Origin of the sequence: Flavobacterium sp. FlaQc-52, from assembly GCF_044007495.1 — a bacterium.
Lineage (GTDB): Bacteria > Bacteroidota > Bacteroidia > Flavobacteriales > Flavobacteriaceae > Flavobacterium > Flavobacterium cupriresistens.
This window is the reverse complement of sequence record NZ_JBIPCV010000007.1, coordinates 57,672-115,342: the sequence shown is the minus strand read 5'-3', so window position 1 is coordinate 115,342 and position 57,671 is coordinate 57,672. Positions and strand designations below refer to the sequence as shown.

Below are 57,671 nucleotides of genomic sequence, written 5' to 3'. Positions count from 1 at the left end.
GATGCGGGATGATCTTAAAATTAGCTCAAAGGATGTTATTTTACAAAAAACGCCCTATACTTTCGATGTTTCCGTTTGGGAGCTTTTAATGCCTTCTATAACCGGATGTGAATTAGTCTTTGCCCAACCTGAGGGACATAAAGACCCTGCATATCTTCAGGAAATAATAGCAGAAAAACAAGTTACAGTTATGCACTTTGTGCCTTCGATGTTAGGCATTTTTCTGGAAGAACTAGATCCTTCAAAATGCAAAAGCTTGCGTCATGTGGTTTGTAGCGGAGAGGCTTTACCAGGAGTAATGGTTGAAGAGTTTAAGCAAAAATTACCTTGGGTTCGAATTCATAATTTATATGGACCTACAGAAGCTGCCATCGATGTCACTTCAATTGATTTAACAGAAGTAGATACAAAAAGAGCAGGAGTTACTATTGGAAAACCGGTAGCTAACACAAAAATCTATATCGTAAATAAGCAAATGTCATTGCAACCTGTAGGAATCCCCGGAGAACTTCTTATTGAAGGGATTCAGGTAGCCAGAGGCTATCTGAATAATCCGGAATTAAATTCCGATAGATTTATACCTAGTCCATTTAATAGCCAGAAGCGCGCCTATCGCACAGGAGATTTAGCAAAATGGCTTCCAAATGGAGAGATTTCTTATCTGGGAAGGATTGACAATCAAGTTAAAATTCGAGGAAACAGGATAGAATTAGGCGAAATAGAAACCAGGATTCAAGAATTCGATTACGTAGAGCATGTTGCCGTATTGGTAAAAGGTGATTCGACTCTTCGTAAATATCTGGTAGCTTATGTTATTTCAAAATCAGGATATACCCAAGAACTGTTATTTGACCATCTAAAAGATAGTTTACCGGATTATATGATCCCAAGCCGGATTATAGAGTTGGATAGTTTTCCATTAACCAACAGTGGAAAATTAAATAGAAAAGCCTTATCAGATCTAGAAGAAGAGACAGCTGTTTCAAGTTATGAAGCTCCTAGAAATGAGATGGAATCTGAACTGGTATCGATATGGGAAGAAGTTTTAAATCAGAATAAAATTGGTATTCTGGATAATTTTTTCTGGATAGGAGGAGATTCGATTCTTTCCATCCGATTGATTAGTAAAATTAATAAGAAGTTCGATGTAAGTTTAACGATTGCTCAATTGTATGAATTTAATACCGTTGAGGCATTACGTACTCAGATTGAAAAAGATGTTTATTCCTCTAAACATAAGCAATTCACTAAAAAAGAGATTGAGGATAAAATTGACCTTATAAAGGAAAAGGTGCTGACTGAAATTTCTTGCCCGGAAACAATTGAAGATGTTTACCCGATGAGCGATATACAGAAAGGAATGGTAATTCTTTCTAGTTTAAATTCCGGAACAGGAATATACCACGACCAATTTGTTTTCCAAATTCCGTCTGTCAACACAGAACGATTTAAAGAAGCATTTTCAATATTAATTTGGAAACATGCTTCATTGAGATCAAGGTTTGATCTGACAACTTATGAATATGAAGTACAAATAGTAGAAAAGGAAATAGAATTCGCTATAGATTATCAAGATATTAAGGAGCTTGGGACTAAAGAAAAAGAGGATTATATCAAAAGATATATGACATCGGAGAGACAAAATACGTTTAGCATGGAATCAGGCTTACTTTGGCGTATTAGTTTATTTCAAATTAGTGAAACAGCAACTATATTTTTATTCCAGTTTCATCATGCCATTTTAGATGGATGGAGTATGGCTACTCTAAACACTGAATTGTTCCAAATTTATAGAGATCTGACCAATAGTACTACCCCTAAATTCGAAAAGTTAAAATCTACAAATAGAGATGCTATAATTGAAGAATTATATGAAAAAAACAATCAGGAGAATATCAGCTTCTGGCAAGAAGAATTAGCAGATTATAAGCGCCTGGATATATTTAAAAGTGAAAATGCCAATGAACATTTTGAAAAAGTCTATGATTTTGATTTTAAATACAAATTAGAGGAAAAATGTAAAAAAGACGGTGTTTCTATAAAAACAGCAATTTATGCAGCTTTTATTCATGTTCTTAAAATTATGAATTATGAAGAAGACTTTGTAATAGGAATGGTCACCAATAATCGACCTGTAATTGAGGATGGAGAGAAAATATTAGGTTGTTTTTTGAATACTATACCAGTTAGAAACAGGTTGGAGAATTCTCATAGTTTAACATGGTCTGATTATTTTAGAAATACAGAAAATCAATTAACGGCTATTAAGAAAAATGAGCGGTTAACATTATATGAGATTTCAAAGGTAACAAATGAGGAAACTCTGGGAGGTTCACCATTTTTTGATGTGTTGGTTAATTATGTTGATTTTCATGTTTACAATGAATTAGAGTTGGAAACAGATGAATCATTTGTTAAATCTCGGGAGTTTGATTTCAATGTAAAGTCTTTTGAAGCAACTAATACTGTTTTTGATTTGAATATCAACCTTTCCGGACACGAATTAAAATTAGGCTATGCACTAAAAAGAGGTTTGAAATTAGATATTACACTAGAGAAAATTCATAGTTTAATTGATGAAATTTTATCAATTTATCTCAATTTACCAAATCAAAAATTGAGTGAAACAAATTTATCGATTGATGATCGCGATTTAATATTGAATGTATTTAATGCTACTGCAGTTAATTATGAAGAGGATAAAACAGTATTAGATTTATTTAAAGAATGTGTTTCAGAATTTCCGGATCGCACAGCAGTGAGCTATCAAGATACAATTATTAGTTATCAGCAACTGGATGTTCTTACAGATCAGTTGTCCTATTACTTATGCGAAAATTTTGAAGTTCAGTCAAATGATTTAGTGGGTATAAAACTAGAGCGCAGTCAAAAAATGTTGATAGCTATCTTGGGGGTTCTAAAATCCGGAGCAGGATATGTCCCAATAGATACGCATTATCCTGAGACTAGATTAGAATATATAAAAAGCGATAGCAGTTATAAGATCTGCATAGATGATGCCGTATTAGAAATATTTGAAAGAGAAAAAAGCAACTCTAAAATTCCAGCAGTACAGAGAACAGTTTCGGGCACAAACATAGCCTATGCGATATACACATCCGGTTCAACAGGTAATCCAAAAGGAGTTTTAAATGATCACTCAGGATTATATAACAGGTTGTTATGGATGCGGGATGATCTTAAAATTAGCGCAAAGGACGTTATTTTACAAAAAACGCCCTATACTTTCGATGTTTCCGTTTGGGAGCTTTTAATGCCTTCTATAACCGGATGTGAATTAGTTTTTGCTCAACCTGAGGGACATAAAGACCCTGCATATCTTCAGGAAATAATAGCAGAAAAACAAGTTACAGTTATGCACTTTGTGCCTTCGATGTTAGGCATTTTTCTGGAAGAACTAGATCCTTCAAAATGCAAAAGCTTGCGTCATGTAGTTTGTAGCGGAGAGGCTTTACCGGGAGTAATGGTTGAAGAGTTTAAGCAAAAATTACCTTGGGTTCGAATTCATAATTTATATGGACCAACAGAAGCTGCTATCGATGTCACTTCAATTGATTTAACAGAAGTAGATACAAAAAGAGAAGGAGTTAGTATAGGAAAACCGGTAGCTAACACAAAAATCTATATCGTAAATAAGCAAATGTCATTGCAACCTGTAGGAATCCCCGGAGAACTTCTTATTGAAGGGATTCAGGTAGCCAGAGGCTATCTGAATAATCTGGAGTTAAATTCCGATAGATTTATACCTAGTCCATTTAATAGCCAGAAGCGCGCCTATCGCACAGGAGATTTAGCAAAATGGCTTCCTAATGGAGAGATTTCTTATCTGGGAAGGATTGACAATCAAGTTAAAATTCGAGGAAATAGGATAGAATTAGGCGAAATAGAAACCAGGATTCAAGAATTCGATTACGTAGAGCATGTTGCCGTATTGGTAAAAGGTGATTCGACTCTTCGTAAATATCTGGTAGCTTATGTTATTTCAAAATCAGGATATACCCAAGAACTGTTATTTGACCACCTAAAAGATAGTTTACCGGATTATATGATCCCAAGCAGGATTATAGAGTTGGATAGTTTTCCATTAACCAACAGTGGAAAATTGAATAGAAAAGCCTTATCAGATCTAAAAGAAGAGACAGCTGTTTCAAGTTATGAAGCCCCTCGAAATGAGATGGAATCTGAACTGGTATTGATATGGGAAGAAGTTTTAAAGCAGAATAAAATTGGTATTCGGGATAATTTTTTCTGGATAGGAGGAGATTCAATTCTGTCCATCCGATTGATTAGTAAAATTAATAAGAAGTTCGATGTGAGTTTAACGATTGCTCAATTGTATGAATTTAATACGATTTCAGATTTAACGGATCAAATAAAAAACAATGTTAACTCCTCTGAAGAGCATGAAATTGTTAGAGAAGATATTCTAATGTCATTTGATAAATTGAGAGAAGAGATTATGTGATCGTATAAAAAATGAATTGTAGCAGCAAAATTAACAACTTAAATTATATAATAAAAAATGGAAAAAAGTAAAATGGAAGATGTATATCCGATGACAGATATACAAAAAGGAATGGTATTATTATCAATAATGAATGATAAACAAACGATATATCATGATCAGTTTGTATTTCACATACCAAAAATCAACCCTGATGTTTTTTCGAAAGCAATTTCGTTAATGGTACAAAAGCACTCTATCTTAAGAACAGCTTTCGATTTAGATAATTACAGTGACGAAGTACAAATAGTTTATAGTGAAATTGCAGAGGATGTTACTTTTGAAGATATAACATCAAAAGACGCTAAAGACCAGGAGATTTTCATTAAGGACTTTATGAAGAATGAGCTTAAAAGACCTTTTGAATTCAAAAAGGCCCCTTTGTGGCGCATTAATGTTTTTAATATTAACGAGAACAATAGTATCTATATATTTCAATTTCATCACGCTATTTTAGATGGATGGAGTTTGGCTTCTTTTAATGCTGAATTATTCACATTATATTTTCAACTGGAAGTAGACATCAACCACAAACCTCAAATGCTAAAAACTACTTTTAAAGATGCAGTAGTTGAAGAAATAGCTGAAAAAACGAATATAAACACAATTAATTACTGGAAAGAGAAATTAAAAGAATATAAAAGGTTAGATATTTTTTCAAAATCTGAGGAAGTTATTTTTGATGTTATTCGAAGAGAATTTGATCAAAAAATGGTTGAAAGAATTAAAGTAAGATCATTAAAAGATGGACTTACTTATATAAATGTTTTATTTGGAGCCTATGTTTATGCATTGAGTATGCTGACAATAGAAGAAGATTTTGTTGTAGGGTTAATATCGAATAACAGACCGGTTAAGGAAGATGGAGAAAAGATTTTGGGATGTTTTTTAAATTCGATACCGGTAAAAATGGATTTTAAAGACTTTAAAGGAGCTACTTGGTTAGAGTACCTTAAAGGGATTGAGGCTCAGATAACCGAATTAAAAACAAAAGGAAGATCCACATTATATGAAATCTCTAAAATAACAGGAGAACGAGTAGGAACCGAAAACCCATTTTTTGATGTTATTTTCAACTATATAGATTTCCATGTATATGGAGAAATGTCCGTTCCGGAATCTAGAATTAATGAGTTTGATCAAAATGGAAGTCTTAAATTAAAATCATATGAAGCCACCAATACATTTTTAGATTTAAATGTAATTGAATCAACAGACAAGTTGTTGATTTTTGAATACAGGTTGATGAAAAAGATTAAGTCCGGAATTACATTAGATAAAATTCATCAGTTTGTTGAACAACTTGTAGATTGTTATTTGAACTCACCTTCAGACAAGATAGATAGCAACAGTATTTTGCCTTTGGAAGAAAAGGAAAAACTAATAAATGACTTTAATAAAACAGATAAGAAAATTGATTTCTCTTTATCGGTTATTGATTTATTTGTAGAGCAGCTTAATAAAAATGCTGAAAAAGAAGCCTTAATTATCAATGACAAAGTGTATTCATACAAAGAGTTAGATGTTATTTCTAATCAATTTGCTAATTATTTAAATGAAGGCAATAAAATAAATAAGGATGATTTAGTTGGAATTAAATTACATAGAAGCGAATGGTTAGTTATAACTATTTTGGCGGTTTGGAAATCAGGAGGAGCATATGTACCAATTGACCCTACTTATCCGGAAAACCGTATCGCCTATATGGAGGAAAATAGTAACTGCAAAATCATTATTGATTCTAAAATACTTGAGCAATTTAGTATTGAAAAAGAGAAATATGCTACTAAATACGAGATACAGTCTATAGATGAAAATAGTCTGGCCTATATGATTTACACTTCTGGTTCAACAGGTGAACCTAAAGGGGTAATGATTGAACATACAGCCCTTACAAATTTTATATTAGGCATGAATGACGCTCTGAAAATAAAGGAATCAGATCATTTACTTGCGGTAACATCAATATCATTTGATATCTCAATATTAGAATTGTTCTGGACTTTGTGTAATGGTATAAAGACTACAATTAAGCAGGATAATTTAGATTTTTATGATTTTGATAATCTTCTTCAGAATGATAAAAAAATGGACTTTAGTTTGTTCTATTTTGCAAGTCAAGATGCTGATGGAGATGATAAATATAAACTCCTTATGGATTCTGCTCGATTTGGAGATGAAAATGATTTTAGTGCGATTTGGATTCCGGAAAGACATTTTCATGAGTTTGGAGGGATATTCCCAAATCCGTCCCTATTAGGTGCTTCTATAGCAACGATCACAAAAAATATTAAAATACATTCCGGAAGTGTGGTTTTACCTCTTCATGATACCATCAGAGTTGCTGAAGAATGGTCGGTTGTTGATAATTTATCGAAAGGTAGAGTCGCATTATCAATAGCTTCAGGTTGGCATGCAGATGATTTTGTGTTTAAACCGGAAAATTATACAAACCGTCATTCAATTATGTTTGACCAAATAGAAGAGCTTAAAGAATTATGGAAAGGGAGTTCTGTTAAAAGAATTAATGGAGTAGGAAATGAAGTTGAATTAAATATTTATCCTAAACCAATTCAAAAAGAAATTCCAATCTGGATTACTTCTTCAGGAAGTGTAGAAACTTTTAAAAATGCTGGTAAAATTGGAGCTAATCTGTTAACACATCTCTTGGGGCAAGACATCAAAGTTTTGGAAAAAAACATAAAAGCCTATAAAGAAGAATTGTTGAATAATGGACATGATGTAGAAAAAGCCAAAATTACAGTAATGCTTCATGCCTATGTGGGCAATGACATGGATAGTATAAAGGAAATAGTGAAAGAACCATTTAAAAACTATTTAAGATCAAGCGTAGGATTGCTAAAAAATCTTTTAAACGGATTAGTAGTTGAAGAAACTACTATTGAAGAAAAAGAATTAGAAGACTTATTAGAAATGGTTTTTGAAAGATATTGGAATACTTCTGCTCTTTTTGGTACAAAAGAAAATTGTAGAAAAATACTTAATAGCCTTCATAATATAGGCGTTACAGAAATAGGTTGTTTAATCGATTTTGGAATAGAAAATGAAAAGGTAATGGAAGGATTGACTCATTTAACGGAGTTGAAAAATGAATTTAATTCAAAAGGAAATACTTCTAAAGATCAAGGTATAACATCCATGCAAATAACGCCTTCGTATTTAAGCGCTTTAATAGAGGATAAAGAATCTCACAAATTTTTGAAATCGATTAAGAATTTGATTGTTGGAGGAGAGTTTTTCTCAGAGAAATTAAAGAAGAAAGCACTTGAACTGACTGATGCAACTATTTATAATATGTATGGTCCTACAGAGACAACTATTTGGTCAACTTTCTGTAAAGTAGAATCTGAAAAAGAGAACAGCATAGGTAAACCAATAGCTAACACGCGTATTTATATATTGAATAAGGAAAGAAAGTTATGTCCTATCAATGTTAAAGGAGAATTATATATTGGAGGTAAAGGGCTTTCAAGAGGGTATTATAATCAAGAAACAACTACTAAGGAAAGATTTATAGATTCTCCTTTTGATAAAGGTGAAAAAATATATAATACCGGCGACTTAGCAAGATGGTTACCAGACGGAACGATTGAGTTTTTTGGCAGAGAAGATGGACAAGTTAAGATAAGAGGTCATCGTATAGAATTAGGAGAAATCGAATATCAACTTGCGAAGAAATCAGATATTGATGAAGTTGCCGTAATTGACAGAGAATTAAATGACGGTAATAAAGAACTGATTGCTTATGTAACCTCAAAAAGCGAACAGAATAGTTCAGAATTGCGAAATTTTTTAATGAAAAGTTTACCTGCAATTATGGTCCCAGCTTATTTCGTGCAAATAGATAAGATGCCACTAACATCTAATGGTAAAATAAATAAGAAATCTCTTTTGAATATTGACCAGTCTGAATTGACATCGAAGATAGATTACTTAGCACCAAGAGACAATACTGAGAAAGAATTAGTTGAAATCTGGGAAGAAATTCTGAACAGAACTCCAATAGGGGTGAAAGATAATTTCTTTGAAATTGGGGGTAGTTCTCTAAATGTTGTGAGACTTAGACGTCTTTTGAAGAAAAAAATGAATGTTTCGATAAGTATTATTGATTTGTTTAAATATAATACAATTGAAGACCTTTCTTATGCTATAAATCAAGAGTTGAATGAATCAGAAGAGGTTGAAGAAAATGTAGATGTCTTAAAGTTTTAATCTAAAAATAAAGACATAAGTTTTATATAGAATCATACAAAACACCTAAAAAGTTTACATATAATGAACAAATCAATAGCTGTTATAGGAATTTCATTTGAATTGCCGGGAATTAAAAACTGGTCTGAATTATCCCAATCATTAAAAAATAAAGAAACAAGTATTGGAGCTTTGTCTTCGGAAAGACTACAAGATATTCACAATCAATTTGGTCCTGTAGAGATGGGGATTGGAAGTTTCTTGAAACGAATAGACCTGTTCGACAACGAGTATTTCAATGTAACAGAAAGAGAGGCAACAAAAATGTTTCCAGAGCATAGATTTTTCATGTCGTATGCCCTCAGAGCATTTTATGATGCCGGATATACAGAAAATGATATTAAACAATCAAATACTGGAATCTTTTTCTCTACGGCAAGTTCACAGTATACAAACTTTTTAGGTGGGCAGTATGATTTTTTTGATGCGCTTCCGGGCATTGAGGCAACGCGCCTGGCAAATTTCTTGGATCTAAGGGGACCAGTTGTATCTGTAAATACAACCTGCTCTTCTTCTTTGGTTTCAATACACAATGCATGCTCAGCTTTAAAACAGGAAGAATGCAACATGGCCATAGTTGGAGGTGTAAAATTAGGTGCTATATCAAAAGAAAGAGCTGAAAATTTTGTCGTCATATCAAATAAAGGCGAATGTAGGCCATTTGATAAGGATGCTGACGGGATGCTAAATGGCGAAGGAATTATTTTTATGGTTTTAAAGCGATTGGAAGATGCTGAAAAAGATAAAGATACAATTTATGCCACGATAGAAGGTAGTGCCATTAACCATGGCGGAGCAAGAATATCGAGTCTTACGGCTCCTAGTGTAGAGGCACAAAAAGATGTTATTATAAAAGCATGGGAAAATGCAAAGATAAATCCTAAGGATATAAAATTTATTGAAGCTCATGGTACGGGAACCATATTGGGTGACCCAATAGAATTTAGCGGAATTAATGAAGCATTTACTGAAAAAGAAATAGTAAAATCTAATTGTAAAATAAGCTCAATTAAAGCTCAAATAGGACATTTAGATACGATGTCAGGTATGGCAGGTTTGTTAAGATTAATTGTTGCATTGAATAGCAAGATTATCCCTGCACAAGCAAATTTTACAACACCAAATGAACATATAGATGAAGAGGATAGTGTAATTAAAGTACAAAGAGAATCCGAATATTGGGAATCTAACAACGGAAAAAGAATAGGAGGAGTTAGCAGCTATGGACTAACAGGTACCAATATACATATGGTATTGTCTCATCAAGAAAAGAATCCACTCCCAGTTTCTAATTCCCAAATTAATTTCATACAACTAAGCGAAAATACAAAACCGAGATTAGAGGATCTAAAAAGGTATATAGTAGAGCATCTTGAAAATAATAAAGAGGTTAATTTATCAAGTTTTAGTACTAAAATAAACGGAATATATAAGAATGCTAAATATAAAACGGCATTAACCTTTTCTAATACTGCAGAGCTTATTGCTAAACTTAATAGTCCGGAAGAAAGTGCTCTAACATCAAAAAGTACTTATATGTTACTGGATTTAGAACTCATTTCTTATGATATTGAAACAGTAAACGAAATTCTTGAGGAAAATATACTTATAAAATCATCTTGGGATAAGTATGTTGGGAAGCAGCATTTACCTGAAACTTTGCAGGAGAGTAAAACGATTAGCGTTTTATTTCAATACGTATTATACAAGTATTTATTAGCTGTTCTAGATAATAATGTCCGCGTGATAAGTAAAAAGGGCGATGGAATTATCCAAAAAATGTTAAACAATGAATTATCTCCCCAAGCTATAATTGAAAATCCAAATCTAATAAAGGAGAATGAGAATGATTTCAATTATGCAGGATTCAATGAATATATTTCTAAGAATCATGGAGAAGAAAAAGTGATAATTATTAATTTCTGTAAAGAGGATCATTTTTTAAAATTTGAAAATAATAAAGAGGTAGCATATATAAAGGGAAGATTAAATAAAAAAGATCGATTTGTCTTGTATGAGAGTGTGTTAAGAGCAGATAAAAACCCATTAAAAACTAAAAACCCATCTGTATTTTTACACGATTTTCATTTACCAATTTATAAAATGAAAAGATTTTGGCCTAAAAATACAATGCCAGTAATTAGTGCTGAAAAAGATGCAGTTGAGAAAAAAGAATTAGTAGAGAAACAGAAAAAAACGAATCAATACAGTCTTTTAGAACTACAAAGTAAAATAAAGGCAATATGGAAAACCATTTTGGAAATAGAAGATGAAATAAATGAAAATGATGATTTCTTCAATTTAGGAGGTGACTCTTTGACCGGACTGGATATGTTAGCAGAACTCGAAAAAGAATTCAGGAAAGCTTATATTAATTATGAAGAAATATTTAGTTTTTCAACTGTAAAAAAGATTGCAGAAGTACTATTTGAAAGAATGAATGAACTAGTGGTTCTTGAAAAAAGTGATGAAAAGAAGTTTATAAAACCTCAAAAAATAAGACAGGAAGAATATGACTCTTTGATCAATGAGATACAAAAGAGCGAAGTGCCTAAAAAAATTGACTGTAAAAATGTTTTAATTACCGGAGCTACAGGACAGGTGGGGTCATATTTAGCCAAAGAGCTATTAGAAACTACTGATTTTAACATAATATGTTTAGTCAGAGGGGCAGATATTAAACAAGCGAATGACAGATTTTGGAAGGTATTCGAAAAGAATTTCAATATAAATAACCATGGAAGAATCAAGGTCGTAGTTGGTGACCTAAGTCAAAAAGATTTGATGCTTAATGCAGAAGGAATCTCTTTATTAAAAGAATTAGATGCAGTATACCACGTAGCAGGAACCCCTTCTTTTGTTGGAAAGCCAAATCTCGAAGAACATATAAATTACTTAGGTACAAAAAACATCTTTGATTGGTCGGTTTCAAATAGTGTAAAATACTTTAATTATGTTTCTACAATTGGAATAGTTGGAAAATCAATGCCTGAAGAAATAAAAGCATTTTATGAAACAGATCTAAACTTAGGGCAAGATACGACTCATTTTATTCATATGGGCTCTAAACTAATGGCTGAAGGATACATCAGAAATAATGAAAGTTCAATTAAGACAAACGTCTTTCGTCTTTCGAATGTAGGAGGAGACTATGTCAATGGTGTTTTACAGGGAGATATGAATAAAAACCTCATGTATTTAAAATTACTGACACTTTCTAAAATTGCAAGTTACTCTGATGAATTTTTGAAAGCAGAAGCCAACATAAAATTGATTCCTGTAGACGTTTTGGCTCGTGTTATTTGCCAACTTTCCCTCGTTGAAAATCAAATTCTGGATACTTTTCATTTAAATTATGAGAATGAATTCACTATAGAAAATGTAATTAACGCTTTCGAAACAAACAAAGTATATTTTACAAAATTAGATGACGAAACGTTTAGAGATTATATCGAAGAAACTAAAAAAGATTCCAAAGATTTTACTATCGGACATAATAAATACGGAGCATACGACAAAAACGAAAATGACTTTGTTGTTTTTTCGGCAGCAACGAGGGAATACCTTAACAAACTGCAGTTAACAATACAATACGACAGAGAAAAGTATCTCGGGAATATCATAAAAGAGGGTATGAAAAATCAATTCTTCACTTTCGAAGAGAATTTAATTATAGAATAATACAACTGCATAAACATTGTAAATAAAAATGAAACAAAAAGATTTATTAAAAATATTGATAATTAAACTATTATTAATTTCAACGCTAGTAAGTGCTCAGACAATTAATACCATAACGGGAAAGGTCGTAAATTCTAAAAATGAATTGTTAATGGGAAATGCCGTCGCATTAGCTGTTAAAGATTCAAGCTTTATCAAAGGAGTTAGTTTTTTTGACGAGCCTTTTGTATTGTCAGATTTAAATCATGATGAAGTTTTAATAAAGCTTACTTCACTAAAATTTAAGGATACCATCTTTCATGTAAAATACGGTGCGAATTCAAAAATTGATTTGGGTAAAATCATGATTCGCAGTGCGACTGTTGATCTGGATGAAGTAAGAGTGGTTTCAAAAGCTCCTTTATTTAGGAATAAATCAAATGGGACAGTAGAAGTAAATGTCGCCAATACTATTTTGGCAACAAGTACCTCAGTAAACGAAATTCTTTCGAGATCGCCTAATGTTATTGTCGCTGAAAATGGAGTATCTGTTTTTGGAAAAGGGGAAGCCATTATTTATCTGAATGGGGTACAAATAACCGGTGAACGATTGGCTGCTATTTCTGCCGCTCAAATAAAGAAAATAGAAATTATATCTAATCCTTCTTCAAAATACGATGCCGAAGGTAAAGCAGTTATCAATGTCATTACGGTAGCCAATTTTGAGGAGGGATACAAAGGTTCAGTCAATCAGTATTATACCGTATCGGATTTTTCTTCTCCAAGTTCAAACACGAATCTGAATCTGAATTACAAAAAAAATAAATTATCCTTAGTGGGAGCTTATGGTTTGTTGCTTGGAGAAACCAGAGAAGTTTTACATACAAGCAGAGAAAGACCGAAAGAAATAGACAATTTTAAATCAAAATTAGAGACAGATTGGGAAAGAGAATATAAGAATTTCTCGAACTATACGCTTGGTGGACAATATGATTTTAATGAAAAACAATATGTCTCGGTTGAGTACAGTGGATATTCAAACAATTTGGGCGGAACTACCAAAAGTCAAAACGGTATCACTTCTAATACAACAGACGGTAATTTTAAAAGTAAAATTGATAATGACGTTATGACCGTTAACAATTCTATTTCTGCCAATTACAATGCAAAAATAGACAGTTTGGGAACTTCGTTTTTTGCCGGGATGCAATACTCTCTTTTTGATTCTGAAACAGACGATTTTATTAATGAAAATAACATCCTGAACGGTCAGCAATCCTATAGAAGCTTAAACAATAAAATAAACCATAAAATTAATGTCTTTAGTACTCAAGTTGACTATACAAAAGCATTTAACACTAAAAGTAAATTGGACTTCGGAGCAAAATTCAGTAACGTAGGAAACAAATCTGTTTCGGATTTTTATGTTTCTGAAAACGGTGATCCCTTTGCTCCTGACGATGAACTATCAAATGATTTTAAATACGAAGAGATAATTACAGCTGCTTACGTAAATTTTAGCGGAGAAATTAATGAAAAAACAAATTACGGTGCCGGATTAAGAAGTGAGTACACTAAATATGATTTGAATACCATTATCCAAAAAGAGGAAGATTATGTGTACCTGTTTCCAAGTGCCTATTTGAACATGAAAGTGTCCGATAAAGTACAATTAAGAGCCTCTTACTCTTCCAGAATAACAAGACCAAGATATCAGGCATTAAATCCCTCGATTATTTATCAGGACGCTTTTACAACCATTGAAGGGAATCCATATTTAAAACCCGAGAGAACGCATTCGTTTGAAATGTCGGCTTCAGTAAGTAAATATAATTTTAAAGCAGGGTACAACTATACCGTAAATCCAATTTCAGCAGTAGCATTAGAAGGACGTAACCCTAATTCATATGTGTTACAAACGGTAAACCTATCTACACTTAATTCCTATTTTGCATCCGTTTCTATTCCCTACAGTAATGATTGGTGGACCTCTATGAATACGGTCAATGTAAGCTATGACAAGCTAGCATCCGATAATGTCGTTTTTAGTTTAAAAGAGAGTAAACCGCTCTACTATTTTTATTCCAGTAATCAATTTGATATTAAAAAAGTACTTAAAATACAGTTATTAGGCTGGTATTTAGGAGATAAAAACGATGGTCTCTATTACCGAAAAAATCGTTCCGTTATTACTTTGGGTGTAGAAAAAAATTTCCTCAATCAAGCTTTAAAAGTAAAACTGATGGCCAACGATATTTTTCATAAAGATAAATCGGCTGGAAATTACGAGGTGGGTAAAACTGTTGTAGAATTTGACAGAACGTTTAATACAGACTATTACAGACTTATACTAACCTACAATTTTGGGAAGTTGAAAAAGGTTAATTACGATAACACTTCGTCAGGAGAAGCGGAGAGTGACAGAGCCAGATAATTTTAATTTTTAGAAACAAGGAAGCTGTTTCCTTAAACTATATAAAATAACGATATGCAATTATTTTTACTCCATTTTGCCGGAGGAAATTGTTACTCCTATGATTTTTTGAAAAAAAAATTAAAGGACAAAGAGATCAGCGTTTACGCTTTAGAACTCCCTGGCAGGGGTAAAAGATATAATGAGGATCTGTTATTAAATAAAAAAGAAGCGATACAGGATTACGTAAAGCAAATAAAAAAATTAAGAAATAACGAACCGTATATCATTTACGGACACAGTATGGGAGCCACATTGGGATTCTCAGTCGTAAAAGAAATGGAACAGGAAAATGATGCTCCATTACAATTTGTGGCCACTGGTAATGCCGGACCGGGATTAAAAGTATTTGATGAAGAGGGAGTCGAAATAAAAAGAGACCGCTACAGCTTGCCGGATGACGAATTTAAATCGGTGCTTAGAGAATTGGGCGGCATTCCTGAGGAAGTGCTGGAAAACAAAGAGTTGTTTGATTTCTTTGGTCCTATTATCAGAGCAGACTTTCAAGTGTTGGAAAAAGGTGGATTTATAGAGCAAAACATTAAAATAGATTGCCCGATACATGCCATAATGGGGGATAGTGAAAAAAAGGCTCATCTCATCGACAATTGGAAAAATTACACCAATACCGACTTTAAAAGTCAAGTATTACCAGGAAACCATTTTTTTATACACGAGTATCCCGATGAAATAGCAAGCATACTATTAAAATGTGTCAATAGTGAGCAGTTAAAAATGTAATAATTAAGATTAAAACAACTTTAAAAATGTTAAAATTAAAACCTAAAGAAATAGTTTATCTTCTACTGTATGCCATTCCAAATACCGTTTTAAGCTTTGGTATAGTCTATATTATTAATAACATATTGGCTGGAAATGAGCGTTTCCTTAAAAATTATATGGGAATCGTTTTTGTCTCTATAATAGTCTACAGTTATTTATTGAATGTTATTTTTCAAAAAAAACTCAATAAATTTTCCTTTAAACTGCTTTATGACAACGAAAAACATATTTTTTCGCAGATACTAAAAGCACCATTGCAAAGGCTTGAAAAACTGGGTTCCCAGCGTTTTTTTACGGCAGTAGAAGATTTGCGTACTTTTTCGTTTCTGCCTTATACGGTAACCCACACGGTAAATTCGTTATTAATGCTGGTGTTGTGTTTGGTGTACATGTTTACGCTCTCCACACTTTCTGCCTTAATTGTGATCGCCCTTATTGTGCTGGTTGCCGGATGCTATTTTATGGTCATGAAATCCATGTCAAAACAAGTAGCACAATTAAGAGGGTATAATGAGAATTATTACAAATTTGTAGACGATGTAATGAAAGGATTTAAAGAATTAAAACTAAGTTTTTTCAGAAGAGAAAGTCTGATGAATAATTTTCTGATTCCAAACAGAAACCAATCTATGGACTTGGATTTTAAAATTAATTATATCTTTTTGTCCATCAATCTGATAAGCCAATACGGATTGTATTTTGTTGTAGCCGTAATTCTGTTTATCCTTCCGGAAATGGGACTGCTGTCAAGAGCAGACGTGATTTCTTATGTGGTTATTATATTATTTATATCCGGGCCAATCAATAACATCATCAACTTGCAACAAATGTATACCCGATTTATGGTAGCCAACGCAAGAATAAAAAAGTTTATTAATGATTTTGAAATTGTAGATGATACCTACAATTCCAATTCCAAGGAAAAACAGGATTTTCAATCGTTAAGTTTTAAAGACATTACATTTTCTTATCATAATGAAAATGAAGAATCGGCATCCTTTACTTCGGGTCCAATCAATTTTGACATCCAGCAAGGTGAAACCATATTTATAGTAGGAGGTAACGGATCCGGTAAAAGTACTTTTATCAATTTGCTTACTGGTTTATATAAGCCAACCGGAGGATCTATGTTAATGAATGGAGAAGAGAAAGCAGACGTTACCGAAATAACACAAAGTTTAATTTCGGCCGTGTTTACAGACAATCACCTGTTCTCTCACAACTATGATGATTACCAGCTTGAAAACAATGAGGAATATGCCGCATTGCTAAAAACGATGCAACTAAACGGAGTTGTTGAAAACGACAAAGAAGAATCCGCCAGAAGAAGATTCTCCAAAGGACAAAGCAAACGTATGTCGCTAATCTTTGCTTTGCTGGAGAAAAAACCGGTATTGGTACTTGACGAATGGGCTGCGGATCAGGATCCTCATTTTAGAAAATATTTCTACGAACAATTAATACCTAAACTTAAAGAAGAAGGAAAAACAATAATAGCGGTGACACACGATGATGCTTATTTTCATCTTGCGGACCGAATTGTAAAATTTGATTACGGAAAAATTGTCAGAGATTTAAAAACAACTACAAAAGAAGAACTAACCGAAAATCTTTGGGTGTAACCCTTTTTTGTTTAAATGCCCGGGCCGATGAGGCATTTTTAGAGTCTTCAAAGCAAAGAAGATGACAGGGGATTTGATTCTTATAATTGTTTTAAAACTAAAAAAAATGAAACTCACACTTCCACAACAAGATGTTTACTTTGAACAACTAATGTATCCTGAAGATCCTATTTACAACATAGGAGCAAAAATAATAATTAAGGGAGAAATAGTTTTCGAAGTATTAAATAAGGCTTATATAGCGCTCATCAATCAGCATGATACCTATAGAAGTATTCTGAATTTATTGGATACGGAGTTAAGAATAGAGACTATTGAGGACTATGTTATGGCACTGGAGTTTGTTGATTTCTCCTCTAAAGTAAATGCTGATGCTGAGGCCAACGAATTCATGCAAAACACCTTTGAAATTCCATTTCAATTAAATGAAAAAAAAGTACTGCATAAATTTATTCTGGTAAAAGTAAATGATACGCTTCACTATTTATTCTCAGTGTACCACCATATTATAACAGATGGATGGGGAACCTCCTTAATGTTTCAAAGATTGGTGAAAAACTATAATGAACTTTCAAGATTCGGAAAAGTAGTGACAGAATATCCTTTTACGTATAAGGATTTCATAAATGACGATAGTGCGTATGCTATATCCGAAGATTATGAAGGAGATAAGTTGTATTGGAAAGAAAAATTTGAAAAACTTCCCGAAAGACTATTTGAAAAAATCGACCAAAACAACAAACCAAATCGAAGCAAAAGACAGGAAATAATAATCAAACGGGCTGTTTACAACCAACTGGAACAAGTTGGTAAAGATTTGGGAGCTACAACATTTCATGTAATTTTAGGCGTACTGTACCTTTATTTTGGCAGAAAACACCAGAATAAAGATTTCGCAATAGGGCTTCCGGTTTTAAACAGAGGAAAATCGATATTCAAAAAAACAGTGGGATTATTCATGGGTGTATCGCCATTGCGAATTCAATTTGATTTTGAAGATAATTTCGGAGATCTGGTAAAAAACATCAAGCAACAACTGCGACAAGACTATCGTCATCAGCGATTCCCATTAGGAAAACTGATAAAAGAACTGGAGTTATTTCAGGAAAAAGACCGACTTTTTAATATCACTTTATCTTACGAAAAACAAAATTATGCAGATCATTTTGCCAATTCGGAGACCACAGTAGTACCCTTGTCACACCAGTCAGAACGTGTTGCTTTGGCCATTTACATTCGGGAATTTGATGAATCGGAAGATGTTAAAATTGATTTTGATTATAATGTCAATTATTTTAGTGCATCCGATAGTTTGAAAATGGTAACACATTTTGAAACCTTGCTTTCTGCTGTAATTGCCAATCCGGTTGAATCACTTTCAAAATTTCAATACCTGACCGCATCAGAAAGACAAGAAGTAGTAGAAGATTTTAATAAAACAGAATTTAGTTATCCGTGCGAGGCTACTTTTTTGACTCTTTTTAGTGAGCAGGCAAGCAAAAATGCAAACAAAATTGCACTGGTAGACGAGCAAAGAACGTATACGTATAAGGAGCTGGATGCGCTATCCAATCAAATAGCAGTTTATTTGCAGCGAATAAATAAAGAACAAAATACTGCCCCAATTGCAGTTTTAATGGATCGTTCGGCCAATCTTGTGGCGACCTTATTAGGGATATTAAAGTCGGGCAGTGCTTATATTCCATTAGACCCCTCTTTTCCAAAAGAACGTTTAGAATACATTATTGAACACAGTGGTGTACAACAAATTATAGCAACCCAAAATCTAAAACACAATCTGGACCTAAAGAACAGTATTATAGATATTGAAGTTATTATAAAAGAAGAAATTAAGTTAGAAGAAACGGAACAAAAAGAAATAGCAGCTGTGTCTACGGCCTATATCATCTATACTTCGGGATCTACCGGCAAGCCTAAGGGAGTAGCCATAAGCCACAAAGCATTACTGAATTTTCTAATTAGTATACAACACAAACCTAAAGTAGAAGAACAGGATTATTTATTTTCAGTAACCACACAATCGTTTGATATCTCTATACTTGAATTTTTTGTACCGTTAATTTCAGGAGCTAAACTATACATCGCTAGTCCGGAACTTTTAGCAGATCCATTGGCTATTGTTGTAAAGTTGGCAGAACTAAAACCGACGATAATTCAGGCGACTCCAAGTTTTTATCAAATGCTTTACAATGCAGGTTGGGAAGGAGATAAAACGCTCAAAATTTTATGCGGAGGCGATCTGTTAAGCGAAACACTGGCCGAAAAACTAATTACAACCACTGCTGAAGTATGGAACATGTACGGCCCGACAGAAACCACAATTTGGTCCAGCTGTAAAAAAGTAACTCAGGCAAATGAAGCCTCAAATATTGGGAAACCCATTCACAACACCGAATTGTATATACTCGACGATTGTATGCAATTGTTGCCTGTTGGTAGTGTGGGAACGATTTATATTGGTGGTGACGGATTAGCACAGGGGTATTTTAAAAATGAAGAGTTGACCAATGAAAAATTCATTCAAAATGCCTTTAAGGAAAACGAAAGAATGTACAATACGGGAGACTTAGGAAAATGGAATGAAAAAGGGGAAATTGAATTCCTGGGACGCAACGATAATCAGGTCAAAATAAGAGGATATCGCATAGAACTTGGAGACATAGAAACGAAGTTAAATCAAATAGAAAATATTAAAGAAGCCGTAGTAATTGCCAGGCAAAATGCGGGACAGGAAGCCGTATTAATTGCCTATGTAATTGCGCAAACCGGAACTTTTAATACGGTTGAAATCATCAACACATTGAGAGAAGAATTACCGGAATATATGATTCCACATGCGCTATTTTCTTTAGACGAATTTCCGTTAACACCCAATAAAAAAGTCGATAGAAAAGCGCTGTCACAGGTAACAATTGCCATAGAAAAAGCAGCCCTTTCTTATGAAAAACCAACAACAGAAATAGAAATTAAGCTCTGTTCGTATTACCGTGAGGTATTGGGAACAGCTGCAGAAATTGGTATTACCGATAATTTTTTCCAGCTTGGCGGTCACTCCCTGAATGCGGTGAAATTAATAAACAGTATAAACGAAAAACTGCAGTACAGAATAACTTTAAAAGACATTTTTGACTATCCTACCGTACAAAAATTAGCAAAGTATCTCGAGCAAAAAGAAACCGTACAAGCGACCTCGATTCTACCGGTAGCAGAACGTTTGCATTATGCAATTACGGCTTCTCAATACAACATATGGCTGGCATCACAATTAAAAGAAAAATCGATATCCTATAATATGTCGGCCGTATTCAAAGCACAAGGTCAAATAAAAAAAACGGTTTTAGAGCAAGTGTTTTTGGAATTGCTAAAAAAACATGAAATCATAAGAACAAATTTTATTGAGATAGAAGGAATTCCCAATCAAAAAATTGCTACTGCGGAACAAACACAGGTAGTAATTGATGAGTTTTTCTATGAAGAAAAAGAGCAAACAAAGTCCATACAGGAGTACGTAAACAAAGCCTTTGATTTAGAAAAGGAAACACTGTTGAGAGTGGCATTGTTTCATCAGAAAAACGGGGATTCTTATTTGGTATTTTGCACCCATCATATCATTATGGACGGCTGGTCTTTAGAAATTTTAGTAAAGGAGTTTGTTAGTCAATACAAGCAAATAGAACAGCAGAATAACATAGAGGTTCACAAATTAAAGTTTCAATTTAAGGATTATGTTGTATGGCATCAGGAGCAACAAAGAAGTGCTAATGAGTCCAATTTAAAATTCTGGAAAACATACCTCGAAGGACATACCTGGAAAAACAGTATTCCTTTTGATGCCGATGACTATGAAGAGAAACATACAGGAACAGATCATGATTTTGTATTTGACTCTCTTACATTTTCGGAATTAAACGAATTCACACAACAGCAAAATATATCGCTTCACACCCTTTTGGTCGGTACATTTAGTTTGCTCCTGCATAAAATGTACGGAGAAGAAGATTTTTGCATCGGAACGGTTAATTCCGGAAGAACCCATTCCGAACTGCACAATCAACTTGGAATGTTTGCGAAAACGTTGCCCTTGAGGAATCGTATAAATTCAGAAAACAGTCTTAGTGAACTACTAAAAGAAACGCACCAAAATCTGTTACAGATTGATGAACATCAGGATCTACCCGAAGTCCTACAGAATAAATTGCGATTAGACGTACTGTTGGTATTGCAAAACCCTTCGTTCAGCTACACAAACATTGTGATCAATGAAAAGTTGCAGCTGGAAATAGCGCCTATGAGTACTTCCTACAGCAGACTTCCTATGTTGATCAACTTTGTCGTAAACGAGGGAAATGTAGCAGGAACAATAAGTTACAATACCACAAAGTACGAAGCAGCTACAATTGAGCTAATACTACTAAAATACGAAAAACTACTTCGCGAAATTGTAGAAAACGCCAATCAATCTTTAAAAACAATAGACATTGAATTAGCTATTGAAAAAGAAAGAACAATAGACATAGGTTTCAATTTTTAACTGAAATAAATAGAAAAAAACATAAGATAAACATCATGAGATTAAGAAAAACAATTAGTACTATTTCTTTTTTATTTGCAATTCTGATCGGGAATTTGCAGGCGCAAAATGTGACTTTTGAGAATAGGACCGCTTTTATGCCTCAATTCAAAAAATCAGATCCCAAAAAAATCAGCTGGGGCTACCTTACTGTTCCGGAAACCTGGGGAGCAAATGATGGTAAAACCATAAAAATTGCGGTAACTGTACTAAAAAAGAATGCAACAGCAAAAGATTCGAACGCAGTAGTTTTTATACAAGGAGGCCCGGGCGCTAGTGGTATTGATAATATATGGTTATGGTTGAATCATCCTCTAAGGGAAAATAATGATATTGTATTATTTGATGTTCGCGGGACTGGCTATTCACAACCAAGGTTGGATCAGGGACTAGGAAAGAAATTTTTAGAAATTCTGGCAAAAAACCAGTCAGAAGAAGAAGATGAAAAGCAAAAAACGAATGCTGCAATGTCCTGCAAGCAAGAGCTTATCAATAGAGGAATCAACCTCGACGCTTACAACAGCCAAGCTGTAGCAAAAGACCTTCATGCCTTAAAAACAGCATTAAAGTACAAAAACTGGAATGTATATGGCGTATCATACGGAACCTATATGGCGCAAGTATACGCAAACAATTTTGCCGGGGATGTAAAATCATTACTGTTAGACTCTCCGGTTTATGACATTTCGACCTATTATGTAGAGAATACTTCAAATTATATGAAGAGTTTACAGAAAGTATTTAAAATCTGTAAAAGTGACAAGACCTACGATAACCAATATCCCAATTTAGAAAAAATATACTATGAAGTAATTGCCGATCTGGAGAAAAACCCGCTGACTGTGACAGTAGATAAAACATTAATCCCTTCCGGCACATTTACGTATAATGCAGAAGATTTTAAAGTAGCAGTTCAGCAAGCCCTATACAATAAAAAGTTAGTAGAAGTTATTCCGCTCTTAATTTATCAGTTTCATGAAAGAAGAGGAGAATCTTTAGGGAACCTGGTAAGTGCTTTCTCAAGTTTACTGTCGATGGATTATGGCGTGTATTATTGTGTGAGTTGTAACGAGACCCTTCCCAACAATGATTTTTTAAAATATCAGCAAAACGCATCGCAGTTTAAGGGATTAAATGGAGGGATTTCATTCTATAAATCTGATTTTAAAGTTTGTGACGCATGGAATAGTAATCGCACAGTAGCTGCAAAAAAAGACAATACGCTTTCTAACCTTGCTACTGCGGCATATCCCGTGTTGGTTTTTTCAGGTGAATTTGATCCGATCACACCATTGGATAACGGAAAGAAAGTCGCACAAAGATTCGGTAAAGCCAATTATATCGAGGCCAGAACCTATGGCCATGTTCCTAGTTTTACAAAAATTGGATACAAGGTTGTAGAAAGTTTTATCGATAATCCGAAACAAAAACTGGATCTCAATAGGTTTAAGGAAGCCGATAATGTAAAGCTAGTTACAGGAATTACAATTAACAAGGGAGTCGCTAAAACCGGTAAAAGTATCGGAGAACAAGACCCTATTTTTCTATTCCCTTTAGCAACAGCTTTAGTAGTAATGTTAGCGTTTATTTTTGCCTACTTTATCAAGTTAATCAAAAAGAGATATACCACAGTTCAGGATAAGATAGTAAGGATTGGGATAACGATTACTTCTATTACCGGATTAGTACTTTTCGGATGTTTGCTTATGGCCATCACGAAAGTTTCAGAACAAAACTATTTCATTCTGGCATTTGGTCTGCCGCAAACCTTCAACTATATATTTCTGTTGGTATTGGTCTTTTTGGGATGTTTGATTTTGACGTTGGTGTATTACATCTTAACCATTAAAAAAACTGATGCCAGAAGTGTCATTTTCTCCGTGATTTTTTCAAACATACTATTAGCAACCTACTTGCTTTATTGGGGAATACTATAAAATACAAGAGTAGGTTTTTGGACCTGTCTTATTTCAATTAGAAGCATATATATTAAAATAAAAACACTTTTTTATGATAAAAAATACGACTGAAGAATATACAATCCTTTCCGAAAAATTTTTAGAATTTGAAGGCACGAAAGATATTCCCGCAAGAATAAATACCAACCATGAGTCTGTTCCTGATGTATTTAAAAGTTACAAATATCCCGTAAGCGGATGGCCGGTGCTCATCAATAAACAAATGACACAAGAGTTAACAGCACTATCTGTAAAAATCCCAAGCCTGTTAAAACAAATTCCATCGTTGTATTTTAATGATGATATAAAAAAACTGGCAGAATTTTATTTCACAGGAGACGAAATGATGGCAGAATTTGCCATGTTATGTCATAAAAAAGATCTTGAAATAGGCTGTAGATTAGATTTGACTTTTACAGAAGACGGGTTTAAAGTTTTAGAAGCCAATATTGGATCTTCAATTGGAGGATGGCAAATACAAAGTTTTGAATCGCTGATAAGAAATAACCATCCCGAATTAGTAAATAAAGACAAAGTTCTGGATTACAAGGGAAGGAACACCTTACAGATCTATATGAAATTCCTTATCGAACAAATCATTAAACAGTTGGGTAAACAGAGTACCATTAACCTGTTTATGGAAATGGGGGATATCGAAGATGAAGCTGAAAAAGAAGAAAGCCTGGCCTTTTTTGACAAGCTGTTTAAGGAAGAATTAGCCAATTTTGGACTAAATGGCGGTGCATATGGCGGAGATATGAATGAATTGACACTAACCAATGGAAATCTATTTTTAGGCGATAAAGTGATACACAGTTTGATCATTTTAACAATGGATATGAATGTTACGCCAGCCATATTCAGAGCTTTTATGATGGACAGGATTTACCTTCCCGACCATCTTGGACTTAGGATGCTTGGTGATAAAAGAAATTTGTTTATTTTGTTGGAATTGGCTCAGGCAGGAAAGTTTTCACCCGAAGAAAATGAACTAATACTAAAAAATATCCCGTGGACTTCGTTTATCGAAAATAAAAAAGTCATTTTCAAAGACAGAGAACATAATCTTCCTGATTTATTGAAAACCGACAAAGATAAATTTGTAATAAAAGTAGCAAGAGGATTTCAGGGGAAGGACGTTTTTATTGGCAAATTTTCAACGGAAAAAGAATGGGAAGAAGCATTAGAATTAGCACTGCAAAATAATGCGTTTATTGCCCAGGAATTTAGCGATTCATTAGACTTTTTGGCTCCCAACGCAGAGAACGAATGGACGTTGCACAAACTTATTTGGGGTTCATTTGGTTTTGGAGATTGTTATGGAGGTGTGTGGGTAAGAATGTCAGAAGTAAAAACAGATGTAGGGGTTATAAACTCTGCGACAGGTGCCGTTGAAGCAATTGTATTTGAGATTGCCAATTAATGATATAGATTAAATACGGATACAAAATGACGCACATTTTATACGCTTACATTTCTGAAGAGAATCATAATTATCTTATAACGAATTATCTAAATGAATTTTCGGCCGATTTTCAAAAAAAGATATTGGCTTACAGACGTTGGCAAGACAGTCAGTTGTCCCTGTTAGGAAGATTGCTTTTGCGCCATGGCCTTCAGAAAATGAGTAAAAGTTATGCCGAAGCAGAGCTGAGTTATACGCTTTACAGTAAACCATTTCTAAATGACGATACCACTAAATTTAATATATCACACTCAGGAGAAATTGTTGTTTGTGTGCTCTCGGATAGGAGCGATGTGGGAATAGACATTGAAATAATCCACGACATAGAGCTCGAAGGATTTAAATCGCAAATGACAAAAAGAGAATGGGACAATCTCTCGCTTAACGAGGATACCGAAAGTGCCTTTTTTGAGTATTGGACACAAAAAGAAGCCGTTATCAAAGCAAATGGAAAAGGGCTTTCTATTCCTTTAAAATCGTTTGAGGTAACGAATCATTATGCCAAGATAGAGGAGGAATATTTTTTTGTGAAAGAAATTTTTCTGGACAAAAAATACAAATGCCATTTAGCCTTTAAAGATAAAATAGACGCGATCATTGTCGGCCCCAGTAGGATGCGGATTCATGATTTATAGTTATTAAAAACCACTCCAACGAGTGGTTTTTTTGTTTTTAGGATTTTGATGCAGTCTAAAAGTTAGTTAGAATAATAAGTGTCGGATCGATTTTTTTCGCCACGAATTACACTAATTTTCACGAATTGATTATTGAGATTCTTAGCGTGAAATTTTTGCCACTGATTAAAGGATTAAAATGATTCTACAATTCACAAAAAATTAGTGAAAATTAGTGCAATTCGTGGCCAACTTTTTCTTGTATAGCTGTTACTACAAACCAACTCCTGCAAGATCTTTTTGAGATCTGGTAGGTGTTTTTACGCCCCCAGAATCAAATAAAATAAAGCCCTGGAATAACAAAAACAACTGCAAAAGGCCTAATTTAATTATCAGGTTGAGGTTCAAAAACTCCATTTATAATAATAGAAAATCAGGTATTTACACGCTAAATTCAGCTTCATAAAAGTTCTATTTTTGATTTAGCATGTCTCGTTTAAACAATGCTATTCTTACAAAACAATACCCTTTAAAAAGCAGCTAATCTCAATTTTTCTAACGACAGCGACCAATTTGGTCAACTGGAACTAGTTTGACGTTTTTTTTAAACAAAGGATTTTCGAAGACTAAAGAAAGTTACCGAAAAAAAAGCAGGCAACGAAAAGCAGCAATACCCGATCAATACCACAAACAACCATAAACAAATAAAACAAGCAACAAATGATTAGAGAAAACTACGACGTAATCGTCATTGGAGGAGGAGCAATAGGCTTAGCCACTGCGAATCATCTTGGTAAACGAAATGCAAAGACTCTAGTATTAGAACAATTCACCTTTGTGAATCAACTGGGGAGCTCTGCGGGAGTGTCACGCCAATTCCGAATCCCATATCCGGATGAATATATGGTACAAATGGCTTTAGATTCGCAGCCGTACTGGGATGAACTCGAAAAAGAAACCGGCAAACAGCTGCTTGACAAAGTAGGGACACTCTGGTTTGGCGATCCCACCGTACAATCTACAGAAGGCAATATTGCTGAAGCAGAAGAAGCACTAAAAGCATTAGGCGTTCCTTACACTTCGCTGACTTCAAAAGAGATAGAAGATAAATACCATTTCAAAAACTTACCGGTAAAATATAGCGGACTGTTTCAGGAAGATGGTGCCAGTATCAATTTTAAAGCAACGATAGAAGCGTATTTAGAACTGTGTGAGAAACAAGAAACGGTACACTTAGAAGAAAATTCACCCGTACTTAAAATCAATCAATTGGGAGATCTCTTTGAGATTATTACACCAAAAGGCGCTTATATCACTAAAAAACTAGTGCTAATTCCGGGACCCTATATTAACAGTGTGATCAACTTGCTGAATTTTCACATAGACGCTACGTATTGGAATATGTCTTCGGCTTATTTTAAAAAAACCGATCCGGACATTCAATACCCAACCTGGTTTGTATTTCAAAACCCGGAAGGCGAAAGCGGAAACCAGTTCTACGGTTTCCCTGAAGTCGATTGGGATCATCCCGGCTATATTCGTGTGGCACCGGATTTCGTAATGAAACCGATACAAGAACCGAACGACAGATCACTAATTCCAAATTCACAAGAACTGGGATATACCTCTGATTGGGTAAAACAATACATGACCGGATTAAATGCAGAACCGGAATATACTTCAACCTGTCTTATTGCCTTGAGTAATATCCCAAACAAGGAGCTGCTGATTGACTTTGCACCAAGTTATGTACCCAATCACGAAAACATCGTATTGTACGCGACCGGATGGGCTGCAAAATTCACCCCTTTCTTAGGCAAAATTATGTCAGATCTTGCATTAGACGGATATACTGATTTTGATATCACACCTTTCCAATTAGGACACAAATTCTTTAGAGCACTTTAAAAAAGATACGATCATGAATAAAAACACACCATTAAATAAAGGAATGCACCCTGATTTAAAAACTGAAGTAGCTATTATTGGTGCCGGAACTTCCGGGTTATACACCGCATATCGTTTGGTAACCGACAAAAAGTATACCGCCAGTGAAGTTCAAATTTTTGATATGAACAACAAACTGGGCGGCAGATTGGAATCGGTTATTATGCCCGGAATGAATTTCTGGGGCGAATTGGGAGGTATGCGTTACCTGACTTCTCAGGAAATTGTGACCACATTAATTGAAGGCTACCCGCTTACCGAACCGGATCCTGCCAAACGTACTCCCGTTCTGAACGATAGAATGACGCCCGTTGCCTTTCCGATGGGAGATCCCGCAAAATTGTATATGTATCTTCGTAAAGAGCGTTTTAAACAAGATGCCTGGGACGTCGCTCAGGAAGCAGGTGATAAATTGATAACCCGATTTTATCTAAACGACGATGATTTGGGTTTCAGTTCTGATCAGTTGTTCAATAAAATTATTTACGATGTTTTAATAGCAGATCCTTGGGTTGCTGAAAATTACGGTGATAAAATCATTAAAGGAGATACAATTTATGATTATTCTTTCGAATTAACCAGCAGAGATTGGGATGACATAAAACCTAAATTGGTCTACAATTTCCCGAATACGCCCTATTACAGACGTAAAGTAAATGATCTGGGTTTTTGGAACTTGATTAAAGATCAGGTTTCAGAGGAAGGATATACCTTTTTGGCGAATGCCGGAGGATATTATTCCAATACCATCAATTGGAATGGAGCGGAAGCTTTCCCGTACATGGTAGGCGATTTCTCTGCGGGAACCATTTACAAAACCATTGAAGAAGGCTATGACAGTATCGCCTATGCCTTGGCCAATTCTTATACCGATCATGAAGAGGCCACGATTTGGGCTGAAAATAAGCTGCTTACTTTTACCAAAGAACATTCTTCAAGTCAAACTCATAAATACGAATTGACTTTTCTAAATTTGGAGAGCGATACCGAATGGAAAGTATATGCCAACACATTAGTCCTTGCTATGCCGAGAAAATCTTTGGAACTTCTGGATCAGAACAATTTCTTTTTTGATGTAAATGAAAATTCAGTGCTCAATGAGAATATCCGTTCTGTAATTATGGCACCCGCTTTTAAAATATTAATGGGTTTTGACTATCCGTGGTGGAAAGAATTAGGAATTGATTCCGGACATTCGATCACTGATTTACCGATGAGACAATGTTATTATTTTGGAACAGATGCTCAAAATGATAACTCGATGTTGTTAGGAAGTTATGGAGATATGGTCACTCAGACCTTCTGGAAAGCGCTTTCCGATGACAGAATACTTTTTGAAGTTAGAGCCAACAAATCAGCATCATTAAAAGAGCTGCATGAACTGGATGATGTTCAAGCTACGAAAATGATGGTTGACGAATTGATAAACCAACTTCGCGAACTCCACGGACCTGACGTAACCATACCGGATCCCTATGTAACGTATTTTAAAGACTGGACAGACGAGCCATTTGGTGCAGGATACCATGCCTGGAAAGCCGGTTTCTCAGTAAAAAATGTAATGGAATACATGAGAAAACCGGATGCAAACGAGCAAATCCATATTTGCGGAGAAGCCTATTCAGATCAACAAGGCTGGGTAGAAGGCGCTTTCTGTGAAGCCGAAAAAATGTTACAGGAATATTTCGGACTTGATCGTCCAATCTGGTTGAGCCCTACTTATTATTTAGGCTGGTAGTTGCCGGATAAAAAAGAACGGTAATAAAGGAATAAATTTTCTAAGAATGAAAGGCCACTCAATCGAGTGGTTTTTTGCTTTTTATTAGGCTCATGATTACAAAAGTTATTTTTAATGATTCATTTATAAAATGAGCAGTTGGTAAATGTCCTTAGGTTATATATTGTGGAGCGCTATTATTTCGAATGATAGAAGTGAATAATTTTTGAAAGTTATAGTTGGTTTAGATAATTAATTAAGGTTACATTGATAGTGATTGTTAAAATAAAAAACGATATAACATTTTTGTTATATAACAAAAATGTTATATATTTATCATGTAATTGCAATAACGTTTTTTTGATATGTTTTGTAATTTAATTTGGTTTTAAAATGGCAACAGTAAATGAAATATTGAAATTGCTAAAAAAAGAGGGTTGGTATCTTTATAGAAGTGGTGGAAATCATGATTTATATAGACACAAAACCAAACCAAACCAAATTCCAATTCCGCGACACGGCAGCAAAGAATTGGCAAATGGTACTTTAAATAGTATTATGAAAGCTGCAGGACTTAAGTAATCTTGTTGCTTTTGTATTTTACTGTTAGAAAGATTACATAAGAACAATTTTGAAAATTTATTATGGAAAAGAAAAATATTACTACGGTGATAGTTGAAAAAACAAGTACTGGTTTTTCGGCATACGTGAAAGAAATACCAGGATTAACTACAGTTGGCGGGAATCTATCGGAATTAAAGGAAAATTTCAATGAAGTTTTGCAATATCATGTAGATTATTTAAATGAGAAAGGGGAATCGCTAACGATTAAGGATTTCAATATCAACTATGTTGTTGATTTAGAACAAATATTTGAGTATTTTAATGTTATAAATAAATCAGCCTTTGCAGAACATTATGTTGGAATAAATCAAAGTTTATTCCGTCAATATACAAAAGGACTAGCTCCTTTATCAGGGGAAAAAATGGAGCAAATTTCAAAAGGTCTCCATAAACTAGCAAATGAAATAAGTGATTTAACGTTTTCATACTAATTAATTGTAGAACATTATTTTTCTAATTTTTTTATACTACAAACGCGCCCTCAATTGAAGTCTTTTGCTTTTAATTTTTAGGATATTACATCATTAATACAATCCGTTGGGTTTATTCGAATCAAGTTCAAAAGTTGTGGAATAATTTTTAGATTTCTTTTGTTAGAAGTAGCAGATCTTATACTTTTTCGCCACAGTTTTTTAAGTACCTAATTTTCCAACTTCTCGCTTTGACGATCTCGCAAAGACGCCAAGCCGCTAAGTTTTTCTCCTATTTTTAAGCTCCAATTTTCTGTTTTCTACTTTCTCACTTTGGATTTCTAAAAATGTTATAGAGTCTCAAAGTTTTTTTTTCTGTTTTTTCATTAATACTTTGCGATTTTGCGACTCTGCGAGATTTTTACTTCCCTACAACTTTTGGACTTGATCCTCCTTTACCAGCGTATAGTTAAAAAGTATAAAGCGATTAAGAAAAAATTACTTTTCCCTTAACCGCTTTATAACAAAAATTTAGATAAAAAGTTGTTTTCTATAACAATTCAATCACTAAAACCCATTGGCTACAATTAATTTTAGAACAAAGAAGTATAGTTAACAAAGCTTAAAAAAGACGTTTTACTAAAAAAACAAACCTAAGAACTATGTGAAAAAATTATAATTTTCTTCAAAAGTCTTAAACTGTTAGCCCAAAATCAATGTCTCTATGTGTTAAAAAAAATTAGCTAACAGTTTGATTAAAGTAAAACCTTAGTACGAGCCACTACTTAGTTTATTTCTAAACGCTAACTTTCGCAACAAAAGAAGAAACCACTTTAGTACCAGAATCATTCTCGGTGGTGTAAATCCCTAAAATGTTGTTTCTGTACACAGTATTAGCACTGGTAGCACTTGAATTCGGATACTCGATATCTACCCAGTTTGCCTCTCCAAATGACCCGTTAGAATTTCTGCGAACAGAAACAAACGATGCTCCGCCACCTTCTCCATTTGCAGAGATCCAGTCAGCCGGCATATTATAGCCATTATCTTCAGAAACGGTGATCCCTTCAAAATGAGTAATGATAGACAAAACAGTTTCATTCTTGTAGCTGAACGTTTTCAAATTACTGATTTTTCTGGTTTTAGCATTGTAATCAACAAGAAAAGCCTGGCTCAGTTTCCCCAAGTGAAGACTGGAATACCCTCCGGCTAGTGTATAACTATCGTCACCATTATGCCAGATACCATATAAAGTATTGGTTAGTGAATCAGGGAGTTTAAAATTTATACACTCTTTAGTTGTAGTATTATACAAGAAAGCATGGCCATTTTTATCGTTTTCGACATCATAATTGCCAACCGCAATTCCGCCCATGACACTATGAACAAAAACATTATTTGTATTCCCTCCGTTCGGGCTAACCTGTACCCAGGTTCCCGAGCCATCAACAGGGCCTTCATAATAAAAGCCGAGATTTCCGCTTGGAGCTTTATCCGTTGAGGTTGCCGTTTTATAAGAACCAACAATTTGCACCGTTCCATTTGGACCATTATTGGGCCCATAACAAGAAGTATTGTTAACTACTGCCGACGGTGTACTTGGAAAATTAACTACATACCATTTTCCATCGTTGCCACCACCCTTAAGAGGTCCTTCGTAAATTAATCCTTGAAGCGCATTATTCTGCCCCAATAAACTTCCTGAAATATAAACATTTTCAGATCCTGAAACGCCTCTTATTCCTTGTATGGTGGTTTGTCCGGTAGCCGGATTATTAAAATCGGTATAATGTACCGTACTAACTTCCAGATTTATATTTTCTGACATAATGTATAGGTTTTTAATATTAGTATTTGATTTGTATTTTTTGTGGGGTTTTCTAAAGCAGTTTTTAGTTGAACGTTGTCGTACTAAAAACATCTTTAGGCGCATTTACCCAAAGTTTTTCTACTTCAAGTTGATGCAATTGTTCTTCTAAATCTCTTCTGATTTCGCTGTAAGCAGGATCATAAGCCAAATTGGTAATTTCCAACGGATCATTGATCAGATCATACAATTCGTATTGTTTGAAAAAAGCAGTTGCAGCATCAAAGTAGTAATCGAATTTCCACTTTTCGGTTCTGATACAACGAATACGATTCGCCGCTCTGACGATGTTCCAATTATTATTCGATCCCGCTTTGATATCGTCATAAGTAAACAAAATACTATGCTGTACCGCAGTGTTATCCTCTATAACAGGCAACAAACTGGTACCCGCAAGTCCTGTTGGTGGATTTGATACATTGGCTATGTCAATAAAAGTCGGTAGAATATCTGCCAAAGTTGCTAAGGCCATGGAGTGTTTCAGATCGCGATCTTTAAATAATATTGGATTCGAAATAACAAGTGGTATTCTCAAAGCTTCTTCGTAAGCCACAAAAGTTTTCTGACGCAAACCACCATGTGCCAGCCCCATTTCACCATGATCGGAAGTCATCGTAACAATGGCGGTATCAGCCAATTTGTGTCCATTTTCGTCCTCTTTGTATAATTCTTTAATAAAATAACCAACTTCTTTGTCAACATGACTTAACAAATTGCCGTAGAAATTAATATAATTTAGCTTTTCCTCAGGAGTTGCAATAGCGCCCAGACCCAAAGCCATATTGATTAAAATCTGCTCCTGTGCCATTGGTTTTTTGTTTTCAAGTAAATTTTCACCCACAGTAGCAGGAAGCCCAATTTCTCTGCTTGACCAGCTATCCGGATGATATCCTGAAGTAGCCGCCGTGTTTGGATAAGCCAAAACATCATGAGGATTTACAAGGGAAAGGATCAGGCAATACGGTTTATGATCTCCTGTTGCTCTTTTCGCTTTTACTTCTTTTAAATATTTTATCGCCTCGGCAGTATATCGGGCATCGTGGTTGGCATATCCGCCTCCAAAATTAAGAGGGTTAACATCTTCACCCGCATCCGGAGCAACCCAGCCCATTGCACCATACAAGGAGAGATCTGCAGCTGTTAAATCTTCATAGTTTGTTTTAGTACCATTTGGCGCTACTCCTTTACTCATATGCCATTTGCCTCTGTATTGTACGTCATACCCATCTGCCCAAAGCACATTCATGATATTCGGCAAAGAATTATCAAGTGTCGGTTCTTGTGGAGATAAAAGACCTCCTTCTGTTAACGTTTGGCTTACACCGTGTTTGGCAGGATAGATTCCTGTAAATAAGGTTGTGCGACTGGGAGAACACATACAGGTATTGCAAAAAGCCCTGTCGAAACTAAATCCGTTCCTTTTTAGAAACGTAAGGGTAGGAAGATTTTTTTCCTCCCATCCCGGTGGGAAATGTTGTGTGGCCCGTTGCTCATCTGTAATGATAAGGATCATGTCAGGCTTTTCGCCAATTTGGGAAAGTTTTTCTTTTAAGTTCATTGTTTGTTGTTTTAATGGTTAATAAAAAAATGTAATTCTATAAGCACAGATAGGTGACACCTATTGTTAATCAATTTGAGATCAGCAAAAAAATAAGTTGTTTTGGAATTTTCCTGAAGAATATAGGCGTGGGAGATTGGTATTGAAGGTATTCTAATTGAGCCTAATAACCATAAACAATAATTTTGTTCTTAATCTTATAACACACATTTTAGAAAGCATCGGTTTTTTATACTTCGATAAAATAGAAGCGTTCTGTCTTTATTATTTTTAAAATAATGCAGGTAAAAAATGTCAACTTAGTAAAAATCTATTTGGTAAAATCTACTAAGTCTAAAATTTGCTAGTTGTTGATATACAACGTACTACAAGCTCGTAATGTAGTGTTGGTGTGTTATTTATAAGAATAAAATTACAATAAGAAACTAGACCCACGTAACGTATAAATACCTGTTTTACAGCGGTATAATAAAAAAGTAAAACAGCTTTAGGTTCAAAACAATAGAGAATTTGGATTGAAAAAGTAGCGCAGCTGTAAAAAGTTGATTTTGAAGTTCAGCAATAGGGCATTCTGATTTTCTAATTTGGGTCTAAAAGTTTTGTTTTAACATTTTTTTATGTTAATTTGTTAAACAAATAAATGATTTAGTAAACAAATCGATATGCTTCCCGAAATAGAAAATCTACATAATGTTTGGCAGGCCAATCGAACTGCTAAAATTTCACCGGCCCACCAAATTTCTTTTAATGATCTTACCAATTCTATTATCAGTAGTGGGCCTTTTTCGTTCTATATAATTGATTTTTTCGACATGTCGCTTTCTTACATCAGTCCGTCTCTGTATGAGATGCATGGCTTTGATCCGGATACTTTAACTTTTAATGATGTATTAGGAGCAATTCATCCCGATGATATTAATTTTGTAATAAGGGCAGAAGGTTTTTTGACCCGTTTTTTTTCAGATAAAATAGATCGTAGTAAATTATTGAGTTACAAAATAAGCTATTGTCACAGGGCCAGGCTTCAAAATGGGGAGTATGCTTTGTTCAATCACCAAGCCGTAATGCTGACAATGGATGACAATGGAGGTTACGGAAAATCGTTGAATATACATACGGCAATTGATCATTTAAGTACACACAATACCTACAGAATATCTTTGATCGGTCTCAACGGAGAACCCTCTTTTATGAATTTATCTATAGACGAAGACGATCAGGAATTAAAGGAATTTTCAAAAAGAGAGATTGATATAATTAAACTGATCGCCAACGGTTTAAATAATACGGAAATTGCAGAGAAACTGTTTATTAGTCCATTAACAGTAAAAAAACATCGCACGAATATTTTGGCCAAATCAAATTGTAAAAACTCCGCGCAGCTTATTAAGAACTGCATTCTTCAAGGTATAATTTAATTTCAGATTATGAAAAATACTCCAAAAGGAGTATTTTTTTTGCTTTTGTTAAGCTTTAATTTTGATGATGTAATGATGCTGTTTTTTCTGTCTGGAATAGGAAAATCTAAAATGTAATCAAACAATTAAGCTAAAAACCAAGAGATGAAAAAAAACTACTTTTTACTTCCTTATTTTAAACGTACAGTATTTATAAGCTGTATTCCGATGGTATGTGAACCTGCTATTCAAAATGGAATAGAGGATGACAAAAGAGATAAATACAGATCAATCTTAAAATTTTAAAAAATGAAAAATGTATTGATTCTTATTCTTTTGTTGGGTTTCGCAAAAGTAAATGCTCAGGAACTTATACTGGATATAAGAGAAGGTTATGAAAGTTCAGGGCCGGGTAATTTTTGCAGTAACAATGGATTGCTTTTTTTTACGGCTATGGACGGAAATGTATATGGCGAATGTGAACTTTGGAAAACCGATGGAACCGTTGAAGGTACAGTAATGATAAAAGATATCAATCCGACCGCCGGAGCGATCAGAGCCAATAATAGCTTGGTAGCCATGAATGGTTTTGTTTATTTTCCGGCCAATGACGGTGTTCATGGTTTAGAATTATGGAAAAGTGACGGCTCCGCAGCAGGAACAGTATTAGTAAAAGACATTCAATCCGGACCAGCCGGATACGGTATTTGGAATTTATGTGTAATGAATAATGTGCTGTATTTTAGTGCAGATGATGCTGTTCACGGCAGAGAATTATGGAAAAGCGATGGTACAACCGCAGGAACTGTAATGGTAAAAGATGTTCTTCCGGGAGAGTATAACGGTTTTTTTGATACACAAAGTGAATTCGGAATACTGGATGATTTTTTATATTTTAATGCCAGAGATGCAACCAATATTACCTCACAATTATGGAAAACAAATGGTACAGAACAAGGAACAACAAAGGTCAGTAAGATTTTAGTTGAAAAGAATAAAAAGTTAAAAGCATTCAATGGCAAAATTTATTTTAGTGGTTGTGAAAATTGCGAACTTACAGGGGAAGAATTATGTGTAAGCGACGGAACAGAATCAGGAACAAAACTACTAAAAGATGTAAATACAAGTTTTAGTGGCAAAGGCAGATCGGCTCCGACAATGTTAATAGAATACGATGGAAATTTGTTTTTTACCGCCACAGACAATGTTTATGGGAATGAATTATGGAAAACAGATGGTACAGAAGCAGGAACAAAATTGCTAAAAGATATCTATTCCGGTTCAGGAAGCTCCTTTCCAAACAATTTGAGAGTATATAATAATTCGGTTTATTTTTTTGCATATAGCAACGAAGGAAGGACGCTGTTCTGGAAAACGGATGGTACTGAAGAAGGAACAAAAGCATTAACTACCAGTGCAACAAGTTTCAGTAGCTCACTCGCAGTCTTTAAGAACAAGCTATATTTAGGAGCAAGCGACGGTATTGTAGGAACAGAACTATGGGAAAGTGACGGTACTTCAGCAGGAACCAGGCTATTGAAAGACATTCAGCCGGCAGGGATAACTGTAGGAGCCTCTTCTTATCCGGAGGGATTTTATAATCATGACAATAAAATGCTGTATTTTTTAGCAGATAATGGTAGAACAGGAAAAGAATTATGGAGATTAGACGGGACAAATCTTAAAGTAGCTTCTTTTGAAACGGCTAAAATTTCAATTTTCCCAAATCCTTCCTCCTCAATACTAAATGTACAATTGATAAATAATGAGGAAGTTAACAAGATAACAATAACCGATTTATCAGGTAGAAAAGTAAAAGAAGAAAAAGGAAACCACACTAAAATTAATATCGAGAATTTGCCAAGTGGAATATATATAATGGATGTTTATACAGGGAATTCAAAAGTTTCTAATAAATTTATTAAAAAGTAAAAGCAAACTTGTGTAGCCTAAACGAGGTAAGGACCATTTAAAAGCACAAAAAAGCATGAGTTTTTTATCTAAATTCGACAAAGTAGCCGTCTCTTTTTTGGGACGGCTTTCTTCGTTTTATTCTTTTATGTTTTTAGAATTTTTCGATATATTTGTAAGTAACGCCAGTAAAAAAAAGCACTACTGAGAGCTGATAGTGAGACGTTAGAAGTACTAAATAATTGATAATTACTTATGGATAAAAGAGTAAAATTTGATTTCGAAATTTATTTCACAAACGGTGGAAGCATTAAAGGAGAGGACTTTCGACTTGACATTTCAGGAGACACAATTTCAGATAAAGAACTTGCCGATTATATTGTCGAAGATTTACGACTGCTTATGGTTGGGCAAACTAAAATACTGAATAAAGAGGTTTTTAACGAAGCACATAAAAGAAAGCCTGTTAATGAAAAATCAGGAACAGAACTACTAATTGATTTGAGCCACACTATTGAGGATGGACTTGTAACTTATAAAGGATTGCCGGCACCCATTGTTTGCGATTATTTGAGCCGAGAAAACTCAAAGCAGTTTTATGAAGAAGGCACTCAGTTTCAAATTGGAAAAATTGAAATGGTGACCAATACTGGAACCTACCTCGATTGCCCATTTCACAGATTTGAAAACGGAAAAGATCTTTCTGAAATTGGACTGGAACATTTGGCAGATCTTGATGCAATTGTAATCAGAGTCCCCTTCACTGAAACGCTGGAAATAACAGAAAATGAGTTGAAAAATTATGAAATAAGAAATCGGGCAGTTTTAATTCACACTGGTTGGGACAGTCATTGGAATACCGAAAAGTATTATGAGAACCACCCCTATCTTACGGAGGGAGCAGCCCGCTACTTAAAAGAGTGTGATGTTAAGCTCGTTGGTATCGACTCTCATAATATAGATTGCACCTCAGGAAAGACCAGACCCGTACACACGACACTTTTGGGAGCCGAAATCTTAATTGTCGAGCACCTTTGCAACCTGTCTTTAGTACCAACAGATGGTTTTACATTTAGTGCAATTCCCCCAAAATTTAAAGGAGTCGGCACATTCCCAGTGAGAGCAATGGCAAAGCTGACAAATAAAAGTTAAGCACTATATAGCCACAAATGGTAACTGTTCTAACGGTATCGTAACTTATTTATAAAAGGCCTTTGATTGTTTCCGCAATTTAATGGTGGCTTATTCTTTTAGATATCAAAAGAATAAGGAGCTTTTTAAGATGCAATTAAGGGTCTTTTCTATTTCATAAAGTTTTTGCCGTTATACCAAAGCAGATTAAACGTAATTTAGCTTATAAAAACACTCGTTATGATATTTAGTTCCTTCAATATATTGTTGAGGAGACATACCATACAACGGCATACTAAGGTCAAAATAGATTCCTTTAATCCTGTCGGAGACTTCCGGGCTATTTTCGCAGGAAGCAAATTGTTTTTTATGTAATTGTGTAAGAACTGAAGAATCTGTTTTTTCTAAATTTCTGTTTGGCATAGTTGGAGACTTTAAGTAGTTAAATGCTGATATTCATTTTTTGAGAACCAAACCGTTTTATACTTACTTTCTAAGTGGTTAAAACTTTAATTTTTTCAATAGCTATTTTATTATCGTTTGCAACCTCGACCAATGCAAGAAGAATATCATTCCTTAGAATTATTTTGTTTCTTACATTTCTGATAATTGTTTTACTAGGTGATTTATGACCTTTTTTAACTAAACATTCAATAGTTAATTCTACATAAGTATACGGTAAGTGCTCATCTATAAATTTGTAAGCTTTTTCGTTATGTGAATACTCATCTTTGATCTTATTATTTTTTATTAAATTTGACATATCTTTATTATTTATTACTTAATATGGTTATCGGAATTGTAAAAGTAAGAAAAATAATATATAAAAGATGTCTTTTATAATACAAAATGTACAAATAGTTCTAATTTATAACAATTTTGAAAGATTATGTATACTGAAAAATTAAGTAGATTTTTTAAAGGCAAAGGACTTAAGCAAAAAGAAGTTGGTCAAATTTTAGGCTTTAGTCCAGCAATGATTGGAAGATATCTACATGGAACTGCCAACATTAACTCAGAGTTTTTGATCAGTTTAAGTAAGAATTTTCCCGAGTTGGATTTGAATTCGCTTTTTATCGAGGATAAAAGGGAACTTGATACTGTTGGTGAAACAGGCGCGAAGTATGAAAGTGCAATTCTTACAGATATTATAGAAATTGAAGACAAACTACAATTGTTAAAGGAGAAATTAATACGTAGAAACCTCAAAGAGTAAAAAATAAGATATATGTTTCAGATTCTTTCTCGCGTTTATGCGGTGTAGAAATCTGTGCCTATTTATTGGAACAATCACCAATGTAAATGACCCGACGAATTGATTAGCGGGTAGTCGTTTTTTTCGTGGACAAAACTATTTTTGTTCGAGTATTTGCCTGCAGCAGTTTCTGTAAGCATAGAACAATAGGCTATTTTTTTGCTGTGAAAGAATATAGCTTCCTCAGTATATTTTGCATTCCTTAAATCATGAAAATGTTTATATTTTCGAACATTAAAAAATAAAGTGCAAGGGCAATGAGGCAAGGAAAATAGTATTGCAGCTTACTTACGCAATACTATTGTTTTTGACTCCCTTTATCAAAAGCCATAAAACCATTGCAAGTTCTGCAGTCGCAGATGTTATACCCACCAGAATCCCCGTTTTAGAGTGATACTCCGGGAAAAGGATAAAAGCGGTAGTATCTATTAAATAAGATAAACCACCAAGAATTAAAAGTATCCCCAATATTTTCGGGATAAATTTTGATTTATAAACTAATTGTCCAAAAGGAATGAGCCAAAGCCCCCAGAAAATTCCAATAATAACATTTCCATTCCCATACATTTTTAAGCTCAACATCGCCAACGTATTTTGTTGAATGGAAGAAAAGTTGGTCATAAAGTTTTCTTTCAGAATCAGTAGTAAATAGTATTCATTAAAAATAATGAAAAAGGCAATCGGAACACCCACCAGTACTAAAGCGACCAGAGTACGTGCCAAGTGTGCGCTGACATTCTTAAATAGATTGTACAAAGTCAAAGCTAAAAAGACAAATACCGTTTGACAGACTAAGTTACTAAAGACTCCAAATCGAAAGAGTAATTCATGATCTAGAATATTCTTTGCCGTCAAATTGATGTCGTTACTCACAAACAATTGTGTTGGAACATACATAATTCCAAAGGCACCCGTGATGGCAATTATTAAATACAATATACCGGCTATTCTTGCTGTTTTTTTGGCTGAGTTCATATTTTGAGTAGTTGGTTAAGGAGTAGACGACTACAATCGAAAAATGTTACAATCAGTTTTTTAAGAACATTTTATCAATGATCCGGATATGGAATACCCTTTTCGCAATCGCCTTAGATGGTTTTAGTGACACAACGAACTTTGTTTGTGTTTAAATTACTTATAAATTAATTAAGTAGTAACGTAAATTAATAAAATCCTTTCAATTATACATAGATATGGTTTAATGTGATAAAATTTAGCGAATTTTACTACAAATTAATATGAATTTGTTCTGGATAGAAGAAAATAATGATTAGTAGTAGTTTAGAAAGTTTTATTTATCGATAGAATAGAATTCATAGAGGGTCAGAAAGATGGTGAGGTATAACTTAAAATAAAAGGGAGAGCAATGAGAACAATAATTACCAGAGTGTTTGTTTTTTTTACCGGTTGTATGATTCAGGCACAAATCGTTCAGAAAATAGGAAATAATCCGACGCAACTTAATATCTCTGCCGCTTTAGAAGTGGAGTCTACCAATAAAGGCTTCTTGCCACCAAGAATGACGACAGCAGAAAGGAATCTTATTGTTTCTGCGGCAATTGGTTTGATTATTTATAATACTACAACAAACGTACTGGAAATATGGGATGGGAAGGTCTGGTACAATACTTCGGCTAGTGGACAGTACGTTCCGCTCGCAGGAGGCACTATGACTGGTTCACTATTATTGTCGGCAGACCCAACTTTAAATTTAGAGGCAGCTACTAAACACTATGTTGACACAAAAGTAGCAGCGGTTCCGGCAACGTCCGATGCAACCGCCACCGCGACAGGGAAAATACAATTAGCCGGAGATCTAACAGGTACAGCTGCACTTCCGACAATTAAAGCCGCTTCACTAACACAAGCAGGCAAAGTTCAATTGGCAACTGCAACAGAAACAACTTTGGGAACCTCCACAACAGTAGCGGTTCAACCAGCAGGATTGAAAGTGGAATTGGATAAAAAAGCACCCATTGTAGCCCCAACATTCAGTGGTGATGCCAAAGCGGTCACAGCATTCGAAGGAGATGATGACACTTCTATTGCGACAACCGGTTTTGTAACGACAGCAGTAACCAATGGAAAAGACAATTTAGGAAATCATACCGCCACACAAGATTTGAATATAGCAGGTAAAAACCTTATTATGAAAGATCGGGCAACAGCAAATACTAAAGAGTTTCAATTATATAAAAATCTTGGAAGATTTACGATTTATAATAAAGACCGAAACTTCGATGAACTCTTTATTGACGAAACAACAGGAAGAACTACCTTAAGTTCATTAGCAATCACAAAAGGTTCAGACAGAGCAATTCCAATAATAGGTCAGGTTGCAACTGCAGCAGATGCAAGCGGTAATGTAGTTTGGAAACCAACAACAGAAACGTATTTTATTTATACATCCAATTCAAGTTTTACTTTGTCGACTACGATTAGTCAAGTGGTAATGACGGATCGACTTGCGGTCAATTTATCTCTTTACTTGCCTAATAATGCTAAACCCGGTATGTTGCACCGCATAATTAATTTATCCGATAAAACAGTTACCATTTATGCCGCTGATGATTCCGTTGGTGCACATGGTACTATAAATTATAACGTTTCTAATCTGAATCAATGGGAGTATGCCTTGCCAGGTTATCAAAAAGTAGAATTTGTTTTTTATGATAGTAAAGGAGGGTTGACTGTACCTTCTTGGTATACTTTTTAAACAAAATAAAATGGAGTATTACTTTATTTGAGTTGCCTTTCTACTTTAACTCAATGTCATTAAGTTAAAGACTATCAAAAAAAGCCACACACAGATTTTAGCGGAATCAAATAAAAAAAATCCGCGGAATGCCCAGAATCTGCGAGAAAAAAAATCATTAAGTTAAAGATTATCAAAAAAAGCCTCACGCAGATTTTAGCAGAATGAAAAAAAATCCGCAGAATCCCCAAAATCTACGTGAAAAAAAGTCATTAAGTTAAAGACTATCAAAAAAAGCCACACACAGATTTTAGCGGAATCAAATAAAAAAAATCCGCGGAATCCGTAAAATCCGCAAAATCCGCGTGAAAAAACAGCTCAACTTAATAGCACTAAACTAAAGCAAGAGAAAATCCAATAGGATGTTTCCACTCCTCATAATAGTCCAAAAGTTTAGTAGCCACCCAATTGATTGAATCAATTTAAACTACCAATAAATCATTTCAAATCAATATGATTATAATTAAGAAAATGAGGTATAAACGGTCTAATTTCAAATATAAAACAACTAAAAGCTTTAATCGACTACTTTTTTATACTCAAAAGTACCCAATGATTCGTAAGTCATAACTCGTTTCTGAGCATCAAAAGAATCGATTTGAAATTTTATAGGCATAAGAGTTGAAATGATGGTTAATTCGGAGTTATCATCAGAAAGTTTCCACTTGCCTTTTTTAATTTTGTCACCATTAATACTTTGAAATTCTCCGCCATCAGAAAAGACCTGATAAACCTGATCTGTTTTAAAGTAAGATTGAATGTCTTTTTCTTTTCCGTTTTGTGTCCATTTTACCAGTTGCCATTTTCCAACAAGTTCTTTCGAAGTTTGTGAATAGGCCGAAAATCCAATTGTACAAAGTAATAGTAATAGCAGTTTTTTCATCGTTTTGAGGTTTAAATTGAAAAATTAAATTTACTGATTTTTACGAATTAATTATGGCGATTTTTAGTAGAAAATTTTTGCCACTGATTAAAGGATTAAAATGATTTGGCCTATTTTACAGCTCCTAAAGAAATTAGAGAAAATTAGTGTAATTCGTGGCAAAAATGCTCCTGATTTCAGGTCAAAAAAGCTATACTCTTTCTATAATTATAAATTTAAAGAGACCCTTAGAGTGCAGTCGGTAGCTTATTTTGCGTGATGTCAGATGAAATTTTATTAAATTCGTTGCCGTCGGTCTATTTTTAATTTTGCAACAATCCATTATGAAGTGTTTATCCCTTAAAAAATTTCTCTTGTGTGGCGCTTTTTTCTTCGTTCTTTCAATGCAGGCGCAGCTAGAATGTTATACTTCGGATACTGTTGTAGCCGACACAACGTTTGTCAATTTGAAAGACTACAGTAAAGAGTTTGTGTATGACATGAAATATGCTACTGAAGATAATTTCCTCAAAGCCAAAGTGTACGATTGTGCAGAATGCCTTTTGCGATTAAAGACAGTTCAGGCCTTAGTCTCGGCCAATAAAGATTTTATGAAAGACGGTTATAAAATCAAACTTTTCGATTGTTATAGACCTTTATCGATTCAAAAAAAGATGTGGGAGATTGTGTCAAATGCGGAGTATGTTGCTGATCCAAAAAAAGGCTCCATCCACAATAGAGGAGGAGCCGTTGATATTTCACTTGTTGATGCAACCGGAAAAGAACTGGATATGGGAACTCCTTTTGATTTTTTCGGAATTCAGGCAAGCCATAACTATACGAAACTTTCAAAAAAAGTGCTTTCCAATAGAAAATACCTTAAAAAAGTAATGGTGCGAAATGGCTTTAATTCTTTTGACTCAGAATGGTGGCATTATAATTTAAAAACAGGTTTAAAAGATGCGGTTTCGAATCAGAAATGGAAATGCGAGTAGTTATTCCACACATCTGATATTGTCCATGAAATAGGTATTTGGATGATAGGTTTTAGCATTCATTTCAGATACCAGGTCCGCTTTTAGAATATAATCTTCAGTGTTCGTCAAGTATTTAATACGCATAATCGAAACCGGAGATTTTTTGAGGTCTTCATAATTGTCTTTTAAGAACATAAAAATACCGGTATTAACACGATTGTCAAAACCTTTTTCGTCATGAATAAGGGTACCGCAACTTTCTTGATTGATATGTTTTAAAGTAACTATTTTTCCGTTTTCCAATTGTAGATATACTTTTGAATTTGGATCAAAACAATTCGCTTTTATAAAGTCTTTGCTTTTTTGGATAAGTTGAAAATTTAAGGTTGGCAAACCATCTGTTTGCGCTAGTGTAAAGAAAACATAACTGAAGCTTCCTCCAAAGTACTTCTCGCTCATCAGGTATTCATTTGTTACTTTATAGGTACCAATGGAATCGTTTACGTTTGCGCTGTATTCGCATGGTTTTTGTGCAAATGCTGTAAAGGTTAATAGAAAAAAAGTTAGTGTAATTAGTTGTTTCATTGTTAAGTTATTTTTCTGCAAATTAAAACTATTTTGTTATCATTTTTATCAGTTGTGAAAAAACAATAAAGATTTCCTCCGTTTTTTATTTTCCATTTTTTTCTAATGTTTTCGACCGTGTCAGGAAAATTTCTTGTGGTAACATTTGCCTGCTGGTTTAACAATTCCGTTTTCATATCATTTTTGTTGTATGAAATGGTTTTTTCGATCTCAAAAACTCTTCCGGGAAAATCGATTAATTCCGTTGCGGTATACAAATGAGAATGTTTATGGAGTTTGTTTATTTTAAAAGCGGCACTAACTTCATCAAAACCACCCGATTTCATAATCGCCGAATTGGGTTCGTACAAATATTTTTGAGGTAAATGATAGGTCGGGAAATCACCATCATGATCTAAAACAAATTCAAATGTTTCCGTTTTATCCTTTAAAATATTAGCAGTTTTAATTGTTATTGGACCTGAATAGTGATTGTGAATTTCAAAAAGTAACTCTTTGACTTCATTTTCAAGCGCAATAATATGAATGTTTTTTACAAATTTCAATTCAGATAAACCTGCTGAAATGTCTAATAGCGGAGCCGTTTTTATTAAAATTGAATTTGTTTTTTCGAAATAAAAAGGAAGTAATTCGGGAACATTAGGCAAACAATCCTTGAGCATAAAAACCTTACCCTTTGCATCATTTCTTCGCGAGGGATCAATATACATCCAATCCCATTTTTGATCGGATTCGCTTAAAACAGTAGTAGAATCTGCCGCATAAAAGCTGCAGTTTTTAACGCCAAGTTGTTTGAAATTATGTTGTACTATAGCCGATAAATCTGCATTGATCTCACAATGTGCTATCGTATTGAAATTTTTTGCAAAATAATAGTCATCTACCCCAAAACCTCCTGTAAGATCTATTAAAGTGGCTCCGGAAATTAAAGATGTTTTATAGACAGCCGTTTTTTCAGATGAAGTTTGCTCTACTGAAATTTTACTCGGATAAATAATATTTTCTGTAGAAAACCAGGTTGGCAGTTTATCTTTTGCCTTAGATTTGGCTTCAATTTGATTTAAAATTAATATCCAGTCCACCTCAGGAAACGGATTTTTCTGGAGTGCTAATTTTGAAATCGAGACACCACTATTTTGAGTTATAAAGTCTTGAATAGGTTTGCTTAAAATAGAAGTGTTCAATGCTAAATTCTTTCGGTTAATACGGAGACAATTTTGTTGTTAGGAAAAAATTCTTTTAAAATTACTTTTAGCATTGTAAATACCGGAATAGCGATGATCATGCCGACAATTCCAAAAGTAATTCCACTGATTAAAATAACCAGAAATATTTCTAACGGGTGCGAATTTACACTTTTTGATGAAATTATAGGTTGACTGATGTTATTATCGATGGCCTGAACAACCAAAAATCCAATGATTACATAAATGGTAGTAGGTAAAATTTCGGATTGAAAGTCTTTACCAATTAAACTGATCATCGTTAGAATTCCTGCTAAAGTGGTTCCTATAATTGGACCCACATACGGAATCACGTTTAAAATGGCGCACAAAAATGCGATAACAAATGCATTTTTATTTCCGAAAATGATCAGAACAATTAAATAAAGGATAAATACTACGGTTAACTGTAATAGCAAACCAACAAAATATCGGGTTAGTAAATGGTTTATTTTAGTAATCGAATTTAGAATTTTATCCTCATTGGTATCTGGAAGAACCCTTCTGGCCTGATCTTTAAAAGTATCCTGATCTTTGATGAAAAAGAACGTAATAAAGAATACAGAAACCAGTCCCATCCCCATATCAGCCATGAATCCCATAATTGAGTTTATAAAACGGGTAAAATAGCTAAAATCGAACATGGAAGTTATTTTAGATTCTTTCAGTACTTTGTTTAAATCTACATGTTGAATGTTAAAATAAGTTTCGATACTTTTTTCGGTCTCTACAAATTGCTGCTGCAAATGATTGGTGTCTAATAAAGACAGATTATTGGCCTGAGAAATGATTAAGGGAACAAAAAGCAGTATAAAACCAACCATCATTAGGATGAAAAATAAGATTGTGGTTGATGCGGCTAACGAATTGCCGAATTTTAATTTATTTTTTAAAAACTGAACCAAAGGGTTTGCAATCAGGCACAATATCAGGGATATACAGAGGTATACGATTACGGTTTGTATTTCGTATAAAAAGTATAAGAGTGCTCCGGTAATTAATATGGTAGCAAGAGCTCTTAAAATTCCGTTAGATATTGTTTTTGATGTGATCATGTTGGGTCTTTAAAGTTCAAGTAAATATAAGAAAAGCTTTTTAATTTAATAGGAAACATAAAAAAAGCGGGATGAAACCATCCCGCTTTTAAGTATATTTTTCAATTTTTGGTTTAGATACCAAAAGCTGCTCTTGGTCCGCCAGTTACAAAAATAGCAGCCATTCTGTTTTTTTGTCCAGTAGAGAACATGTACATACCAGCATCGTCAGTATAGTCCATGTAGTTCATTGTCATTTCTACAGGAGTTCCAGAACAAGTGCTTAAGTGTGGGTAAGCAGGTACTCCGTAGTTTGCTGTATTGTGTGTTGGTGTATCAGATACTAAATCGCTTCCACAATTTGCATCTCCCCAGATGTGACGTAAATTCATCCAGTGACCTACTTCGTGAGTTCCAGTTCTACCTAAATTGTAAGGAGCACTTCCAGAACCGGATAATCCAAAATATTTTGTATCGATTACAACACCGTCTGTAGCAGAAGATCCTCCAGGAAATTGTGCATATCCAAGGATTCCACCACCAATTTTACAAGCCCATAAGTTAAGTTTTGTTGTTGGAGTTGTTGGATTTAAACCACCTTGAGCTGTTTTTTTCATAGCATCATTAGTTCCCCAAGAAGTTTTTGTTGTAGATTTTCTGTTAATTTTATCTAAAACAAACGAAATTCCTACATTCGCTTTCACACCTGCAAATAGCGCTGGTACACTATTGTAGTCTGAATTTAAAGCATTAAAATCTTTGTTTAAGACATCAATCTGAGATTGAATTTGTGCATCAGAAATGTTTTCTGCAGTAGTTTTGTATAAAACATTTACTACAACAGGAATTTGCACTTTACCGTTTACCAATTTGCCAACACGGCCACTTAGAAGTTGTTCTGTAGTAAAAGCTTCAATTTGATTCATTCTGATCGCTAAAGTTGGATCAGCTTTTAATTGAGCTGTTAATACGTCTTGCGATGCACATCCGCGAAGGGCAATCGCACTAGCTTCCGGGTTAGAAGCTTCAGTTGTTTGGTCATTTTGACATGAAAACAGCAAAAGTGCTGTAAATGCAGATAAAAAAACTTTTTTCATAATAAAAGGGGTTTTTGTTATATTATTGTTGATTAGTTAAACAATATGGCAATTTTATAACTAAATATTTATTGTAACAAAAATTTTACAATAAATATTTTGTGAGAAATTTACAATCCCTTGTATAGTCTAGTTCTTACTAAAAAAAACGCAATTTTTTTAAGGTGTTATTTCTTACAAATTGATATTTTTGATTTCTATAACGTTCATTATGCATTTGTTAGCGAGTCAATTTATAAGAATAATCGGATGGGTGAATTTTAACATTTTGAGTTGAATTTTTATCCGTTTGACTTCTTTTGAAAGTGATTTTTATTATTTTTAGAAAGTCCCGTGTTTTTATTACAACATACCCGATAAAAAAAAAGCGAGATGTCGTACATCTCGCTTTTTTTTTAAAAAATTCTTTTGTTATTTTATAGAGCATAAGCAGCTCTAACACCACCAGTAGCAAATATAGCAAGCATTCTGCTTTTTTGTCCATTAGAGAACATATACATAGAGTAGTTATTAGTATAATCCATGTAGTTCATCGTCATTTCTACAGGAGTTCCTGCACAAGTGCTGTAGTGTGGATAGGCCGGTGCACCGCTATTTGAAGTATTGTGAGTAGGAGTGTCTGCTACTAAGTCGCTTCCGCAAGTTGTATCTCCCCAGATGTGACGTAAATTTGCCCAGTGACCTACTTCGTGAGTACCAATTCTTCCTAAGTTGTAAGGAGCATTTGCTGCACCCGATAATCCGAAGTTTTTCGGATCAAGCACTACGCCGTCAGTTGCAGCTGAACCTCCCGGAAATTGCGCATAACCAAGAATTCCTCCACCAATAGGGCAAGACCAGATATTAAGTTTTGTAGTAGGTGAAGTTGGGTTTAAACCACCTTGAGCTGTTTTTTTCATAGCGTCATTAGTCCCCCAAGAAGTTTTTGTAGTAGATTTTCTGATAACCTGATCCAATACAAACGTGATTCCTACATTTGCTGTTACGCCCGCAAAAAGAGCCGGAACACTACCTATGTCAGAGTTTAACGCATTAAAATCTTTGTTTAAAACATCGATTTGCGATTGAATTTGCGCATTTGAGATGTTCTCAGCAGCGGTTCTGTATAGTACATTTACGACTACATGAATGGTAACAGGACCTGCCATTGCACGACCAGTTGGGTTTGAAAGCGCTTGCTTAGCCGTGAAGGCTTCGATTTCGTTCATTCTGATAGCCAATGTCGGATCAGCTTTTAGTTGTGCTTCTAATACTTCTTGTGTGGAACATGCCAGACGATCCTGGGCAGCAGTTTCTACTTTTGAAGACTCAGTTTGATCATTTTGACAAGAAAGCATCAAAAGAACTAATAATGATGATAATAATACTTTTTTCATAATAATAGGGGTTTTTTGTTATAATTATTGGTTTTAGTTAAACAATAATGCAACTTTATGACAAAAAATTATTGTAAAAAAATATTTACACCAAAAAAATATGTAAGAATTTTACAATCCCTTGTATAGCGTAGTTCCTACAAAAATAAAACGAAATTATTAAGAAGTAAATTCATACAAAGCAATACTCGCCGCTTGTACAACATTCATACTGCTGTTGTTCCCAAACATGTTGATGTGAACAATTTGATGTGCTATTTTTAATAATTCGTCTGAAATTCCATCAATTTCACTGCCTATTAAAAGAGCAATTTTTTTGTTTTCCGGAATTTGGACTTCTCTAAGAGGTTTACTATTGCTGGCAATTTCCAAAGCAATAATTTCGAAGTCGTTTTCGATTAAATAAGGAATTAAATCGTCTGTTTTTTCAATTATACTATGAGGTACATGAAGATGTGTACTTCTGGAGGTTTTGTTTATTTTTCGGGGTGTCAGGGGGATGTCCTTTCCTAAAAAGATAATGTTTTCCACTCCAAAAGCTTCTGAAATTCTAAAAAGAGAGCCAATATTCTGCTGAAAATAGATATGATCGCACACTAAGGTTATCGGAAACGTTTTTCTTTCAAATTGATTTTCTTCGTGAGTTAGCTGCACTTCTTAAGGATTAGTTGGTAAAAATATAATTGATAATGTTTGCTCCCATTTTTAAAGCTTTGTCTCTAACGGCAGCAGGGTCGTTGTGTACTTCGGGGTCTTCCCATCCATCACCTAAGTCACATTCGTAGGTATATAACAGGACTAATTTGTTGTCGATAAAAATCCCGAAAGCCTGCGCACGGGTTCCATCGTGTTCATGAATTTTTGGAAGTCCGTTGGGAAACGGAAAAGGCTTTTGAAAGATAGGATGATTAGCCGGAAGTTCAATCAGATTATTGTTGGGGAATATTTTTTTGATTTCTTTTCGAATGTATTGATCCATTCCAAAATTATCATCAATATGAAGGAAACCGCCACCGGTTAAATAATTTCTTAAATTGCTTACATCGCTGTCGCTGAAAACCACATTTCCGTGTCCCGTCATATGTACAAACGGGTAGGAGAGTAAATCAGGATTGCTCGGTTCAACCGTAGAGGGTTTTGGTTTTATTCGGGTGTTGATGTTTGCATTGCAAAACTGAATTAAATTGGGCAACGAAGTAGGGTTTGCATACCAATCGCCACCACCACTGTATTTTAATAAAGCAATTTCCTGAGAAAAAGAAGAAACAGAAACGAGTAATAATAAGTAGAGTATTTTTTTCATACAAGTATAAATTATTCAGGTATTTTCCCTTTAGCATGCATTATTCTTGTCGTTTCGACGAAGGAGAAATCGCACTGGCTAAACACACAGTTGGTGATAATTTGGATATGATTTCTTCTTCGTCGAAAGGACAGAACTAAATTTATTTATGATTTTTCATTAAAAAAAACAACACTATGGCAGGCAACAATTGCTGCTGTTTCAGTTCGCAAACGGGTATTGCCCAAAGTAACAGGTTTAAAATCGTTTTCTAAAGCCAAAGCAATTTCTTTTTCTGAAAAATCTCCTTCAGGCCCGATCAGTAAAGTTACATTCTGGTTGGGTTGCAATACTTCTTTGAGTGATTTTTTATCCGTTTCTTCGCAATGAGCGATCAATTGTAAACCTTCCTTTTTTTGTTTAATGAATTCCTTAAAAGAAATGGCAGGATTTAACTTTGGTAAAAAAGTTTCATTGGATTGTTTCATTGCCGAAAGAATGATTTTTTCAAATCGTTCCGGATTTATTGCTTTTCGCTCTGAGCGATCGCAAAAAACAGGAGTGATTTCCTGAATTCCAATTTCAGTGGCTTTCTCTAAAAACCATTCGTAACGGTCATTCATTTTGGTCGGTGCTACAGCCAAATGCAAATGAAATTTAGGTTCAGCTGCTTTTTTAACAGAAAGAACCTGCACCGTACATTTGTTGTCGGAAGCCAGAGTAATTTCTGTTTCAAACAAAAGACCGACACCATTTGTAACATGTAAAATGTCCGAATCTTGTTTGCGTAAAACTTTTATAATGTGTCGGCTTTCTTCTTTGTCAAAAGAAAAGCTTTCTGTAGTTTCGTCTATATTCGGATTGTAAAATAATTGCATAATTAAAATTGAATTCGCGCTTTTGAAACGACAGCAGAAGTTTCAAAACGATTTGATAAATATTTTTGATAGCCTACAATCCCAATCATTGCGGCATTATCTGTGGTGTATTCAAATTTTGGTACAAAAGTTTTCCAGCCATATTTGCCTTCACTTTCTTTTAATCGGGTTCTGATACCTGAATTTGCCGAAACACCGCCACCAATTGCGATTTGTGTGATTCCGGTTTCTTTAACGGCTAATTTTAATTTGTCCATTAAAATTTCGATAATCGTATATTGTATAGAAGCACAAATGTCGTTTAGATTTTCTTCAATGAAATTTGGATTTTCTAATTTTTTCTTCTGAATAAAGTATAGAATGGCCGTTTTTAATCCCGAGAAACTAAAATCCAGTCCCGGAACTTTTGGTTTTGTAAACGCAAAAGCTTTCGGGTTGCCTAATTGGGCATATTTATCGATAAGTGGTCCACCCGGATAAGGAAGTCCAAGGATTTTGGCGCTCTTGTCAAAAGCTTCTCCCACCGCGTCGTCTGTGGTTTCGCCAATGATTTCCATGTCAAAGAAACCGTTTACTTTTACAATTTGTGTATGTCCGCCACTAATCGTTAAAGCCAGGAAGGGAAAATCGGGTTTATCAAAACCTTCTTCGTCTATAAAATGCGCTAAAATATGAGCATGCATGTGATTTACAGCGATTAGCGGAATTTGTAAAGCAAGTGATAACGATTTGCTAAAAGAACTTCCCACCAAAAGAGACCCCATCAGACCAGGTCCCTGGGTAAATGCAATGGCGGTTAACTGTTCTTTTTGTACATTTGCCTTGCGAAGTGCAGCGTCAATTACTGGAACAATATTTTGTTGATGTGCTCTTGAGGCCAGCTCAGGAACTACACCACCATATTGATTGTGAATTAGCTGATTGGCAACAACATTGGAGAGTACTTTATCGTTATGTAAAACTGCAGCAGCAGTATCATCGCAGGAACTTTCGATGGCAAGAATAAAAACCTCTGAATTTTGCATATAAAGGCACGAATTTTGGATTATATTTGACAAATCAAATTTCTAAATTTCTTTGATTGCAGTAAACGCCAAAATTAAAGAAATTTTATCAAAACAGCCGTCCTTTGTCTGTTCAAAATAAAATTAAAAGAAAACTAAAATTATAGAGCTATCAGAAAAGTAAAGAAAATAATATCACGAACCCTAATTGGGTTAATTTTACTTTTGTTGGCTCTTGCTATAACACTGTCTTTGCCTGTCGTTCAGACAAAAATTGCAAAGTATATTACAGAATCGCTCAACGCCGATTTTAAAACTAAAATAAGTGTAGAAAAAGTAGCAATCAATATTTTTGGAGGCGTCAAACTTAAAAAAGTTCTTATTCTGGATCATCATAATAAGACTTTAATCTATTCGGATCTCATTAATACAGATATTGTAAGCATAAAAAGAGTACTCGACGGCGATCTGATTTTTGGCGATCTGCGTTTAACGGGATTAATTTTTAACCTGAAAACGTACAAAGGCGAAGACGAAAATAATATTAATAAGTTTGTTAAATTGTTTGAAACAGGCAAGCCCTCTACATCGACCAAACACTTTTTGTTGACCGCTAAAAATGCCTATATCTCCAGGGGTAATTTTTCTGTAATAGACGAGAATAAAAAAACACCTAAATTTCTTGATTTTAAAAAGCTTAACGCTTACATAAGTGATTTTAAACTGTATGGACCTGATGTAAATACAACGATTCACCGGTTTTCATTTTTGGATCATCGTGGTTTGTATGTTTCTAATTTTGCCGGAAAATTTAGTTACACCAAAAAGCAAATAAAGGTCGAGAATCTGGCTATAAAAACCAAAAGATCTTCTATTTACGGTCAGGCGATATTGAATTATAAGATAGAAGACTTTTTGCATTTTACAGATAAAGTAAAGTTTGATGTTGCACTGGATTCTGCTTCGATTGCGACCAATGATATTCGTTATTTTTATGATGGACTGGGTAAAAACCAACATTTTAAAATTAAAACTAAAATAAAGGGTACCTTAAATAATTTGAATCTAAGACGCTTAAGACTTAGCGATACCAACGGTTCAAGAATTGTTGGAACAATCAATTTCAGAAATCTTGTCGGAAGCGAAAATCAAAAGTTTTCTATGGATGGAAAATTTGATAAGCTGCTTTCGAGTTATGATGATCTGGTTGTTTTATTGCCGGGTGTTTTAGGGACCAAACTTCCGAAAGAAATTCAGAGATTGGGCAGATTTAATATGGTGGGGAAAGCTAAAGTTTCGACTACGGCCTTGGAAACTGATTTTAAAATGACAACCGATTTAGGAAACGGTCAAATCGATTTGCATATGAATAATATGGATTTTATTGACAAAGCCTCTTATTCGGGAAATATTATACTTGATAATTTTGATGTTGGAACTTTATTACAGCGAAAAGATATTGGCAGAACCACATTAAACTTAGATGTTGACGGAGTTGGTTTTACCGAGAAGTACCTCAATACAATCGTAAAGGGAGATATTGCTAAATTAGATTATAATAAGTACACCTATAATAATATTGTCGTAAACGGTAATTTTAAATTGCCATACTATAAAGGACAGGTCTCTATTAATGATCCGAATGTAAGTCTGACATTTGATGGTTTGGTTGATTTAAGCAAACGAGAAAGCAAATATGATTTTCATATCAATGTTGAAAATGCCGATTTACGAAAGTTGAAATTTGTAAAAGATTCCATTTCTCATTTTTCCGGTGATGCAATTGTCGAATTGACGGGAAATTCTATTGAGAATCTTCAGGGGAATGTTTATATCAAAGATGCGGTATATAAAAATCCAAAATCGACTTATGTTTTTGATGAAATAACGGTAAATTCTAATTTTGATAAAGACCGATTGCGAACTATTAACATCAACTCGTCGGATGTTGTTAATGGAGAAATCGTGGGTAAATTTCAGTTTAAAGAACTGGATAAACTGGTCATGAATTCTGTGGGAAGTCTTTATACCAATTACAAACCTTATAAAGTCAAAAAAGGACAGTTTTTGAGATTCAATTTGCATGTCTATAATAAGGTAGTCGAAATGTTGTATCCTGAAATTGAAATTGACTCCTCAACAGTTTTACGTGGGAAAATTGATTCCGATTTAAATGAATTCAAATTTAAATTCAATTCTCAAAAGATTACTGCGGCAAAAAATACATTTGATAATATCAGAATCAATGTCGATAACAAAAATCAACTTTACAATGCCTATGTAGAGTTAGACAGTATTAAGACACCTTATTATAAAGTACGTGATTTTAGTTTGATTAATGTTACGGCAAATGATACGCTGTTTGTTCGTTCCGAGTTTAAAGGGGGAGATAAGGGGGAGGATTATTTTAATATGAATCTCTATCATACCATAGATAAAGACAAGAACAATATTGTAGGGATTCATAAGTCAGAGATGAAATTCAAAGACTATTTGTGGTATTTAAATGAAGATGCTGAAAAAGACAATCAGATCGTTTTTGATAAAGAATTTAAAAACTTTAAGATCGATAATATTGTTTTGTCTCACGAAGATCAGAAAATTGATTTAAATGGGGTTTTAAAAGGAAAAGATTATAAAGACATTGTGCTGAATTTTGAGGATGTTGATATTAATAAAATTACACCTTTCAATTCGAAGTTTGTGTTTAACGGTAATCTGAATGGAAGCGTTAATTATAAGCAGAATAAAGATGTCTATCAGCCGACGGCCTCTATTGTAATTGATCATCTTAATTTAAATAAAATTGATTTAGGAACTTTAAATTTTGATATCGCAGGAGATGAAAGTTTTAAAAAGTTTACGATAAATTCGTCCATACAAAATGGTTTTACAGAATCGTTTAAAGCAGACGGAAATTTTTCTGTAGAGAATAAGGAAACTTTTTTAGACATGAATCTAAAACTCGAAGGTTTTAATCTGGCTACTCTGGGAACAGTCGGCGGCGAAGTTCTGTCGAATGTAAGAGGAACGGTCTCGGGAAATGCAGCGGTTGTCGGAAATCTGAAGAAACCCGAAATCAATGGAAGGTTATATGTTGAAAAAGCCGGTATGACTATTCCGTATCTCAATACAGATTATGAGTTGGGTGATCGTACTGTTATTGATTTAACGGATGAAAAGTTTTTGTTTCGAAATAATCAGCTGACCGATACAAAATACAAAACCAAAGGACTGTTGAATGGTAGTATTGAGCATCATAATTTTGGTGATTGGAAATTAGATTTGAACATTTCGTCCAAGCGATTGCTGGCACTTGATACAAAAGATAGTGAGGATGCGGCCTATTTTGGTACGGCCTTTATTAATGGTACGGCAAGCATTAAAGGTCCGACAGAAAGTTTGTTTATTAAAGTCGCTGCCAAATCAGAAAAAGGAACGCAGGTTAAGATTCCGATTAATAATGCGCAGAGTGTTGGCGAAAGCAGTTTTATTCACTTTGTAACGCCGCAAGAAAAATATAATCTGGAGAATGGGATAGCCGAAAAGACAAAAAATTACGGCGGTCTTGAATTAGAATTTGACTTTGATATCACACCCGACGCCGAAGTCGAGGTAATCTTGGACAGAAATTCGGGGCATGGTATGAAAGGGAAAGGATATGGATCGCTATTGTTTAAGATTAATACATTAGGTAAATTTAATATGTGGGGAGATTTCCAGGCGTATGAAGGAACCTATAATTTTAAATACGGTGGTTTAATCGATAAAAAATTCGCCGTTAAAAAAGGAGGATCCATTATTTGGGAGGGTAACCCGCTAAAAGCCCAGTTAAATTTGGAAGCCGTTTATAGAACGTCTGCCAATCCTGCTGTATTACTGGAAAATTCTTCTTTCAATAAAAAAGTACCGGTTGAAGTAGTCATTGGTTTAAGAGGAGATTTAACAAGTCCGGAGCCTAATTTTGATATACAATTTCCATCGGTAAGCAGTGTTTTAAAATCGGAGATACAATACAAATTAGATGACAAAGACGTACGCCAGACACAAGCATTGTATCTATTGTCGACCGGTTCGTTTATGAGTGCAGATGGATTTAATCAAAGTGATTTGTCGGGAACATTTGCTGAAACTGCTGCCAGTTTGTTGGGTGGAATTATAAAATCAGATAATGATAAATTCAATATCGATTTGAATTTTATTTCTGCCGATAAGCGATTAGGGCAGGAGGCAGACGGTCAGTTTGTGGCTAATATTACGTCTCAGGTCAACGAAAGAATTACGATTAATGGTAAGGTTGGAGTTCCGGTTGGAGGTGTTAATGAATCGGCTATTGTTGGTGATATTGAAATTCTATACCGTGTTAATGAAGATGGAACGATGAATCTGCGATTGTTTAATAAAGAAAACGACATCAATTATATAGGACAAGGAATTGGTTATACCCAGGGAGTCGGTATTTCGTACGAAGTCGATTTTGATACTTTTAGTGAATTGGTCAATAAAATATTCAAAAGCCATAAATTAGAAAGAGCTTTAAAAAACAATACAGATGATTTACAGGATTCGTATTTAAATCCGGATTTTATGAAATTTTCAAACAAAAAAGATGCCGATAAGAATAAAAAGAAATCGGATAAAAAAGAAGAAGAAAAGCCGCAACCAACAAATAATAACAATCAGGGACTAATACCTGATAATGATGATTTTTAAGTTTGTGTTAAAAATATCCTATAGAAAACCATTACGTCGTGTAATGGTTTTTTTATGCTTAAATTTAGGGGTTAAGAGTTTGTTTCGCTATTGATTTTTAAACGG

At 34.3% G+C, this 57,671-nt stretch carries 36 protein-coding genes (1 of these 36 only partly in view); 21 read left to right on the top strand and 15 right to left on the bottom strand.

Annotated elements, in window-relative coordinates:
* The 14 genes from ACHRV5_RS13665 to ACHRV5_RS13600 form a co-directional block, all read left to right on the top strand.
* Nucleotides 1-4,486, top strand: partial view of an amino acid adenylation domain-containing protein gene (locus ACHRV5_RS13665; RefSeq protein WP_395427120.1) — the end only. The gene continues 6,602 nt to the left of window position 1, outside the view; the window shows 4,486 of its 11,088 coding nt (coding positions 6,603-11,088); the start codon falls outside the window, past its left edge; its stop codon occupies nt 4,484-4,486.
* A 57-nt stretch (nt 4,487-4,543) separates the two neighbouring features.
* Nucleotides 4,544-8,758 carry a MupA/Atu3671 family FMN-dependent luciferase-like monooxygenase gene (locus ACHRV5_RS13660; RefSeq protein WP_395427119.1) on the top strand — a complete coding sequence of 1,405 codons (4,215 nt, stop codon included), beginning with the start codon at nt 4,544-4,546 and terminating at the stop codon, nt 8,756-8,758.
* A gap of 63 nt (nt 8,759-8,821) precedes the next feature.
* A complete protein-coding gene (locus tag ACHRV5_RS13655; protein WP_395427118.1) occupies nt 8,822-12,478 on the top strand; it encodes a beta-ketoacyl synthase N-terminal-like domain-containing protein in 3,657 nt (1,218 codons plus the stop codon).
* A 28-nt stretch (nt 12,479-12,506) separates the two neighbouring features.
* Nucleotides 12,507-14,891: an outer membrane beta-barrel protein gene (locus ACHRV5_RS13650; protein WP_395427117.1), complete on the top strand. Its 2,385-nt coding sequence runs from the start codon at nt 12,507-12,509 to the stop codon at nt 14,889-14,891.
* A 54-nt stretch (nt 14,892-14,945) separates the two neighbouring features.
* On the top strand, nt 14,946-15,671 hold the full coding sequence (locus tag ACHRV5_RS13645; protein WP_395427116.1) for a thioesterase II family protein: 726 nt from the start codon (nt 14,946-14,948) through the stop codon (nt 15,669-15,671).
* 26 nt (nt 15,672-15,697) lie between these two features.
* Complete coding sequence (locus ACHRV5_RS13640) at nt 15,698-17,335, top strand: cyclic peptide export ABC transporter (RefSeq protein WP_047773439.1); 1,638 nt, start codon at nt 15,698-15,700, stop codon at nt 17,333-17,335.
* Between the two features lie 106 nt (nt 17,336-17,441).
* Entirely contained in the window at nt 17,442-21,887 is a 4,446-nt protein-coding gene (locus tag ACHRV5_RS13635) for an amino acid adenylation domain-containing protein (RefSeq protein ID WP_395427115.1), read from the top strand.
* A 35-nt stretch (nt 21,888-21,922) separates the two neighbouring features.
* Nucleotides 21,923-23,863 (top strand): alpha/beta fold hydrolase, encoded by a 1,941-nt coding sequence (locus ACHRV5_RS13630; protein WP_395427114.1) that lies wholly within the window; start codon nt 21,923-21,925, stop codon nt 23,861-23,863.
* A 73-nt stretch (nt 23,864-23,936) separates the two neighbouring features.
* On the top strand, nt 23,937-25,307 hold the full coding sequence (locus ACHRV5_RS13625) for a hypothetical protein (protein WP_395427113.1): 1,371 nt from the start codon (nt 23,937-23,939) through the stop codon (nt 25,305-25,307).
* Between the two features lie 26 nt (nt 25,308-25,333).
* Complete coding sequence (locus tag ACHRV5_RS13620; protein WP_230002485.1) at nt 25,334-25,984, top strand: 4'-phosphopantetheinyl transferase superfamily protein; 651 nt, start codon at nt 25,334-25,336, stop codon at nt 25,982-25,984.
* A 699-nt stretch (nt 25,985-26,683) separates the two neighbouring features.
* Nucleotides 26,684-27,871, top strand: a complete 1,188-nt coding sequence (locus ACHRV5_RS13615) for an FAD-dependent oxidoreductase (RefSeq protein WP_395427112.1) — start codon at nt 26,684-26,686, stop codon at nt 27,869-27,871.
* Nucleotides 27,872-27,884: 13 nt separating this feature from the next.
* Nucleotides 27,885-29,648 (top strand): flavin monoamine oxidase family protein, encoded by a 1,764-nt coding sequence (locus ACHRV5_RS13610; RefSeq protein ID WP_395427111.1) that lies wholly within the window; start codon nt 27,885-27,887, stop codon nt 29,646-29,648.
* A gap of 372 nt (nt 29,649-30,020) precedes the next feature.
* A complete protein-coding gene (locus tag ACHRV5_RS13605) occupies nt 30,021-30,209 on the top strand; it encodes a type II toxin-antitoxin system HicA family toxin (RefSeq protein ID WP_395427110.1) in 189 nt (62 codons plus the stop codon).
* Between the two features lie 62 nt (nt 30,210-30,271).
* A complete protein-coding gene (locus tag ACHRV5_RS13600) occupies nt 30,272-30,682 on the top strand; it encodes a type II toxin-antitoxin system HicB family antitoxin (protein WP_395427109.1) in 411 nt (136 codons plus the stop codon).
* 775 nt (nt 30,683-31,457) lie between these two features.
* On the opposite strand, the gene ACHRV5_RS13595 is transcribed toward ACHRV5_RS13600, so the two are convergent.
* Together ACHRV5_RS13595 and ACHRV5_RS13590 are read right to left on the bottom strand one after the other, a co-directional pair.
* On the bottom strand, nt 31,458-32,489 hold the full coding sequence (locus tag ACHRV5_RS13595) for a hypothetical protein (RefSeq protein ID WP_395427108.1): 1,032 nt from the start codon (nt 32,487-32,489) through the stop codon (nt 31,458-31,460).
* 64 nt (nt 32,490-32,553) lie between these two features.
* Nucleotides 32,554-34,086, bottom strand: a complete 1,533-nt coding sequence (locus tag ACHRV5_RS13590; protein ID WP_395427107.1) for a sulfatase-like hydrolase/transferase — start codon at nt 34,084-34,086, stop codon at nt 32,554-32,556.
* Nucleotides 34,087-34,748: 662 nt separating this feature from the next.
* Here ACHRV5_RS13590 and ACHRV5_RS13585 point away from each other — a divergent pair.
* From ACHRV5_RS13585 to ACHRV5_RS13575, 3 genes are all read left to right on the top strand, one after another.
* Complete coding sequence (locus ACHRV5_RS13585; RefSeq protein WP_053004175.1) at nt 34,749-35,504, top strand: LuxR C-terminal-related transcriptional regulator; 756 nt, start codon at nt 34,749-34,751, stop codon at nt 35,502-35,504.
* Nucleotides 35,505-35,792: 288 nt separating this feature from the next.
* Nucleotides 35,793-37,415 (top strand): ELWxxDGT repeat protein, encoded by a 1,623-nt coding sequence (locus ACHRV5_RS13580; RefSeq protein WP_395427106.1) that lies wholly within the window; start codon nt 35,793-35,795, stop codon nt 37,413-37,415.
* A gap of 234 nt (nt 37,416-37,649) precedes the next feature.
* On the top strand, nt 37,650-38,546 hold the full coding sequence (locus tag ACHRV5_RS13575; RefSeq protein ID WP_395427105.1) for a cyclase family protein: 897 nt from the start codon (nt 37,650-37,652) through the stop codon (nt 38,544-38,546).
* A gap of 186 nt (nt 38,547-38,732) precedes the next feature.
* Here ACHRV5_RS13575 and ACHRV5_RS13570 read toward each other — a convergent pair whose 3' ends face one another.
* Both ACHRV5_RS13570 and ACHRV5_RS13565 read right to left on the bottom strand, forming a co-directional pair.
* On the bottom strand, nt 38,733-38,948 hold the full coding sequence (locus ACHRV5_RS13570) for a hypothetical protein (protein WP_395427104.1): 216 nt from the start codon (nt 38,946-38,948) through the stop codon (nt 38,733-38,735).
* 70 nt (nt 38,949-39,018) lie between these two features.
* Complete coding sequence (locus ACHRV5_RS13565; protein ID WP_047773416.1) at nt 39,019-39,288, bottom strand: hypothetical protein; 270 nt, start codon at nt 39,286-39,288, stop codon at nt 39,019-39,021.
* Between the two features lie 126 nt (nt 39,289-39,414).
* Between ACHRV5_RS13565 and ACHRV5_RS13560 the strand changes: the two genes are divergently transcribed.
* Entirely contained in the window at nt 39,415-39,741 is a 327-nt protein-coding gene (locus ACHRV5_RS13560) for a helix-turn-helix domain-containing protein (protein WP_395427103.1), read from the top strand.
* 327 nt (nt 39,742-40,068) lie between these two features.
* On the opposite strand, the gene ACHRV5_RS13555 is transcribed toward ACHRV5_RS13560, so the two are convergent.
* The gene (locus ACHRV5_RS13555) at nt 40,069-40,755 is read right to left on the bottom strand and encodes a DUF4386 domain-containing protein (protein WP_047773413.1); all 687 of its coding nucleotides are present in this window, start codon (nt 40,753-40,755) and stop codon (nt 40,069-40,071) included.
* Nucleotides 40,756-41,146: 391 nt separating this feature from the next.
* On the opposite strand from ACHRV5_RS13555, the gene ACHRV5_RS13550 reads away from it, so the two are divergent.
* Complete coding sequence (locus ACHRV5_RS13550) at nt 41,147-42,496, top strand: hypothetical protein (protein WP_395427102.1); 1,350 nt, start codon at nt 41,147-41,149, stop codon at nt 42,494-42,496.
* 556 nt (nt 42,497-43,052) lie between these two features.
* Here the strand turns inward: ACHRV5_RS13550 and ACHRV5_RS13545 are convergent.
* Nucleotides 43,053-43,418, bottom strand: coding sequence for a lipocalin family protein (locus ACHRV5_RS13545; protein WP_047773410.1), 366 nt, complete (start codon nt 43,416-43,418; stop codon nt 43,053-43,055).
* Between the two features lie 383 nt (nt 43,419-43,801).
* Between ACHRV5_RS13545 and ACHRV5_RS13540 the strand changes: the two genes are divergently transcribed.
* On the top strand, nt 43,802-44,392 hold the full coding sequence (locus tag ACHRV5_RS13540) for a M15 family metallopeptidase (protein ID WP_395427101.1): 591 nt from the start codon (nt 43,802-43,804) through the stop codon (nt 44,390-44,392).
* Here ACHRV5_RS13540 and ACHRV5_RS13535 read toward each other — a convergent pair whose 3' ends face one another.
* The 9 genes from ACHRV5_RS13535 to tsaD form a co-directional block, all read right to left on the bottom strand.
* Entirely contained in the window at nt 44,393-44,959 is a 567-nt protein-coding gene (locus ACHRV5_RS13535; protein ID WP_230002470.1) for a hypothetical protein, read from the bottom strand. It abuts the gene before it with no gap.
* A 2-nt stretch (nt 44,960-44,961) separates the two neighbouring features.
* The gene (locus tag ACHRV5_RS13530) at nt 44,962-46,143 is read right to left on the bottom strand and encodes a class I SAM-dependent methyltransferase (protein ID WP_395427100.1); all 1,182 of its coding nucleotides are present in this window, start codon (nt 46,141-46,143) and stop codon (nt 44,962-44,964) included.
* A gap of 2 nt (nt 46,144-46,145) precedes the next feature.
* Nucleotides 46,146-47,237 (bottom strand): AI-2E family transporter, encoded by a 1,092-nt coding sequence (locus ACHRV5_RS13525; RefSeq protein ID WP_230002468.1) that lies wholly within the window; start codon nt 47,235-47,237, stop codon nt 46,146-46,148.
* A 113-nt stretch (nt 47,238-47,350) separates the two neighbouring features.
* Entirely contained in the window at nt 47,351-48,313 is a 963-nt protein-coding gene (locus tag ACHRV5_RS13520) for a zinc metalloprotease (RefSeq protein WP_395427099.1), read from the bottom strand.
* A gap of 416 nt (nt 48,314-48,729) precedes the next feature.
* On the bottom strand, nt 48,730-49,689 hold the full coding sequence (locus ACHRV5_RS13515; protein WP_395427098.1) for a zinc metalloprotease: 960 nt from the start codon (nt 49,687-49,689) through the stop codon (nt 48,730-48,732).
* A 159-nt stretch (nt 49,690-49,848) separates the two neighbouring features.
* Nucleotides 49,849-50,343 (bottom strand): TrmH family RNA methyltransferase, encoded by a 495-nt coding sequence (locus tag ACHRV5_RS13510; protein ID WP_047773395.1) that lies wholly within the window; start codon nt 50,341-50,343, stop codon nt 49,849-49,851.
* Nucleotides 50,344-50,353: 10 nt separating this feature from the next.
* Nucleotides 50,354-50,992 carry a DUF4159 domain-containing protein gene (locus tag ACHRV5_RS13505; protein ID WP_395427097.1) on the bottom strand — a complete coding sequence of 213 codons (639 nt, stop codon included), beginning with the start codon at nt 50,990-50,992 and terminating at the stop codon, nt 50,354-50,356.
* A 146-nt stretch (nt 50,993-51,138) separates the two neighbouring features.
* Nucleotides 51,139-51,849, bottom strand: a complete 711-nt coding sequence (locus ACHRV5_RS13500) for a 16S rRNA (uracil(1498)-N(3))-methyltransferase (RefSeq protein WP_395427096.1) — start codon at nt 51,847-51,849, stop codon at nt 51,139-51,141.
* 2 nt (nt 51,850-51,851) lie between these two features.
* Nucleotides 51,852-52,874 (bottom strand): tRNA (adenosine(37)-N6)-threonylcarbamoyltransferase complex transferase subunit TsaD, encoded by a 1,023-nt coding sequence (gene tsaD, locus ACHRV5_RS13495; RefSeq protein WP_230002464.1) that lies wholly within the window; start codon nt 52,872-52,874, stop codon nt 51,852-51,854.
* 204 nt (nt 52,875-53,078) lie between these two features.
* On the opposite strand from tsaD, the gene ACHRV5_RS13490 reads away from it, so the two are divergent.
* Nucleotides 53,079-57,566: a translocation/assembly module TamB domain-containing protein gene (locus ACHRV5_RS13490; protein ID WP_395427095.1), complete on the top strand. Its 4,488-nt coding sequence runs from the start codon at nt 53,079-53,081 to the stop codon at nt 57,564-57,566.
* Nucleotides 57,567-57,671: the final 105 nt, after the last annotated feature.

Bases quoted from the DNA above. Each gene is read 5' to 3' on its own strand.
- ACHRV5_RS13660 (WP_395427119.1), top strand. From the start codon at position 4,544: ATGGAAAAAAGTAAAATGGAAGATGTATATCCGATGACAGATATACAA.
- ACHRV5_RS13655 (WP_395427118.1), top strand. From the start codon at position 8,822: ATGAACAAATCAATAGCTGTTATAGGAATTTCATTTGAATTGCCGGGA.
- ACHRV5_RS13650 (WP_395427117.1), top strand. From the start codon at position 12,507: ATGAAACAAAAAGATTTATTAAAAATATTGATAATTAAACTATTATTA.
- ACHRV5_RS13645 (WP_395427116.1), top strand. From the start codon at position 14,946: ATGCAATTATTTTTACTCCATTTTGCCGGAGGAAATTGTTACTCCTAT.
- ACHRV5_RS13640 (WP_047773439.1), top strand. From the start codon at position 15,698: ATGTTAAAATTAAAACCTAAAGAAATAGTTTATCTTCTACTGTATGCC.
- ACHRV5_RS13635 (WP_395427115.1), top strand. From the start codon at position 17,442: ATGAAACTCACACTTCCACAACAAGATGTTTACTTTGAACAACTAATG.
- ACHRV5_RS13630 (WP_395427114.1), top strand. From the start codon at position 21,923: ATGAGATTAAGAAAAACAATTAGTACTATTTCTTTTTTATTTGCAATT.
- ACHRV5_RS13625 (WP_395427113.1), top strand. From the start codon at position 23,937: ATGATAAAAAATACGACTGAAGAATATACAATCCTTTCCGAAAAATTT.
- ACHRV5_RS13620 (WP_230002485.1), top strand. From the start codon at position 25,334: ATGACGCACATTTTATACGCTTACATTTCTGAAGAGAATCATAATTAT.
- ACHRV5_RS13615 (WP_395427112.1), top strand. From the start codon at position 26,684: ATGATTAGAGAAAACTACGACGTAATCGTCATTGGAGGAGGAGCAATA.
- ACHRV5_RS13610 (WP_395427111.1), top strand. From the start codon at position 27,885: ATGAATAAAAACACACCATTAAATAAAGGAATGCACCCTGATTTAAAA.
- ACHRV5_RS13605 (WP_395427110.1), top strand. From the start codon at position 30,021: ATGGCAACAGTAAATGAAATATTGAAATTGCTAAAAAAAGAGGGTTGG.
- ACHRV5_RS13600 (WP_395427109.1), top strand. From the start codon at position 30,272: ATGGAAAAGAAAAATATTACTACGGTGATAGTTGAAAAAACAAGTACT.
- ACHRV5_RS13595 (WP_395427108.1), bottom strand. From the start codon at position 32,489: ATGTCAGAAAATATAAATCTGGAAGTTAGTACGGTACATTATACCGAT.
- ACHRV5_RS13590 (WP_395427107.1), bottom strand. From the start codon at position 34,086: ATGAACTTAAAAGAAAAACTTTCCCAAATTGGCGAAAAGCCTGACATG.
- ACHRV5_RS13585 (WP_053004175.1), top strand. From the start codon at position 34,749: ATGCTTCCCGAAATAGAAAATCTACATAATGTTTGGCAGGCCAATCGA.
- ACHRV5_RS13580 (WP_395427106.1), top strand. From the start codon at position 35,793: ATGAAAAATGTATTGATTCTTATTCTTTTGTTGGGTTTCGCAAAAGTA.
- ACHRV5_RS13575 (WP_395427105.1), top strand. From the start codon at position 37,650: ATGGATAAAAGAGTAAAATTTGATTTCGAAATTTATTTCACAAACGGT.
- ACHRV5_RS13570 (WP_395427104.1), bottom strand. From the start codon at position 38,948: ATGCCAAACAGAAATTTAGAAAAAACAGATTCTTCAGTTCTTACACAA.
- ACHRV5_RS13565 (WP_047773416.1), bottom strand. From the start codon at position 39,288: ATGTCAAATTTAATAAAAAATAATAAGATCAAAGATGAGTATTCACAT.
- ACHRV5_RS13560 (WP_395427103.1), top strand. From the start codon at position 39,415: ATGTATACTGAAAAATTAAGTAGATTTTTTAAAGGCAAAGGACTTAAG.
- ACHRV5_RS13555 (WP_047773413.1), bottom strand. From the start codon at position 40,755: ATGAACTCAGCCAAAAAAACAGCAAGAATAGCCGGTATATTGTATTTA.
- ACHRV5_RS13550 (WP_395427102.1), top strand. From the start codon at position 41,147: ATGAGAACAATAATTACCAGAGTGTTTGTTTTTTTTACCGGTTGTATG.
- ACHRV5_RS13545 (WP_047773410.1), bottom strand. From the start codon at position 43,418: ATGAAAAAACTGCTATTACTATTACTTTGTACAATTGGATTTTCGGCC.
- ACHRV5_RS13540 (WP_395427101.1), top strand. From the start codon at position 43,802: ATGCAGGCGCAGCTAGAATGTTATACTTCGGATACTGTTGTAGCCGAC.
- ACHRV5_RS13535 (WP_230002470.1), bottom strand. From the start codon at position 44,959: ATGAAACAACTAATTACACTAACTTTTTTTCTATTAACCTTTACAGCA.
- ACHRV5_RS13525 (WP_230002468.1), bottom strand. From the start codon at position 47,237: ATGATCACATCAAAAACAATATCTAACGGAATTTTAAGAGCTCTTGCT.
- ACHRV5_RS13520 (WP_395427099.1), bottom strand. From the start codon at position 48,313: ATGAAAAAAGTTTTTTTATCTGCATTTACAGCACTTTTGCTGTTTTCA.
- ACHRV5_RS13515 (WP_395427098.1), bottom strand. From the start codon at position 49,689: ATGAAAAAAGTATTATTATCATCATTATTAGTTCTTTTGATGCTTTCT.
- ACHRV5_RS13505 (WP_395427097.1), bottom strand. From the start codon at position 50,992: ATGAAAAAAATACTCTACTTATTATTACTCGTTTCTGTTTCTTCTTTT.
- ACHRV5_RS13500 (WP_395427096.1), bottom strand. From the start codon at position 51,849: ATGCAATTATTTTACAATCCGAATATAGACGAAACTACAGAAAGCTTT.
- tsaD (WP_230002464.1), bottom strand. From the start codon at position 52,874: ATGCAAAATTCAGAGGTTTTTATTCTTGCCATCGAAAGTTCCTGCGAT.